The sequence below is a fragment of the Streptomyces cyslabdanicus genome, from assembly GCF_052663305.1.
Genome location: NZ_JBQRUW010000070.1, coordinates 1 through 54,262, shown reverse-complemented (window position 1 = coordinate 54,262; position 54,262 = coordinate 1). Strand labels below are relative to the sequence as shown.

Annotated in this window: 56 protein-coding genes and 2 pseudogenes (1 of these 58 cut by a window edge); 28 read left to right on the top strand and 30 right to left on the bottom strand. The window is 72.9% G+C overall.

Going from position 1 to position 54,262, the window contains the following annotated elements:
• Window positions 1-26, bottom strand: partial view of a DUF5133 domain-containing protein gene (locus ACTYVM_RS34435; protein ID WP_445529717.1) — the 5' portion only. 283 nt of this gene lie to the left of the window's left edge; only the first 26 of its 309 coding nucleotides appear in the window; the start codon lies at window positions 24-26; its stop codon lies off the left edge, out of view.
• A 304-nt stretch (window positions 27-330) separates the two neighbouring features.
• On the opposite strand from ACTYVM_RS34435, the gene ACTYVM_RS34430 reads away from it, so the two are divergent.
• On the top strand, window positions 331-843 hold the full coding sequence (locus ACTYVM_RS34430; protein WP_445529716.1) for a pep a2: 513 nt from the start codon (window positions 331-333) through the stop codon (window positions 841-843).
• Window positions 840-3,044: a glycogen debranching protein GlgX gene (glgX, locus tag ACTYVM_RS34425; protein WP_445529715.1), complete on the top strand. Its 2,205-nt coding sequence runs from the start codon at window positions 840-842 to the stop codon at window positions 3,042-3,044. The genes ACTYVM_RS34430 and glgX overlap by 4 nt, the downstream gene beginning before the upstream one ends.
• Before the next feature lie 66 nt (window positions 3,045-3,110).
• Here glgX and ACTYVM_RS34420 read toward each other — a convergent pair whose 3' ends face one another.
• The gene (locus tag ACTYVM_RS34420; protein WP_445529714.1) at window positions 3,111-3,914 is read right to left on the bottom strand and encodes a VOC family protein; all 804 of its coding nucleotides are present in this window, start codon (window positions 3,912-3,914) and stop codon (window positions 3,111-3,113) included.
• Window positions 3,915-4,064: 150 nt separating this feature from the next.
• Entirely contained in the window at window positions 4,065-4,856 is a 792-nt protein-coding gene (locus ACTYVM_RS34415; RefSeq protein WP_445529713.1) for a SigB/SigF/SigG family RNA polymerase sigma factor, read from the bottom strand.
• Between the two features lie 464 nt (window positions 4,857-5,320).
• On the opposite strand from ACTYVM_RS34415, the gene ACTYVM_RS34410 reads away from it, so the two are divergent.
• From ACTYVM_RS34410 to ACTYVM_RS34395, 4 genes are all read left to right on the top strand, one after another.
• The gene (locus ACTYVM_RS34410) at window positions 5,321-5,776 is read left to right on the top strand and encodes a MarR family winged helix-turn-helix transcriptional regulator (protein ID WP_400035615.1); all 456 of its coding nucleotides are present in this window, start codon (window positions 5,321-5,323) and stop codon (window positions 5,774-5,776) included.
• Entirely contained in the window at window positions 5,773-6,636 is an 864-nt protein-coding gene (locus ACTYVM_RS34405) for an ATP-binding cassette domain-containing protein (protein ID WP_445529712.1), read from the top strand. The genes ACTYVM_RS34410 and ACTYVM_RS34405 overlap by 4 nt, the downstream gene beginning before the upstream one ends.
• Window positions 6,596-7,456: an ABC transporter permease gene (locus tag ACTYVM_RS34400; RefSeq protein ID WP_445529711.1), complete on the top strand. Its 861-nt coding sequence runs from the start codon at window positions 6,596-6,598 to the stop codon at window positions 7,454-7,456. The genes ACTYVM_RS34405 and ACTYVM_RS34400 overlap by 41 nt, the downstream gene beginning before the upstream one ends.
• Window positions 7,457-7,669: 213 nt before the next feature.
• Entirely contained in the window at window positions 7,670-8,200 is a 531-nt protein-coding gene (locus tag ACTYVM_RS34395) for a hypothetical protein (RefSeq protein WP_445529710.1), read from the top strand.
• Window positions 8,201-8,272: 72 nt separating this feature from the next.
• Here ACTYVM_RS34395 and hemC read toward each other — a convergent pair whose 3' ends face one another.
• From hemC to ACTYVM_RS34380, 3 genes are all read right to left on the bottom strand, one after another.
• Window positions 8,273-9,208 (bottom strand): hydroxymethylbilane synthase, encoded by a 936-nt coding sequence (gene hemC / locus ACTYVM_RS34390; protein WP_445529709.1) that lies wholly within the window; start codon window positions 9,206-9,208, stop codon window positions 8,273-8,275.
• Between the two features lie 123 nt (window positions 9,209-9,331).
• Window positions 9,332-10,318: an ATP-dependent DNA ligase gene (locus ACTYVM_RS34385; protein ID WP_445529708.1), complete on the bottom strand. Its 987-nt coding sequence runs from the start codon at window positions 10,316-10,318 to the stop codon at window positions 9,332-9,334.
• A 104-nt stretch (window positions 10,319-10,422) separates the two neighbouring features.
• Window positions 10,423-11,322: an aminoglycoside phosphotransferase family protein gene (locus tag ACTYVM_RS34380; RefSeq protein ID WP_445529707.1), complete on the bottom strand. Its 900-nt coding sequence runs from the start codon at window positions 11,320-11,322 to the stop codon at window positions 10,423-10,425.
• Between ACTYVM_RS34380 and ACTYVM_RS34375 the strand changes: the two genes are divergently transcribed.
• The gene (locus ACTYVM_RS34375) at window positions 11,229-12,014 is read left to right on the top strand and encodes a YqeB family protein (RefSeq protein WP_445529706.1); all 786 of its coding nucleotides are present in this window, start codon (window positions 11,229-11,231) and stop codon (window positions 12,012-12,014) included. The genes ACTYVM_RS34380 and ACTYVM_RS34375 overlap by 94 nt on opposite strands.
• Window positions 12,015-12,104: 90 nt before the next feature.
• Here the strand turns inward: ACTYVM_RS34375 and ACTYVM_RS34370 are convergent, their stop codons facing one another.
• A complete protein-coding gene (locus ACTYVM_RS34370) occupies window positions 12,105-12,485 on the bottom strand; it encodes an ArsR/SmtB family transcription factor (protein WP_445529705.1) in 381 nt (126 codons plus the stop codon).
• 56 nt (window positions 12,486-12,541) lie between these two features.
• On the opposite strand from ACTYVM_RS34370, the gene ACTYVM_RS34365 reads away from it, so the two are divergent.
• On the top strand, window positions 12,542-13,519 hold the full coding sequence (locus ACTYVM_RS34365) for a quinone oxidoreductase family protein (protein ID WP_445529704.1): 978 nt from the start codon (window positions 12,542-12,544) through the stop codon (window positions 13,517-13,519).
• Here the strand turns inward: ACTYVM_RS34365 and ACTYVM_RS34360 are convergent.
• Window positions 13,467-14,018 carry a recombinase family protein gene (locus ACTYVM_RS34360; protein WP_445529703.1) on the bottom strand — a complete coding sequence of 184 codons (552 nt, stop codon included), beginning with the start codon at window positions 14,016-14,018 and terminating at the stop codon, window positions 13,467-13,469. The genes ACTYVM_RS34365 and ACTYVM_RS34360 overlap by 53 nt on opposite strands.
• 272 nt (window positions 14,019-14,290) lie before the next feature.
• Here ACTYVM_RS34360 and ACTYVM_RS34355 point away from each other — a divergent pair, with 272 nt between their 5' ends.
• The 3 genes from ACTYVM_RS34355 to ACTYVM_RS34345 all read left to right on the top strand — a co-directional run bounded on the left by ACTYVM_RS34355 (window position 14,291) and on the right by ACTYVM_RS34345 (window position 16,433).
• Complete coding sequence (locus ACTYVM_RS34355; protein ID WP_445529702.1) at window positions 14,291-14,875, top strand: DinB family protein; 585 nt, start codon at window positions 14,291-14,293, stop codon at window positions 14,873-14,875.
• A gap of 269 nt (window positions 14,876-15,144) precedes the next feature.
• Window positions 15,145-15,465 (top strand): winged helix DNA-binding protein, encoded by a 321-nt coding sequence (locus ACTYVM_RS34350; RefSeq protein WP_445529701.1) that lies wholly within the window; start codon window positions 15,145-15,147, stop codon window positions 15,463-15,465.
• A complete protein-coding gene (locus ACTYVM_RS34345) occupies window positions 15,462-16,433 on the top strand; it encodes a TauD/TfdA dioxygenase family protein (RefSeq protein ID WP_445529700.1) in 972 nt (323 codons plus the stop codon). The genes ACTYVM_RS34350 and ACTYVM_RS34345 overlap by 4 nt, the downstream gene beginning before the upstream one ends.
• A gap of 49 nt (window positions 16,434-16,482) precedes the next feature.
• Here the strand turns inward: ACTYVM_RS34345 and ACTYVM_RS34340 are convergent, their stop codons facing one another.
• The 4 genes from ACTYVM_RS34340 to ACTYVM_RS34325 form a co-directional block, all read right to left on the bottom strand.
• Entirely contained in the window at window positions 16,483-17,985 is a 1,503-nt protein-coding gene (locus ACTYVM_RS34340; RefSeq protein ID WP_445529699.1) for a metallophosphoesterase family protein, read from the bottom strand.
• A 96-nt stretch (window positions 17,986-18,081) separates the two neighbouring features.
• The gene (locus tag ACTYVM_RS34335; protein WP_445529698.1) at window positions 18,082-19,275 is read right to left on the bottom strand and encodes a glycoside hydrolase family 64 protein; all 1,194 of its coding nucleotides are present in this window, start codon (window positions 19,273-19,275) and stop codon (window positions 18,082-18,084) included.
• Between the two features lie 196 nt (window positions 19,276-19,471).
• Complete coding sequence (locus ACTYVM_RS34330; RefSeq protein ID WP_400035639.1) at window positions 19,472-20,092, bottom strand: L-threonylcarbamoyladenylate synthase; 621 nt, start codon at window positions 20,090-20,092, stop codon at window positions 19,472-19,474.
• A gap of 88 nt (window positions 20,093-20,180) precedes the next feature.
• The gene (locus ACTYVM_RS34325) at window positions 20,181-20,615 is read right to left on the bottom strand and encodes a PaaI family thioesterase (RefSeq protein ID WP_445529697.1); all 435 of its coding nucleotides are present in this window, start codon (window positions 20,613-20,615) and stop codon (window positions 20,181-20,183) included.
• Window positions 20,616-20,879: 264 nt separating this feature from the next.
• Here ACTYVM_RS34325 and ACTYVM_RS34320 point away from each other — a divergent pair.
• A pseudogene (locus ACTYVM_RS34320) lies at window positions 20,880-22,411 on the top strand (helix-turn-helix domain-containing protein).
• Between the two features lie 119 nt (window positions 22,412-22,530).
• Here the strand turns inward: ACTYVM_RS34320 and ACTYVM_RS34315 are convergent.
• Window positions 22,531-23,034, bottom strand: a complete 504-nt coding sequence (locus tag ACTYVM_RS34315) for a TIGR00725 family protein (protein ID WP_445529696.1) — start codon at window positions 23,032-23,034, stop codon at window positions 22,531-22,533.
• Between the two features lie 160 nt (window positions 23,035-23,194).
• Here ACTYVM_RS34315 and ACTYVM_RS34310 point away from each other — a divergent pair, with 160 nt between their 5' ends.
• Window positions 23,195-23,635: an Lrp/AsnC family transcriptional regulator gene (locus ACTYVM_RS34310; RefSeq protein ID WP_100571873.1), complete on the top strand. Its 441-nt coding sequence runs from the start codon at window positions 23,195-23,197 to the stop codon at window positions 23,633-23,635.
• Window positions 23,636-23,666: 31 nt separating this feature from the next.
• Here ACTYVM_RS34310 and ACTYVM_RS34305 read toward each other — a convergent pair.
• Together ACTYVM_RS34305 and ACTYVM_RS34300 are read right to left on the bottom strand one after the other, a co-directional pair.
• Window positions 23,667-24,493: pseudogene (locus ACTYVM_RS34305) on the bottom strand (Gfo/Idh/MocA family protein).
• Window positions 24,494-24,694: 201 nt separating this feature from the next.
• Complete coding sequence (locus tag ACTYVM_RS34300; protein ID WP_445529695.1) at window positions 24,695-24,925, bottom strand: hypothetical protein; 231 nt, start codon at window positions 24,923-24,925, stop codon at window positions 24,695-24,697.
• Window positions 24,926-25,166: 241 nt separating this feature from the next.
• Between ACTYVM_RS34300 and ACTYVM_RS34295 the strand changes: the two genes are divergently transcribed.
• Window positions 25,167-25,985 (top strand): SAM-dependent methyltransferase, encoded by an 819-nt coding sequence (locus ACTYVM_RS34295; RefSeq protein WP_445529694.1) that lies wholly within the window; start codon window positions 25,167-25,169, stop codon window positions 25,983-25,985.
• 139 nt (window positions 25,986-26,124) lie between these two features.
• Here ACTYVM_RS34295 and ACTYVM_RS34290 read toward each other — a convergent pair whose 3' ends face one another.
• Both ACTYVM_RS34290 and ACTYVM_RS34285 read right to left on the bottom strand, forming a co-directional pair.
• A complete protein-coding gene (locus ACTYVM_RS34290) occupies window positions 26,125-27,048 on the bottom strand; it encodes a helix-turn-helix domain-containing protein (protein ID WP_445529693.1) in 924 nt (307 codons plus the stop codon).
• Between the two features lie 98 nt (window positions 27,049-27,146).
• Window positions 27,147-27,377, bottom strand: coding sequence for a DUF397 domain-containing protein (locus ACTYVM_RS34285; protein WP_445529692.1), 231 nt, complete (start codon window positions 27,375-27,377; stop codon window positions 27,147-27,149).
• Between the two features lie 153 nt (window positions 27,378-27,530).
• On the opposite strand from ACTYVM_RS34285, the gene ACTYVM_RS34280 reads away from it, so the two are divergent.
• The 4 genes from ACTYVM_RS34280 (at window position 27,531) to ACTYVM_RS34265 (ending at window position 29,551) form a co-directional block, all read left to right on the top strand.
• The gene (locus tag ACTYVM_RS34280; protein WP_445529691.1) at window positions 27,531-28,025 is read left to right on the top strand and encodes an ATP-binding protein; all 495 of its coding nucleotides are present in this window, start codon (window positions 27,531-27,533) and stop codon (window positions 28,023-28,025) included.
• A 48-nt stretch (window positions 28,026-28,073) separates the two neighbouring features.
• Window positions 28,074-28,583, top strand: coding sequence for a hypothetical protein (locus ACTYVM_RS34275; RefSeq protein ID WP_445529690.1), 510 nt, complete (start codon window positions 28,074-28,076; stop codon window positions 28,581-28,583).
• Between the two features lie 293 nt (window positions 28,584-28,876).
• Window positions 28,877-29,122: a WhiB family transcriptional regulator gene (locus ACTYVM_RS34270; protein ID WP_445529689.1), complete on the top strand. Its 246-nt coding sequence runs from the start codon at window positions 28,877-28,879 to the stop codon at window positions 29,120-29,122.
• Window positions 29,123-29,287: 165 nt separating this feature from the next.
• Window positions 29,288-29,551 (top strand): DUF5133 domain-containing protein, encoded by a 264-nt coding sequence (locus ACTYVM_RS34265; RefSeq protein ID WP_445529688.1) that lies wholly within the window; start codon window positions 29,288-29,290, stop codon window positions 29,549-29,551.
• 56 nt (window positions 29,552-29,607) lie between these two features.
• Here ACTYVM_RS34265 and tgmB read toward each other — a convergent pair whose 3' ends face one another.
• Together tgmB and tgmA are read right to left on the bottom strand one after the other, a co-directional pair.
• Window positions 29,608-30,591, bottom strand: coding sequence for an ATP-grasp ribosomal peptide maturase (gene tgmB, locus ACTYVM_RS34260; protein ID WP_445529687.1), 984 nt, complete (start codon window positions 30,589-30,591; stop codon window positions 29,608-29,610).
• Between the two features lie 14 nt (window positions 30,592-30,605).
• Complete coding sequence (gene tgmA, locus ACTYVM_RS34255; protein WP_400035664.1) at window positions 30,606-30,797, bottom strand: putative ATP-grasp-modified RiPP; 192 nt, start codon at window positions 30,795-30,797, stop codon at window positions 30,606-30,608.
• A gap of 404 nt (window positions 30,798-31,201) precedes the next feature.
• Here tgmA and ACTYVM_RS34250 point away from each other — a divergent pair, with 404 nt between their 5' ends.
• Entirely contained in the window at window positions 31,202-32,218 is a 1,017-nt protein-coding gene (locus ACTYVM_RS34250) for a hypothetical protein (protein ID WP_445529686.1), read from the top strand.
• 191 nt (window positions 32,219-32,409) lie between these two features.
• Here ACTYVM_RS34250 and ACTYVM_RS34245 read toward each other — a convergent pair whose 3' ends face one another.
• Complete coding sequence (locus ACTYVM_RS34245) at window positions 32,410-33,642, bottom strand: hypothetical protein (RefSeq protein ID WP_445529685.1); 1,233 nt, start codon at window positions 33,640-33,642, stop codon at window positions 32,410-32,412.
• 410 nt (window positions 33,643-34,052) lie between these two features.
• Between ACTYVM_RS34245 and ACTYVM_RS34240 the strand changes: the two genes are divergently transcribed.
• On the top strand, window positions 34,053-34,286 hold the full coding sequence (locus tag ACTYVM_RS34240; protein WP_445529684.1) for a chaplin: 234 nt from the start codon (window positions 34,053-34,055) through the stop codon (window positions 34,284-34,286).
• Window positions 34,287-34,449: 163 nt separating this feature from the next.
• Here ACTYVM_RS34240 and ACTYVM_RS34235 read toward each other — a convergent pair whose 3' ends face one another.
• The gene (locus tag ACTYVM_RS34235) at window positions 34,450-35,814 is read right to left on the bottom strand and encodes an FAD-dependent oxidoreductase (protein ID WP_445529683.1); all 1,365 of its coding nucleotides are present in this window, start codon (window positions 35,812-35,814) and stop codon (window positions 34,450-34,452) included.
• A gap of 158 nt (window positions 35,815-35,972) precedes the next feature.
• Here ACTYVM_RS34235 and ACTYVM_RS34230 point away from each other — a divergent pair, with 158 nt between their 5' ends.
• Entirely contained in the window at window positions 35,973-36,887 is a 915-nt protein-coding gene (locus tag ACTYVM_RS34230) for a DMT family transporter (RefSeq protein ID WP_445529682.1), read from the top strand.
• A 207-nt stretch (window positions 36,888-37,094) separates the two neighbouring features.
• Here the strand turns inward: ACTYVM_RS34230 and ACTYVM_RS34225 are convergent, their stop codons facing one another.
• Window positions 37,095-37,940: a SigB/SigF/SigG family RNA polymerase sigma factor gene (locus ACTYVM_RS34225; protein WP_445529681.1), complete on the bottom strand. Its 846-nt coding sequence runs from the start codon at window positions 37,938-37,940 to the stop codon at window positions 37,095-37,097.
• A 293-nt stretch (window positions 37,941-38,233) separates the two neighbouring features.
• Between ACTYVM_RS34225 and ACTYVM_RS34220 the strand changes: the two genes are divergently transcribed.
• On the top strand, window positions 38,234-39,730 hold the full coding sequence (locus ACTYVM_RS34220) for an MFS transporter (RefSeq protein WP_445529680.1): 1,497 nt from the start codon (window positions 38,234-38,236) through the stop codon (window positions 39,728-39,730).
• A 97-nt stretch (window positions 39,731-39,827) separates the two neighbouring features.
• Window positions 39,828-40,001: a CsbD family protein gene (locus ACTYVM_RS34215; RefSeq protein ID WP_445529679.1), complete on the top strand. Its 174-nt coding sequence runs from the start codon at window positions 39,828-39,830 to the stop codon at window positions 39,999-40,001.
• A gap of 105 nt (window positions 40,002-40,106) precedes the next feature.
• Here ACTYVM_RS34215 and ACTYVM_RS34210 read toward each other — a convergent pair whose 3' ends face one another.
• The 4 genes from ACTYVM_RS34210 to ACTYVM_RS34195 form a co-directional block, all read right to left on the bottom strand.
• Window positions 40,107-41,861 (bottom strand): MFS transporter, encoded by a 1,755-nt coding sequence (locus ACTYVM_RS34210; RefSeq protein WP_445529678.1) that lies wholly within the window; start codon window positions 41,859-41,861, stop codon window positions 40,107-40,109.
• Window positions 41,858-42,361, bottom strand: a complete 504-nt coding sequence (locus tag ACTYVM_RS34205; RefSeq protein WP_445529677.1) for a MarR family winged helix-turn-helix transcriptional regulator — start codon at window positions 42,359-42,361, stop codon at window positions 41,858-41,860. The genes ACTYVM_RS34210 and ACTYVM_RS34205 overlap by 4 nt, the downstream gene beginning before the upstream one ends.
• Window positions 42,362-42,443: 82 nt before the next feature.
• Window positions 42,444-42,980 (bottom strand): hypothetical protein, encoded by a 537-nt coding sequence (locus ACTYVM_RS34200; RefSeq protein WP_445529676.1) that lies wholly within the window; start codon window positions 42,978-42,980, stop codon window positions 42,444-42,446.
• 22 nt (window positions 42,981-43,002) lie between these two features.
• The gene (locus ACTYVM_RS34195; RefSeq protein WP_445529675.1) at window positions 43,003-43,548 is read right to left on the bottom strand and encodes a DoxX family protein; all 546 of its coding nucleotides are present in this window, start codon (window positions 43,546-43,548) and stop codon (window positions 43,003-43,005) included.
• A 301-nt stretch (window positions 43,549-43,849) separates the two neighbouring features.
• Here ACTYVM_RS34195 and ACTYVM_RS34190 point away from each other — a divergent pair, with 301 nt between their 5' ends.
• From ACTYVM_RS34190 to ACTYVM_RS34180, 3 genes are all read left to right on the top strand, one after another.
• Window positions 43,850-45,418 (top strand): N,N-dimethylformamidase beta subunit family domain-containing protein, encoded by a 1,569-nt coding sequence (locus ACTYVM_RS34190; protein ID WP_445529674.1) that lies wholly within the window; start codon window positions 43,850-43,852, stop codon window positions 45,416-45,418.
• A 165-nt stretch (window positions 45,419-45,583) separates the two neighbouring features.
• A complete protein-coding gene (locus tag ACTYVM_RS34185) occupies window positions 45,584-46,828 on the top strand; it encodes a SpoIIE family protein phosphatase (protein WP_445529673.1) in 1,245 nt (414 codons plus the stop codon).
• Between the two features lie 91 nt (window positions 46,829-46,919).
• Window positions 46,920-47,933 carry a hypothetical protein gene (locus tag ACTYVM_RS34180; RefSeq protein WP_445529672.1) on the top strand — a complete coding sequence of 338 codons (1,014 nt, stop codon included), beginning with the start codon at window positions 46,920-46,922 and terminating at the stop codon, window positions 47,931-47,933.
• A gap of 70 nt (window positions 47,934-48,003) precedes the next feature.
• Here ACTYVM_RS34180 and ACTYVM_RS34175 read toward each other — a convergent pair whose 3' ends face one another.
• The 3 genes from ACTYVM_RS34175 to ACTYVM_RS34165 all read right to left on the bottom strand — a co-directional run bounded on the left by ACTYVM_RS34175 (window position 48,004) and on the right by ACTYVM_RS34165 (window position 50,307).
• Window positions 48,004-48,216 (bottom strand): hypothetical protein, encoded by a 213-nt coding sequence (locus ACTYVM_RS34175; RefSeq protein ID WP_445529671.1) that lies wholly within the window; start codon window positions 48,214-48,216, stop codon window positions 48,004-48,006.
• A gap of 143 nt (window positions 48,217-48,359) precedes the next feature.
• Complete coding sequence (locus ACTYVM_RS34170; protein WP_445529670.1) at window positions 48,360-48,734, bottom strand: hypothetical protein; 375 nt, start codon at window positions 48,732-48,734, stop codon at window positions 48,360-48,362.
• A 184-nt stretch (window positions 48,735-48,918) separates the two neighbouring features.
• Window positions 48,919-50,307 carry a PP2C family protein-serine/threonine phosphatase gene (locus tag ACTYVM_RS34165; protein ID WP_445529719.1) on the bottom strand — a complete coding sequence of 463 codons (1,389 nt, stop codon included), beginning with the start codon at window positions 50,305-50,307 and terminating at the stop codon, window positions 48,919-48,921.
• Between the two features lie 152 nt (window positions 50,308-50,459).
• On the opposite strand from ACTYVM_RS34165, the gene ACTYVM_RS34160 reads away from it, so the two are divergent.
• The gene (locus ACTYVM_RS34160) at window positions 50,460-51,272 is read left to right on the top strand and encodes an SAM-dependent methyltransferase (protein WP_445529669.1); all 813 of its coding nucleotides are present in this window, start codon (window positions 50,460-50,462) and stop codon (window positions 51,270-51,272) included.
• Window positions 51,273-51,336: 64 nt separating this feature from the next.
• On the opposite strand, the gene ACTYVM_RS34155 is transcribed toward ACTYVM_RS34160, so the two are convergent.
• The gene (locus ACTYVM_RS34155) at window positions 51,337-52,794 is read right to left on the bottom strand and encodes a C40 family peptidase (RefSeq protein ID WP_445529668.1); all 1,458 of its coding nucleotides are present in this window, start codon (window positions 52,792-52,794) and stop codon (window positions 51,337-51,339) included.
• 347 nt (window positions 52,795-53,141) lie between these two features.
• Here ACTYVM_RS34155 and ACTYVM_RS34150 point away from each other — a divergent pair, with 347 nt between their 5' ends.
• Window positions 53,142-53,891 carry an SOS response-associated peptidase gene (locus ACTYVM_RS34150; RefSeq protein ID WP_445529667.1) on the top strand — a complete coding sequence of 250 codons (750 nt, stop codon included), beginning with the start codon at window positions 53,142-53,144 and terminating at the stop codon, window positions 53,889-53,891.
• Window positions 53,892-54,262: the final 371 nt, after the last annotated feature.

The window sequence follows — 54,262 nt, the reverse complement described above, 5'->3', positions numbered from 1 at the left end:
ACTTCGGCTTTGGCGGGTAGCAGCATGGCGCCGTTCACCTTTCGGATGCGCTCGATGGGCTCGTTCCCCCGACAGCCGGGGCGGCGACCGCGCACGCGTGAGCAGCGGTCCCGTTGACGGCGCTCGAGACTTCACTCATGGTGCACGTTCAACGACACAGCGTCCTGTTGGATCTTCAACAAGCTTGCTGACCTGCTCGTGTTGCACGAATGGCGTAGCGCCCGCACTGTTGATTCCACTCAGAGGCAACACTTGCTCACGCTTCGTGTCCGGGGCTTCTCGCACCTGCGGGAGAGGAGCGTGGGCCTCGCCGGTGAGGAGTCAACGACGATGAAGACCGCAGTGCCCTGTTACTACCACCTCGACGTGGAAGTCAGCCCGGAACGGGTCGGGCAGGTCAGGCGCATTCTGGCCGCGCACCTGCGTTTCTGGGACCTGGAGGACTTGGTCGAACCCGTGTGCGGGGGTGCCGAGATGCTGCTGAAGGCCATCGACGAGCACGCCACTGACAAGCGCATCTCGATCGAGATGTGGTGGACCGGTCAGCACCTGATCACCGCCGTCGGGGAGAACAACCACGATCTGCGCCCGGACCAGGACCTGCGTGGCTGCCTCGCCCGGATCGCGGCGACCAGCGACGGCTGGGGCTGCTGCGCCGCCGAGACCGGCAGCAAGATCATCTGGTTCTCGCAGCGGGCCCGTGCCGGGGTGCGCGTCCCGCTGGTCCCGACGGCTCCGGCCCCGACGCTGCGCGAGGGCCTGAAGACGCCGCGCGAGACGCCGGTCGCGGCACTGGCCTCTCCGCTCAGCGGTCCGCGGGCCGTGCTGGAAGCCGCCCGGTGACCGGGCGAAGGCACCGGGAAGGGGTACCCGTGTGGAGCGGGTACCCCTTCCCGCTGGGGGCGGTGTACGACGGCAAGGGCACCAACTTCGCGCTGTTCAGCGAGGTGGCGGAGCGTGTCGACCTCGTCCTGGTGGACGACGCCGGCACCCATCGCGGCGTGCCCTTGACCGAGGTTGACGGCTTCGTGTGGCACGGCTATCTGCCCGGTGTCGGGCCGGGGCAGCGCTACGGGTACCGGGTCCACGGTCCCTGGCACCCGTCCGCCGGCCACCGGTGCAACCCGAGGAAACTGCTCCTTGACCCCTATGCCAGGGCGGTGGACGGGCAGATCGACAACCACCCCTCCCTGTACGAGCGGGCCGCGCACGGCCCGGACCCGGCCGACAGCGCCGGGCACACCATGCTGGGCGTGGTGACCGACCCGGCCTTCGACTGGGGCGACGACCGCCTGCCCCGGCGGGCGTACTCGGACACCGTGATCTACGAGGCGCACGTACGCGGCCTGACCCGCGCCCACCCCGAGGTCCCGCCCGAACTGCGCGGCACCTACGCGGGGTTGGCGCACCCGGCGGTGATCGAGCACCTGACCTCGCTGGGTGTGACCGCGGTCGAACTGATGCCGGTGCACCAGTTCGTGCACGACGGCGTGCTCCAGGGCCGGGGCCTTTCCAACTACTGGGGCTACAACACCATCGGCTTCTTCGCGCCGCACAACGGCTACGCCGCAAGCGGTACGCGCGGGCAGCAGGTCGCCGAGTTCAAGTCGATGGTCAAGGCGCTGCACGCGGCGGGGCTCGAGGTGATCCTCGACGTGGTCTACAACCACACGGCCGAGGGCAGCGAGAAGGGCCCGACGCTGTCCTTCCGGGGCATCGACAACGCCTCGTACTACCGCCTGGTCGACGGCGACTGGGCGCACTACTACGACACCACGGGCACCGGGAACAGCCTGCTGATGCGGCACCCCTACGTCCTGCAGCTGATCATGGACTCGCTGCGGTACTGGGTCACCGAGATGCACGTCGACGGCTTCCGCTTCGACCTCGCGGCCACGCTGGCGCGGCAGTTCCACGAGGTGGACCGGCTGTCGGCGTTCTTCGACCTGATCCAGCAGGACCCGGTGATCAGCCGGGTGAAGCTGATCGCGGAGCCCTGGGACGTCGGCGAGGGCGGCTACCAGGTGGGCAACTTCCCGCCGCTGTGGTCGGAGTGGAACGGCCTGTACCGGGACGCGGTACGGGACTTCTGGCGCGGCGAGGAGCACACGCTCGGCGAGTTCGCCTCCCGGCTGACCGGGTCCGCCGACCTGTACGCCCACCACCGGCGCAGGCCACGCGCCAGCGTCAACTTCGTGACCGCGCACGACGGGTTCACGCTGCTGGACCTGGTGTCGTACAACGACAAGCACAACGAGGCCAACGGCGAGGGCAACCGGGACGGCGAGAGCGCCAACCGGTCCTGGAACTGTGGGGCCGAGGGCGACACCGACGACCCGGCCGTCCTGGAACTGAGGGCCCGCCAGCAGCGCAACTTCCTTGCCACGCTGCTGCTTTCGCAGGGCATTCCGATGCTGTGCCACGGCGACGAGCTGGGGCGCACCCAGGGCGGCAACAACAACGCCTACTGCCAGGACAACGAGGTCTCCTGGATCGACTGGCGGCTGACCGACGAGCAGCGGGAGCTCGCGGACCTCACGCGGTACCTGATCGGCCTGCGCAGCGCCCATCCCGTGCTGCGCCGGCGCCGCTTCTTCCAGGGGGAGACGGCGACCCGGGACGACCAGCCGCTGCCGGACCTGGTGTGGCTGCTGCCGGACGGCCGGGAGATGGCGGAGGAGGACTGGCAGCGCTCCGACGCGCACTCCGTCACGGTCTTCCTCAACGGCGACGCCATCGCCGAACCCGACCGGCAGGGCCGTCCCGTGGTGGACGACTCCTTCCTCCTGCTGCTCAACGGCTACTGGGAGCCAGTCGACTTCCGCCTGCCCGGCCCCGCCTACGGAGACCGCTGGACCACCCTCCTCGACACCGCCGAGCCCCGGGGCCTCCCGGACGAGGCCGAGCACAAACCCGGCGGCACCCTCCACGCCGACCCCCGCAGCCTGATCCTTCTGTCCCGCCCCCCGAGAACCCCCACGGCCCCCCACCACCCCACCAAGCCGGCCACACGCGGGCCCGGACGCCGCGGCCGACGCCGCTAGGTGTATTGACCGGCCTCTCGTTTGGATCATGCCGGGCTCGCGGGCCCCGCAGGGTGGGCCGGTCGTTCAGGCCTCGCGGCGGGACGTCACCGTGAACTGGGCGCCGTCCGAGTCGCGGAGTACCGCCTCGTCGGGGCCCTCGCGCAGGACGCTGCCGCCGTGGGCCTCGGCGGTGCGGGCACAGGCGGCCACGTCGGCCACGCGGAAGTGGATCTGCCAGTGCGGGCGGATCGTGGGGTCGGGCGCCGCCTCCAGCGCGCCGGACTCGATGCGCGCCACGACCTCCCCGTGGCTGCGCAGCACCACCTCGTCGCCCTCGTAGCGGACCTCGCAGCAGCCGGGCTGCCGTGAGGCCCAGTCCAGGACCTCGCCGTAGAAGATGGCGGCGTCGAAGGCGTCGCGCGTGTGCAGCCGGATGAAGGCCGGCGCGGCCTTGCGCCAGGTCTCCCAGTCCGTCAGGAGGTCACCCTCCCAGATCCCGAAGGTCGCCCCGTCCCGGTCGGCCAGCAGCGCCGCCCGCCCCGGCGGGAAGGAGATCGGGCCGACCGCGGCCGTACCGCCGCGTTCCTGCACCCGTGCGACGGCCTGGTCGGCGCTGGGCACGGCGAAGTACGGCGTCCAGGCGACCGCCATCTGCCACATGGCGGCCACCGCGCCGATCCCCGCGACCGGGGCGCCCTCCGCGAGCGCGATGCGAAAGTGGTCGCCGAGTCTGGCCGGACGCCACTCCCAGCCCAGCACCGCCTGGTAGAAGTCCTCCGTGGTCCCGAGATCACGGCTGGTCAGGCTCACCCAGCAGGGCGCGCCGCACACCGAGTGCGTGGAGACGACGTCGGGGGAACTGCCGGAAGGTGTCCTGTCGTGGTTCATGGCCCGTCCTGGTCGTGTCAGACCGGTTTCCACCAGCCTGACACCAGTGTCCGGCCGGAGCGCGGAAGACGCCTGCCGAGTACCCGCCGCGCGCCGCCGAAACGGCGCGGGCACGGCCGCCCCCGTACGGGAGGCGTGCCTCCGCGAGGCTCACCCGGCCTCGGCGAGCAGTTCCTCGCGCAGCTGGGCGAAACACCCGCTGAGCAGGCGCGAGACATGCATCTGCGAGATGCCCAGCTGCTGCGCGATCCGGCTCTGCGTCATGCCCCCGAAGAACCGGAGGTACAGGATGGTGCGCTCCCGTTCGGGCAGCGCCTCCAGACAGGGCCTGACCGCCACCCGGTCCACGACCAGGTCGAACCGCGCGTCGGCCTCGCCCAGGCCGTCGCCGAGCGCGTAGCCGTCCGTACCGGGGACCTCCGCCTCCAGCGACAGCGCGGCGAAGCAGTCAAGGGCCTCCATCCCGGTGTGCACGTCGCTCACGCTCAGGTGCGCGTACTCGGCGATCTCGGCCACGGTCGGCGTCCGGCCGGGCGTGGTCTGCGCCAGCTCCTTCGTGGCGCGCCGCACACGGTTGCGCAGGTCCTGGACCCGGCGCGGCACGTGCAGCGTCCACATGTGGTCGCGGAAGTGCCGCTTGATCTCCCCGGTGACCGTCGGCACGGCGTACGCCTCGAACGCGTAGCCGCGTGCCGGGTCGTAGTGGTCGACGGCCTTGACCAGGCCCAGCGCGGCCACCTGGTACAGATCCTCCAGGGCCTCGCCGCGCCCACGGAACCGTACGGCGATCCGCTCGGCCATGGGCAGCCACACCCGCACCAGCTCGTCCCTCAGCGCCTTGCGCTCGGCGCCGTCGGGCATGCGGGCGAGCCTCTCGAACGCCGCGGCCGTGTCGGGGGCGTCGTCGTGCGGATGGGTCTTCGTTCTGCCGGTGGTACGCATGAGATGCGCCTCCCTCAGCAGGTGCTGGATGGACGGACACCTTGGGAGGCGCGGGGCTCGGACCGAACGGAGAGATGAACATCGGGGCCCGGCGCGCCGGCTCCCACGGACGTGCCTCCTGTCCGAAGCACTGGACTCGGGATTCCCGAAGTCGGCGATTACGAAACTGTTCCGGGAATGCGGTGACGGTATGCGACCGCACGAATGTCAATTGTTGTCCAGAATCCGGAGAATCGCCACCGGAGGAAATGCGCGCATTTCCCTGGCAGTGCGAATGCGGATGCGCCCGCCGGTTCCGCGCCGGGCCGGACCCGCGATGCGGCGCCGGACCCGAGCCACCGCCTGGCCCGCGTCCGCGTCCGCCCGCCACCGTGCCCGCGGCAACCGCATCAGCGTCCGCGTCCTTGACCGTCCTTGACCGTCTCTTGGGGTGATTACCTCTGCTACAGAGATAATCTGGCAGCGTGACCCCGGAAACCTTCCCCGAAGAGCTGGCCGACGCCCTCGTCGGCGTCCAGCGGCTGATCCGCCGCCGGCTGCGCACCGGGATGACCGTGAACCGGCCGCGCGGCGCCGAGATCGAGCTGCTGCGGCTGGTCGAGGGCCGCCCCGGCATAGGCGTCTCGGAGGCCGCCAAGGAACTGCACCTGGCGGGCAACTCCGTCTCGACACTGGTCAACCAGCTCGTCCGGGACGGTCAGTTGATCCGAGAGACGGACCCCGCCGACCGGCGGGCCGCGCGCCTGCTGCTGACGGAGGCCGCCGGAACCCGCCTGCGTGACTGGCGGGAACGCCGCGCGGCCCTGGTACGCCGCCAGGTGGACCGGCTCGACGACACGGACCGGGACGCGTTGCGCGCGGCGATCCCGGCGCTGCGCAGACTGGCCGACAACCTGCGCGAGGAGGCCGATCGCCCATGACCCGGAACGCTGCCGCCCAGCCCGCCGCCGACGCGGTCGCCTGCAGCCGGCTCGCCTACGCCTTCGGCGACACCAACGCCGTCGACGGCGTCGACCTGTCCGTGCGCCCGGGCGAGGTGTTCGGGCTGCTCGGCCCCAACGGCGCCGGGAAGACCACGGCGATCCGCTGCATCACCACCCTTCTGCCGGTCCCCTCCGGCATGGTCAGCGTCTTCGGCCACGACGCCGCCGCCGAGCGCATGGCGGTGCGCCGCCTGCTGGGCTACGTCCCGCAGCAGCTGTCCGCCGACGCCGCGCTCACCGGCCGGGAGAACGTCACCCTGTTCGCCCGCGTCTTCGACGTCCCGCGCCGCGAACGTGCCGAGCGGGTCGCCCAGGCACTGGCCGCGGTCGGCCTGGCCGACGCCGCCGACCGGCTGGCGAACACCTACTCCGGCGGCATGGTCCGCCGCCTCGAACTCGCCCAAGCCCTGGTCAGCTCACCTCGGCTGCTGATCCTCGACGAGCCGACGATCGGCCTGGACCCGATCGCCCGCACCGGGGTGTGGGAGCACATCGGCGCCGTCCGCGCCGCCACCGGCATGACGGTCCTGGTGACCACCCACTACATGGACGAGGCCGACCAGTACTGCGACCGGGTCGCCCTGATGCACCGCGGCCGCATCCGGGCCCTCGGCACCCCGGCCGAGCTGCGCGAGGGGCTCGGTGAGCGCCGCCGCGCCCAGGGCGCCCCGGCCACGGACCCGCTGCCCACGCTGGAGGACGTCTTCCGCGACGTGGCCGGCAGCGGCCTCGACGAGACCTCAGGAGACTTCCGCGATGTCCGAAGCACCCGCCGCACCGCGCACCGCGTCGGCTGACGCCGTCCGCGCCGCCGACATCGGCCTGCTGCTGCGGCCGCCGCAGCCCCGCGCCGGCTGGCGGCTGCTGCCCGCCCGGGTCGTCGCCATGTGCGCGGTGGAGCTCCAGAAGCTCCGCCACGACCGCACCGAGCTCTACACGCGCGCGGTGCAGCCTGCCCTGTGGCTGCTGATCTTCGGCCAGACCTTCACCCGCATCCGGGCGATCCCCACCGGCGGCATCCCGTACATCGACTTCATGGCGCCGGGCATCATCGCCCAGTCCGCCATGTTCATCGCCATCTTCTACGGCATCCAGATCATCTGGGAGCGCGACGCGGGCGTCCTCAACAAGCTCCTGGTCACTCCGACCCCGCGCTCCGCCCTCGTCACCGGCAAGGCGTTCGCGGCCGGGGTGAAGGCGCTGATCCAGGCGATCGTCGTGGTCGTCATCGCCGCTCTGCTCGGCGTGGCGCTCACCTGGAACCCGCTGCGGCTGCTCGGTGTCGCCGCGGCCGTCATCCTCGGCTCGGCGTTCTTCTCCTGCCTGTCGATGACCATCGCCGGCATCGTGCTCAGCCGCGACCGGCTGATGGGCATCGGGCAGGCGATCACGATGCCGCTGTTCTTCGGCTCCAACGCCCTGTACCCGGTCGCCGTCATGCCGGGCTGGCTCCAGGCCGTCAGCAAGGCCAACCCGTTGAGCTACCAGGTCGACGCCCTGCGCGGGCTGCTGCTCGGCACCCCCGCGCACCTGGCCCTCGACTTCGTGGTCCTCGTGGTGGCCGCCGCGCTCGGCATCACCGCGGCCTCCGCCCTGCTCGGCCGGCTGGCCCGCTGACGGTGCCGGCGGACCGTCGTCGGCACCGCCCGTCAAAGTGATGTGCGGCACGCCGCGGAGACCGCCTCGACGGCCCGCCGGTGAATTCCTCCTGCCCACGGCTTGATCAGCGATCAAAGACCGTGAATTCCCCGGCCACGGTGCATTCCGCACATTTGACAGTGCGCTGAGCGCGCGGATAGGAAGCAGCTCTTGGAAGTCGAGAGGTGCATTGTGTACGAGCCGAACGTGGTCGGGGACTGGCAGGAGTACGAGGGGCATGCCGGTCTGCGAGTCCGCGTCCACCGACTGGAGCGGTCCGAGCCGCCGCGGGGGCGCGACGAGGCCGCCGAGGGGCTGACGTACTTCCGCCTCCGCGTCACCGTGGAGAACCGCGGCGCGCGGCGTTTCGGCGTCCACCTGGAGGACGGGCAGATCGACGTGCGGATCGGCCCCGACGGGGAGGGCGCGTTCGTCGACTGGCGCAACTCGCAGTTCATCGAGGGCTACGACGTCTATCCGCTGCGCCGGGCCACGGCGGTGCTGTACGCGGCGGGTTCTGAGGCCGCCCTGTCCCGGATCGACGCGCAGATCCAGCTGCGGGTCGACGAGGAGTGGACCCCTCGCGCGCTGTGGACCGGCTGCGTCGACGGGCACGAGGAGTCCGCCGGGACCGGCACGCACGCGGCCGGCGGGCAGGGCGGGCTCGCGCACCAGATCAGCACCTTCCTGCGCGACCAGGCGGAACCGGGTACCGCGGGCTGATCCCGCCGTGCCGTCGCGCGGGCCGAGCCGCCCGCACCGTCGCGCGCGTCGTACTCCGGCGCGCCCGCGTCGTCAGTGCGGGATGCCGTCGATGATCTCCCGGGCGCCCTGACGGAGCAGGGCGACGGCGACCGACGTGCCGAGTGTGGCCGCGTCCAGCCGGCCCGCCCACTCGTGGGCGTTCAGCCGGGTCTTGCCGTCGGGGGTGAACACACAGGCCCGCAGTGAGAGCTCCCCACCGCGGTCGACGTGCGCGTACCCGGCGATCGGGCTGTTGCAGTGCCCCTGGAGCACATGCAGGAGCATGCGTTCCGCGGTGGCCGCGCGACACGTGCCGGGGTCGCCGAGCGCGCCGACCGCCTCGATGAGCTCGCTGTCGCCCTCCCGGCACTGGAGGGCGAGGATGCCCGCGCCGATCGGCGGCATCATCGCCTCCGGGGACAGCACCTCGCTGACGACGTCCGTGCGTCCGATGCGCTCGAGGCCGGACGCGGCGAGCAGGAGCGCGTCCGCCTCTCCCGCGGCCAGCTTCTCCAGCCGCCGGTTGGCGTTGCCGCGCAGCGGCACGCACGCGAGGTGCGGGTGGGTGGCCGCGAGCTGGGCGACGCGGCGCACCGCGGACGTGCCGATCCGGGTGCCGGCGGGCAGCTCGTCCAGCGTGAGCCCGCCGGGGTGGACGAGGGCGTCGCGGACGTCGTCCCGCTTCAGGAACGCGGCGAACGTCGTGCCGGCCGGCAGCGGCCGGTCGGCGGGCACGTCCTTCAGGCAGTGCACGGCGAGGTCGGCCTCGCCGTGCAGCAGCGCGGCGTCGACCTCCTTGGTGAAGGCGCCCTTGCCCTCGACCGCGGACAGATCGCCCAGCCACTTGTCCCCGGTGGTCCGCACCGGGACCACCTCGGTGCGCACACCGGGGTACGCGGCGGCCAGTTCGGTGCGGACCCGTTCCACCTGGGCGAGTGCCATGGGGGAGTCGCGGGAGACGACACGGATCAGTTCGGGTACGGACATGCGGGACACGATAGACCTCGGCGAGGGCGGCCCGTACGGCTCTCGACGGCACCCCTGTGAGGAACGTGACGTCACGTCACCCTTCGGTGTCCGCCCCCCGCATCCGTCACCCCTTCACGTCCGTCACCTCTCCAAGTCGTCGGGCGGGTCCTCCACCACGGCCTCCTCGGGGGTGAGGTCGGGCCGCAGCCGCAGCCACGAGGGCTGGCGCAGCCTCCCGGCCCGCGTGCGCACGCTGTAGCGGACCTCGCCGACCAGGCGCGGCAGCACCCAGTGCGCCCCGCGCACCGCCGGTACGGGGTCGAAGGGGCACACGTCGGTCGCCAGGGCCGCGAGCAGCGCGGCGAGCTCGGACCGCTCCGCCTCGCTCCAGCCGGTGCCCACGCTGCCGACGTAGCGCAGCCGCCCGCCCGCGCGCCGCCCCATGAGGACGGCGCCCGGCAGGCCCGTCAGACGCCCCTTGCCGGGCAGCCAGCCGCCCACGAGGACGTCCTCGCCGCGCATGTTGCGGATCTTGATCCAGGCGCGGGAGCGCACCCCCGGCTCGTACACCGAGTCCAGCCGCTTGCACACCAGGCCCTCCAGACCGTGCTCGCGGGTGGCGGCCAGCGCCTCGGCGCCGTGGCCGACGACCGCCGAGGGCGTCGACCAGTAGGGCCCCGTCAGGCCGAGGCCTTCCAGGTGCTCGCGGCGCCGGACGTACGGGAGCGCGAGCAGCGGGTGCGCGCCCAGGTGCATCACGTCGAACAGGACGAGGTGGACGGGGACCCGGGCGGCCCGGCGCGCCGCCAGGGCGGGGGCGTGGGCCAGCCCCATGCGCCCCTGGAGCAGCTGGAAGCTCGCCCGGCCCCGCTCGTCCAGCGCCAGCACCTCCCCGTCCAGGATCGCGGGCGTGGCCCCGAGCACCCGGCCGAGGGGCCGCAGTTCGGGGTAGGCGGCGGTGATGTCCTCACCGGAGCGGGCCCGCAGCACCAGCCCGCCGTCCCCGGGCAGATAGGCCACCACGCGCTGGCCGTCCTGCTTGGTCTCGTACGCCCACCGCGCGTCCTGGGCGGCCGGGGGCAGCGAGCCGGGCGTGGCGAGCATGGGCGGGATCTGCGGCAGGGTCACGGCAGAGATGTCGACGAACCGGCATGCCGCCACGCGCGTCGCCCGGCGCATTCCCCTGAACGGTCGCCGAGGCGGCGCAGGCCAGGCGCGCTGTCCGGGATGCCTCAGTCCTCCTCGAGCACCGTCCGGATCACGTGCCGGGCGTTGTGCGCCATGGCCGGGTTCGTCTTCCGGTAGTACGGCAGTGCGATCAGCGCCTGCGAGAGCGTCCGCCCCCGGCCGCGTGTCCAGGTCGCGTCGTCCACGCGCAGCGCCTCGCGGAAGACGTCCCTCGCAACGGCCGGTAGCAGATTCCAGGCCGGGAACAGATCGCACGCCGGATCACCCACCCCCAGGCATCCGAAGTCGATGACCGAGGTCAGCCTGGAGCCGTCCACCAGCAGGTTGCCCGGCATGAGATCGGCGTGCAGCCATACCGGCGGCCCGTCCCAGGCGGGGGCCCGCAGCGCCTCTTCCCACACAGCGGTGGCGGCATCGCAGTCGACGCCCTCCTGCGGGATCCCGCGCAGTTCCTCGATCGCTGTCCTGGTCTCCGCGTCGAGCGAGGCGACCGGCCCGCCGCGGTGCGCTCGCGGCGCCCCGGGCAGGGTGATGCTCCGCATCGCCGCCACGAATGCGGCCAGATCCTCGGCCAGCGGGACAGGTTCGCTCAGCGCCCCCGCCTCGGGATGGTCCCCCGCGAGCCACTGGTACACCGACCACGGCCACGGATACCCCTCGGCGGGCTGCCCGGCTCCGAGCACCTCGGGGATGGGGGTGGGCAGGTGGGGCGCGAGGCGAGGCAGCCATGTCCGTTCCATCGAGACGTCGTTGGCCCCGCCCTGCACCAGCGGAAGCCGTACGACCATCTCGTCGCCCAGCCGGTACATGGCGTTGACCGTGCCGCCGGACGGAAGCCGTTCCACCGTCAGTGCCACCCACTGAGGGAACTGCCCGGCGATCAGCCGCCGTACGAGGTCGTCGTCGATCGGATGCATGCCGGGATGCATGGGCCCTGTGGTCATGGCACGACATCCGACCGCCGGACGCCGACGAGCGTCAAACGCTTTTCGTGACGCAAAGCGGAGTTGGCGCGTCTTCGCGGATCCCGCAGGGCTGTCGGGTCCTGCGGGGGCGCCCGCTCAACGCTCCTGCTGCGCAGCGGTGCTGGGGCGTAGGAAGCGGTGAAGGATCAGGCGCAGGGTGGGGAGCTGACCGGTCGGGCGCGGTGGCAGGGCTGGTCCTTGGACTGGTCGCCCAGTACGAGCAGTTGGTGGTTCGCCTGTCGGATGATCGCGTCGTGCTCACCAGCAAGGGACGGGAGCGGGAGTTCCCGCGCGATGCCGTCGCCGCGGTGTTCCGGGACGGCAAGCAGCTCGTCCTGCTCGGCCGCGACGGTGGCGAACTCGCCCGGCAGGAGTGCGACCTGGACGCCGCCCGCGTTGCGGACGCCTTCACCGAGCACGGCTATGTGTGGGCGGACGCCGATCCGCACCAGGACGAGTTCCGCCGCTGGGTCCCGGGCACCCCCGGACTCCCGGAGGGCGCGAACGCCATCCTCAAGGCCCGCCAGGAGTCGCTGGAGAAGAAGGGTCCCTCCGACGACGACGTTCGGGAACTCCGTGGGGAACTGGCCCGCCTCGGCGTCGTGGTGAGGGACGAGAAGCGACGCCAGTACTGGAGGACCTTCCAGAAGACAGGTCCGGCCGCGGAATGAGGGCGGTGGGGTCGGCTGGACCGTGTCCCTCGGTGGAGTCGACGCCGGTGCCGTCGCGTGTGGACGGCCGGGCGGGGGAGCCGGTCGCCGTTACTCGGTGTCGTCGGCGCGGAGGGTCAGGTCGAGGAGGCCGGGGAAGCGGGCGTCGAACTCCTCGCGGCGCAGTCGGTTGAGTCGCCTGGGGCCCTGGTCGCGCTGTTCGACCAGGCCGGCGCCGCGCAGGACCGAGAAGTGGTGGCTCTTCGCGGCCCGGCCGACCGGTACGTCGAAGTCGCTGCAGCTGAGCGCCCAGTCGGGGTGGTCGGCCAGGTCGCGGACCAGCTGGATGCGCACGGGATCCGCGAGCGCGGACAGGGCGCTGAGGAGCGGGACGTCGTCCGGGTGTGTGTGCACGGGCGCCGGACGGTGACTTGTGCCTTCGGCCTGGTCCGGCATTCCGATGTCCTCCTCCGCGCAGTGTTCGATGACCATCTTACAGTGCTAGTGTTCGCCTCCGGTTGAACACTCAGGGAAGGGTGGTTGTGCGTATGCGTGCCGTCGAGTTCCAGGAGTACGGCGGTCCCGAGGTGCTGCGGATGACGCAGACCGCGGCACCCGAACCGGGCCCTGGCCAGGTGACCGTCCAGGCCGTCTGGGCAGGGGTGAACTTCGCGGACGTCAAGGCGCGCGCCGAGGGATACCGGGTGGCGTCGCTGCCCTACCGTCCGGGCCTGGAGGTCTCCGGGCGCATCCGGGCGGTCGGGGAGGGCGTCGAGGGTCTGCGGGCGGGGCAGGAGGTGGCCGCGCTCGTCGACGGCGGCGGCTACGCCGAGGTCGTGCTCGCGGAGGCCGCAAGGGTCTTCCCGTTGCCCGACGGGCTGGACCTGCGGACCGCGGCCACGCTGCCGACCGTGCTGCCGACCGCGCACGCCCTGGTCCACGAAGTGGGGCGGCTGCGGGCCGGGGAGAGCGTGCTGGTGCACGGCGCGGCGGGAGGCATCGGTACGGCCGTCGGGCAGTTGGCCCGGGCAGCGGGCGCCGGTGCGGTGTACGGGGTGGCCTCCAGCGTTGTCAAGGCCGACTACGCGCTCAAGCACGGCTACGACGAGGTGTTCAGGCCCGACACCTTCGAGACGGACGTCCGCCGGGCGACCAGCGGCAGGGGCGTCGACCTGGTCCTGGACCCGGTGGGCGGCGACACGCTGCGCCGCGGCCTGGAGGCACTGGCCGTCTTCGGGCGCCTGGTGTCCTTCGGCAACGCCGGCGGCGCCGAGCCCTGGCTGGTCGGGCAGGGCGAGCTGTACGCGCGGGGCCGCTCCGTCGCAGGGTTCTCCGTGCTCGCCCTCGCCCAGTCCTCGCCCGGCGCCCTGCGTGCGCTCACCGAGCGCGCCCTGCGCGTCGTCTGCGACGGAGCGGTCGTCCTTCCCGTCACCGCCGAGTTCCCGCTGTCGGACGCGGCCGGCGCACACCAGCTCATCGGCGGACGCACGTCCACGGGCAAGTTGCTGCTGCGCATCGCCGACTGACCGCATCGCCGACGGACCGCGGACTCCCGCACACGACGGGCCGCCAGGCGGGTCCATCCCCCCAGTCGCCCGCCAGGAACAACAGGCCCGGGGCGCGTCGAAGCGGCTGTCGACGGTGAACCAGGCGTCGGCGGGCACGACGCCGAAGGTCGACCCACCGCCGAACACGGCCCGCCGACGACGGCCATGGACCCGGTCGGATCGTCCGGGCCCATGGTGTGGCCGGAGAGGCCCTGGTCGTAGAGCCGTTGGGCAAGCGCGGCCTGGTCGACGGTGAGCTTCGGCCGGCGCCCGCCGACCCGGCCGCGGGCGCGTGCGGAGGCGAGCCCGTCGTTGGTGTGTTCGCGACGATCAGCTCGCGCCGGAGCTCGGCGAGTACGGGCATCATCCCGGACACCGCGCGGCCCTCCGTGGTGGAGGTGTCGATGCCCTGCTCGACGACGTGCAGCCCGATGCCGCGCTCGCGCAGGTCGACGCCGAGCGTGACCAGGTACAGCACCGAGCGGGAGTGCCGGCAGGCGGGGGCGCCCTCAAGTGATCAACGCACCACCCACGGGTGATCGTGTGGTCGTGGAGGCGCAGGTGCGTGACTACGGGTCTTCGCCGGCTCAGCAGGACGAGATCTGGAGACGGCGCCCACTCTTCGCCCCGAAGCAGTGCTGTCCGTGAGCGTGAACAACGGCGGCCATGGCCAGGCCTCGGCTCTGCCAGTCCTTGCGGGCCACGTACGGGATCTTGAGACCGCGAGTAGCTCATGGCAGGCTCACGCCCATGATCGATGAATTCGCGAAGGACAACCTGCACGGGAGACTGCGGCGGGATCGCAAGGCGCTGCTCTGGAAACTCGACGGCTTGTCCGAATACGACGCCCGCCGACCTTTGACAGCGACCGGGACCAACCTGCTCGGCCTGGTCAAACACGTGGCCACCGTCGAGGCCAGGTACTTCGGCGAGGTCTTCGACCGCCCTTCCCCGGAACCGCTGCCCCGGTGGCAGGACTCCAACGGCAGTGACCTGTGGGCGACCGAGGACGAGACCCGCGATCAGATCATCGCGTTCTACCGGCGCACGTGGGAACACTCGGACGCGACGATCAACGAGCTTCCCCTCGACGCCCCCGGCCACGTGCCGTGGTGGCCGGAGCCTTATACCGACACGAACCTGTTCGCCGTCATGGTCCATGTCCTCGGCGAGTCCATCCGGCATGCCGGGCACGCCGATATCCTGCGCGAGGGCCTCGACGGCCGGACCGGGTTGCGCGCCGAACACGAGAAGCAGATCGACGAGGAAGCCCGTGCAGCCTACTGCGCGAAGATCGAGCAGGCCGCCAGGTCGACCGCACCCATCAAGGCTTAGTCAGACATACCAGGCAGCCTGACATCGGCTCCCCCACCGGCGCTTGCGATTTCCGAGCACCCGGCCACCTGATAGGCCCGCGTCACCCGATGTGGGCGTTCAGTCCACGCCTTCGTCGTCCTCGTCCAGCGCGGGCGCGTTCGGGTCCACTCAAGAGCGCGCTGGCAGGGGCGGCACGACCACCCTGCCCGGGAAGATCATTGCGGAGCTGAACCTCGGCTTCGAGGTCGACGGTCACCGTCCCGCCCGCATCGGGTGCTCAGGCAGATTTGGCGCGCCAACTGGGCTTCGGCGCAAAGGATGTGGTCCTCCTGGTCAACCACCTGGAGGATGCAGGGCCGGCAGTGCGCGCGGCTGACCCGCGGGACCGTCGCAAGAACGCAGTGACGGTGACGCCGGCGGGCGTGGGGACCCTGGAGCGGTGCGCGGAGCGGGCCAACGCCGAGTTGATGGGACCGCTCAGCGAGGCGGAAGGTCGGCAGCTGATGGAGCTGCTGACTCGGGAGTCCGGGGCCCTGTCGCCGGGGACGGAAAACGCTGACACGATCGGCGAAGACCGTTACGACGAGCATTTCGGAGCGCGGGGATGACGACGGAGACGGGCACGGCGGGCGGGAGGCGGTCCGGCGGGATCGAGGTGAGGCCCGTTGCCGGGTACATCGGGGCGGAGATCACCGGAGTGGATCTGGCCGGGGAGTTCGACGACAGCGCGGCGGCGGAGATCCGCGCGGCGGTGCTGCGCTGGAAGGTGGTGTTCTTCCGCGGGCAGCGGCTTGACCACGCCTCCCACGTGGCCCTCGCCCGCCGCTTCGGTGAACCGGTGGTCCTGCGGCGGCGCGGCGGCGCGTCACCGCCGGACGTCCCCGAGGTGGAGACCACCGCGGACCGGCTGGAGCTGGGCGGGCGGTTCGGCATGGACCACGAGGAGTGGCTGCGGCGCCGCCGGCACACGCTGCTGCGCGGCTGGCACTGCGACCACGGGGCCCGGGTCGACCCGCCGGCCGCCACGATCCTGCGCGCCGAGACCGTCCCGCCGTACGGCGGCGACACCACCTGGTCCAACCTGGCCGCCGCCTACGCCGGTCTGTCGGCGCCGGTGCGCGCCTTCGTCGACGGTCTGCGCGCCGAGCACCGGCTCGGGGTCGGCTACCAGCCGCGGCCCGGGGACGACGCGTACGTCCGTCACCTGATGGGCCATCAGATTGCCACACGGCACCCGCTGGTGCGCGTCCATCCCGAGACGGGTGAGCGGCTGCTGTTCGTCAACGGCTACTACGTCGAGCAGATCGAGGGCCTCTCCCGGACGGAGAGCGCGGCGATCCTCGAGATGCTGCTGGAACAGGCGGTCCGGCCCGAGTACACCGTCCGGTTCCGCTGGGAGCCGGGCAGCGTGGCCTTCTGGGACAACCGGGCCACCATCCATCTGGCGCCCGGCGACAGCGCCCACCTCGGCCACCCGCGGATCATGCACCGGGTGATGCTCGCCGGTGACGTACCGGTGGGAGTGGACGGCACGCCCTCCGAGCCGGTCACCGGCAGCGCGCCGGGCCGCTGGTGACCGGCTCGCGCGCGGCCGGTACGTCACCGGTCAGGCCAGGGGGATCCGGTCAGGTCAGCGGGATGGTGACCTCGTCCTCGACCGGCGGGCTGACCTCCTGGGCCCGTCCGCCGGTCGCGGCGAAGCAGCGCAGCCGGACCGCCTCCCCGGTGACGTCCAGACGCAGGAACGACTTGAAGAACGGCGGGCTGTACGTGGCCGAAGTGGGCGAGAACAGCTGGGTGTAGAGCTTGCGCACCGGTAGGCGGACGCGGGCCCGGCGCTCCGGGCGGAGGCCGGCGCCGAGCAGGCTCGCCACCAGGCGGACGCGCCGGGTGACCCGGACCGGCTCGCCTTCGGGACGGACGGACGGGACGCCGAGCCGTTCGGCGACGACGGCCATCGCCTCGGCCTCGGTGAGCGTGAAGAAGCGGCGCAGCCGCAGCCGGCGGGCGTACACCCTGCTGTAGAAGGCCAGGGAGTCGCCGCGCAGCGGATAGCAGCGGAAGTCCGACTCGGTGACGTTCGCGACGGACACGCGCGGGATGGTGTGGGTGGCGTGCATGAACGCGCCCCCGCCGCCGGAGACGACGTACTGGACGGTGCGGCCGTCCACGTCGACCGGGTAGCGCTGGTAGTTGTGGATGTCGCCGCCGATCGCCGCCACGTAGTGGTGGGCCGGGTCGCGCACGATGTCGTCGACGGTCCCGCCGCCCTCGATGGGGCAGGGATGGTGCTCGCCGTCCACGTACAGCGGTGATCCGGTGAGGAGGATCTTCGGGCGGGGCCCTCGTGAGACCTCCCGCAGCCAGGCGCCCTGCTCGGCGTCGATCGTGCCGAGCAGTCCGGTGTCGATGCCGACGATCCGCACCGGCCCGGCGTCGATCGCCCAGTACGGGCCCGGCTGGACTGCCTGTTGAGCCGGCTGCGACCGCGACTTCCGTGCCTCGGCGAGGCCTTGCTCGTCCACCGGACGCGGCCGGTGCCACAGCAGCGCGCGCCACCAGGCGCGGCCGAGCGGCCGGGGCCGCGGCTCGGGCGGCAGCGGTGGGGCGTCGTCGCAGAAGACGCGCATGAAGCCGCCGAGGTCCTCGTACCAGTCGTGGTTCCCGGGTATCGCGTAGATCGGGGCCGGATAGTCCTGGTACGGGCGGAAGAACTTGGTGTCGTAGTCGCCGGTGCTTCCGACCGGGTAGATCACGTCACTGGCGATCACGGCGAACGCCGTTCCCCGCCCCGCCTCCAGCAGGCCGGGCACGACGGCGTACTGCGAGTCGTCGCCCGCGCCGGTGTCCCCGACGACCAGGAAGGAGAAGCGGTCGCCCTCCGGTCGCCGTATCACCTTGTCCGCCGGGGCGCCGGCCGCTGCCTGCTGCGCCACCCACCGGGCCCGGGTGCGGCCCGTGGGATCCCCGAACCAGGAGGCGACCACCCCGTTGCGGGCGGCCCACAGGACGCGCGGGTCGAGCCAGGACAGCTTCCGCACTCTGTCGGGGAGTAACTGCCGGTACGAGCCGGGTTCGGCGGCCGTCCAGCCGGCGCCTTCGACGGTATCGCGTGAGGAGTTGGACACGCGGTGCACCGTAACAATGATCATGCCGGGTGTACGAGAGGGGTCCGGCGCGCGTGGCGCCGGACCCCTCCGCGGTGAACTCGCCTGCAGGGGGGACTAGTCCAGGGGATCGAGGGTGAGGTAGGCCTGCTGCGGATCGCCGTCGTGGACCAGGGACTCCTGGTTGCCGACGTCGTCGAAGGCGAACGCGTAGGCCAACGCGTCGGCCATCCGGTCATGGATGATCCGCGCGTAGTGGTTGGTGACCGGGTCCTGGTAGAAGTTCGCCGTCGTGGCGTCCGGCTGGTCGGGGTTGACCAGGAGCGTGGAGCGGTTGAAGGCGGCGCACAGGGTGCGGGAGATGGGGCCGCGGACATTGTCGTTCGGCGCGTCCAGCTGCTTGTGGCAGCCGAAGACGCTGTCGGCGTCCGGCTTCTGGAAGCTGGTGACGACGGCGCCCGAGTCGTCGGTGAAGTTCATGACGTCGCCCGAGACTCGGCCGTAGTAGCGGATGCCGGGCTGGTCCCCGAAGGGGGTGACGGTCAGCGTGGTGCCGGCGTACTTCTCCCACACCCGGTTGACGTAGTCGTCCATCACATCGCCCGGCAGGTCGCCGTTCTCCATGCCGTGTCCGGGGGAGAGCGCGCGCAGCACGGTGCCGTCGGACCGGGTCTGGATCAGGCCGCCCCAGCCGCCGGGTTGGGCGCGCAGGGCGTCGAACACGGCCTGGTAGCCGCCCGGCTGGAGGCGGCCGGTGGTGACGGTGTTCCCGCCGGCGCCCCGGACACCCACCGAGTACGGCGCGGAGAACATGTCCACCTGGGTGCTGTTGAGCCACAACCCGGCGTCGTTCAGCGTGTACTCGGACCAGTTGAAGAGGATGTCGTGGTTGGGGTCGCTCGGGTTCTGCACGGCGGGCTGGACCAGTCCGCCCGTGGTCAGCCGGAAGTCGAGTTTCTGGCCGTAGGAGAAGTAGATGCGCCCGGAGAACTTGGGGATCCGGATGGTCGCCGACTGCCCCGCGGCGGGCCCGGGGATCGAGGCGTCGGGTGCGGGGGTCGGCGGGTTCCCGCCTTCCGGCCACGGGTGGAAGGTGCCGTCGGCGTCGGCCCAGCCCTGCTGACCGGTGGTCAGTGACGTGCCGATGTCGTAGACGTACAGCGTCTCGCCGCGGCCGGAATCGTTGGTCACCTCGAGTGGGATCGTGTCGGGCACCGCCGCGTCGGCCGGGGCGGGGACGCCGAGTCCGAGCAGTGCGCCGACGAGGGCAGTGGCCCCTGTCGCCGCGAGCCCCTTGAGTCTGCTGAGCATGCTCCACCTCCGTGGGGGGTTGGGGGGATACGGAGTTGGTTGGTCCGTACCTGAAGTGAGAGCGCTCTCAGAATCCCGTCTAGGGTGCGTACATGTCAATCAGGAGCTGTCGTCAGGAACCTGCCGTGCGGGGGCGGGCGTTACGGCGGTGGCGGACGCCCGTCGCCCGCGGCCGCCCGCCGTTCGAGCCGGTCCCTCACTCGAACCGCGAGGTGTCGCCCGCTCCCCGCCGTACGATCTCCGCCTCGCCGCCGGAGAAGTCGACGACCGTGGTCGGCTCGGTGCCGCAGTCTCCCGAGTCGACCACCGCGTCCACCACGTGGTCGAGCCGGTCCTTGATCTCCCAGCCCTGCGTCATCGGCTCCTCCTCGTCGGGCAGCAGCAGCGTGCTGGACAGCAGCGGCTCCCCGAGCTCCGTGAGCAGGGCCTGGGTGACGACGTGGTCGGGGATGCGCACCCCGACGGTCTTCTTCTTGGGATGCTGCAACATGCGCGGCACCTCCCTCGTGGCGGGGAGGATGAAGGTGTAACTGCCGGGCGTGGACGCCTTGATGGCGCGGAAGACGTCGTTGTCGATCCGCACGAACTGGCCGAGCTGCGCGAAGTCCTGGCAGACCAGGGTGAAGTGATGCCGGTCGTCCAGGTGCCGGATCGTCCGGATCCGCTCGATGCCCTCCCGGCTGCCCAGCCGGCAGCCCAGGGCATAGCAGGAGTCGGTCGGATACGCGATCAGCGCGCCGTCGCGCACGCTGTCCGCGACCTGACGGATCGCGCGCGGCTGCGGATTGTCGGGGTGCACGTCGAAGTACTTCGCCATCCGCCGAGCTTAAGCCGAACCCCACCCACCACCACGCAGGCCCCCGCCAACGCCCCCGCGCGCCGCCCCACCACTCCGCGCCCCAGGGTCAGCTCGTGGCGCCGCCCTTCGCAGCGAGCACGATCTGGGTCTGGGTGGTCTGTCCCACGAGCCGGTCCTTGTCGTCCCGTAGATCGGTCTGTACGACGACCAGGGTGCCGCCGACGTGCAGGGGGCGGGCCGTGGCGTGGACCCGCCCGGAGGCCACCGGCCGAAGGAAGTTGGTCTTGGACTCCACCGTGGACGTGCCGGCACCCGGCGGGAGGTTGAGGTAGGCGCAGACGGCGCCGACGGAGTCGGCCAGCGCCATCAGGGCCCCGCCGTGCAGGACCCCGCCCGCGGTGCAGACCTCCGGGGACCAGGGCAGGCTGCCCACGGCCCGGTCGGGGGTGGCCTCGTGGAGTTCGACGCCCAGTCGGCCGGCGAAGGGCATGGCAGCCAGAAGGTCGGCGGGGCTGGGGACTGCCGTCTCGGAAGGAGGCATGACATGGTGCCTTTCGTGCGAAGGTGCGTGCTTCTCGCGCTCTTCGTGCTGATCATGCATCAACAAGCAGCCCTGCACGTCGATGTGGAACGACCGAGCCGAGAGCCGGGAACGCACCACCTCGGGACCCCGGACGCTGCCTCCCCGTGCGGGCCCCCCGGCTCACTCCCGCTCAGTCCATGGGAACGGTACTGCCTGGTAACGTCACGGACCGGAAACACCGAGGTCAAGGCCACGGACATGCGACGGATGGAGAGGGCCGACATGGCCGGGCGAGACGACGGAACCACCGGGGACCCGGGACGGGCCGACCGGGAGTCGTGGGCCGAGGGGCTGCTCGACCAGTTGCGGCCGACCGGGCGGGACGTGCGCAAGGTGGTCGCCTGGCTCACCGCCTCCGTGCACGGGACCGGCTGCCTGCTGGACGGCGGCGGCACCCTGCTGGCCGGCGAGCCGGTGGCCCTGGACGAGGACGTGGTCGCGGAGGTCGTCGCCGGCCGGTTCGCCTCCGCCGCGCTGGAGGACCGCGGACGCCATGTCCGCCTGGTGCGGGTGGCGGGCCCGCATCCGCGGTCGGCCCGGGTCCTGGCCGTCTCCCGCGCCGAGCCCTTCGACCGGCAGGCCGCCGACATGGTCACCCATACCGCCGGGGTGCTCGAACTGCTGCTGCGGGCCCACGAGTCGACCGTCGCCGGGCACCGGCTCGAAAGGGCGACGGCGGCCCTGCGGCTGGCGATCCTGCAACTGCTGATGGTGGAGGACACCGTCTCGGCCCGCAGGGTGGCCGCCGGCCTGTGGCCCGGACTGCTCGACACGGACGCCGCCTGGGTCTACGTCGTCGAAACCCACCGCGCCGAACGCGACCGGCTGGCCGCCGAGTGCCGGGACGCCACCGGGGAACGGGCCCTGGTGGTGCTCTGCCCGGCGGTGGACGAGCACGTGATCGTGGTGGCGCCCCTCGAGGCCGACGGCCGCAACCTGCGCTCGCTGGTCGGCGAGCGGCCGCGCACGTTCCTCGGCGGCAGCATCCGGCACGATCTGGCCCGGACGGCCACCGCGTACGGGCAGGCCGTGAGCGCCCTCGCGGTCGCCCGGTTCCGCCCCGAGGGTGCCGCCGTGTACGCCGAGCGCAGCCACCCCGAGCGCCTGATGGACCCCGAGGCGCTGCGTGCCTGGTCCGCCCGGCTGCTGCGGCCGCTGGACACGCTGGCGCACCACACGCGTGCCGAACTGCTCGCCACCACCCGGCTGGGCCTGGAGTTCACCGCCGTGAGCGCGGCGAAGGTCCTCGGAGTGAGCCGCAACACGGTACGGGCCCGTATGGAGCGGGTGGAGGGACTGGTCGGCGCGGACTTCGGCAGCCTGACCTCCCGGGCCGTGGTCCACCTCGCCCTGAACACCCAGGCCGGCTTCGACCACCAGCCGGCCGCGGCCCCGGGGCCGCAGTCGGGCGCGGTACGCCTCGGCGAACTGCTGTCCGGCCCGGCGCTGCGCACCTGGGCACGCGAGCTCCTCGGCCGTCTGGGGGCGGACACGCGGGACCTGCGCGGCACACTCCGCACCTGGATCACCGCCGGTGGCAACGCCGAGCGCGCCGCGCAACTGCTCGGCGTGCACGCGCAGACCGTCCGCGAGCACGTCCGCGGGGTGGAGCCCGTCCTGGAACGCCAGCTCCTCGCCGCCGGCGGCGACCTGTACGAGGTCGTCCTGGCCCATCTGGCGGTGGGCGACCTCGAACCGCCCGCGCTCGGCACGGAGTGAAGGCGGGCATTCCGGACTCACTTGTGCACGGGTGAGTCCTCCGCCGGGCGGAGGGGGCATCGGCGCGGTACCCAACGGGCCCCCGCTGCACATAGGTTCGACGAGCCGCGGACACGGGACCGGAACGGGGGACCGGTCCCGTGCCGCCCGGCGCTCAGCCGTCCAGCCGCACCGGTGCGCTCGGCGGTGAGGGCAGGACCGCCTCGACGGCCGCCGCCGGTGTCGCCACCTGGACCGGTCCGCGTATCCCGCCCGTGGCGGACGGCGCGTCCGGCAGGGTCCAGCTCTCCAGCAGGGCGACCGGCCTGCCCGCCCGCAGGGCCAGCGCCACCTCGCTGAGCGTGCCCCAGCCGCCGCCGACCGCGATGAGGGCGTCGCAGGTGTTCACGAGCACCCCGTTGCGCAGCTCGCCCAGACCGGTCGCCACGGCGAGGCTCAGGTGCCGGCTTCCGGCGGCCCGGTCCCGCCCCGGCAGCAGGCCGACGACCGTACCGTCCGCCGACCGCACGCCCTGCGCGCAGGCCTCCATGACCCCGCCCAGGCCCCCGCACACCACGACCGCCCCCCGCCGGGCCAGAAGCGCGCCCACCCGCCGCGCGAGATCCGCCTCCCGCGCGGAGGCCTCCTGGGGACCGGCGACGGCCACGCAGGGACGCATACGCCCATGGAACGGCCCGCGGATCGCCTCGGCAAGGCGGAACGACCGAGCGGGACGCCGACGCGCACACCGAGGTCCTCGCCGCCGCCCTGGCCGAACCGCACGGCTGACGGCAGGGCCTACGCTGGGGCGAGCCGGCCGGAGAGGGAGAGCGACACACGTGGACGAGATCGACCGGGCCATCCTGCGCGAGTTGCAGACCGACGGACGTATCGCCTACGCGGACCTCGGCCCCAAGGTCGGTCTGTCCGCGTCCGCCGCCCGCCAGCGGCTCCAGCGCCTGCTGGACTCCAAGGCCGTCCAGGTGGTCGGCGTGACCGATCCGATGGCCATGGGCGGTCAGGCCATGGCCCTGCTCGGCATCGGCGTGGACGGCGACCCGCGGGCGGTCGCCGACGAACTGGCCGGGCGGCCCGAGGTGGTCTACTCGGTGCTGACCTCCGGCGGCTTCGACCTGTTCGCCGAGGTGGTCGCGCCCGGCCCGCGGGACCTGCTGGACTTCGTCAACGACGTGGTCCGCCCCATCGAGGGCGTCCGGCAGGTCCAGTCGTTCCCGTACTTCGGCATTCACACCCACCGGTTCCTGTGGGACGTGGGCTGACCGCGAGGCGCGGCGCGAGCACGAGCGTCGGTCAGTCCGTGTCGTGGGTCAGCATGGCCTCGGCAGCCGCGAGTATCTCGGTGACCCGCAGCCCGAACGCGGCGTCGCACGGGTGCGGCCGCCCGGTGCGCGCGGCGGTGAGCAGCGCGTCCGCCGCCCGCCCGAACGCGGCGCCGGCGTCCTCGGAGCTCTCCGGAAGCAGGGTCACCCCGGCCTCGCCCCGCAGCTCCACGGTGGCCCCGGCCGCCGCCGGGGGAGCGGTCAGGCTCAGGGTCAGGGTGCTGGACGCGCCGCCCACGTGGTCGAGGACCGCGTGCACCGTGTCCCCGGGACCGTGCGCGGCCGCGGTCACGCGCCGTACGTCGCCGAGGACCGGCAGCAGCACCGACAGCGCGTGCGGGCCGACGTCCCACAGCGCGCCCTTCTCCCGCCGCCACGGCGAGGCGGCGAACGGGCTGTCGCCGGTGAACACCGCGCCCAGCCACTGGGCCCGTGCCGTGAACCACTCCCCCCGTGCCGCCTGCTCGGCGATCCAGGCCTCCGGCTCGGGCTGGAAGCGGGTGGTGAAGAAGACCACCGAGGCCACCCCCGTCTCGCGGACGGCCCCGACCACCGCGCGGCCCGCACCGCGAGGTCGGCCTGCACGTGCGGGGGCAGCGCGACGGCGACCGCGTCCACCTCCGCCAGCAGGGCGTCGAGGTCGTCGTAGGCGTGCGTGCCGTGTCGTTCGGCAAGATCCTTCGCGGCGGCCGTCCGTCGCCCCCACACGCCGGCGAAGTCCAGCTCGCCGTGTTCGCTCAGGGCGGGAGCGTGGACCATCCGGGCCCAGGGGCCGGTGCCGAGCAGTCCGATGCGCATACCGGTGCCTCTCCACTGTGCCGGACAGGGTGACGACCGGCCCGTACGGCCGGTCGTCACCGAGCGTGTCACAGGAACCGGGTACCGGAGCAAGCCCGCGGACGAAAGCGGGCAAGAAAGCGGGCGCGTAAGCCGTCGCGGAACGGGTCGACGGCGTCGGCCGGCCGCGCGGGTGCCTGCCGGCCCGGGCCGCCCGCCGGGTCAGCCGGTCCGCTGCCGTTCGCCGGAGCCGGGAGGGTCGGCCGCGAACCCGACCGGGCCGGTACCGGCCCGGGTGCGGCGGCGGCCGTCCGGGAGCAGACGCAGAGGTCCGCGGCGCCCGGCACGGCGGCCGCGCGCCGGAGCCGGATCCAGTATCCGCTCCTCCACGTGGTCCAGGACCGCGAGCAGCACGGACATGAGCGGCAGCAGCAGAACAGCGACGAAGACCATGACGCCCCCTTGCCCGGCAGACGATCGGTGCTCCTTGTTCGACAGAGGATCCGAGTGCTCAGAACCGCGCGGTTGATGGGTGCCGTTCCGTGAAGAATTCATGAGGATCGGGACAGACCGTGATGGCATCACCGGCCGTCGTTCTCCGTCCGCTGGTGTGGGAAGACGCGGGTTCCCTAGGATGTACTCTCAGTCGGACCGGCCCAGTTGGCGCGGTGGAATCGGCGAATCTGGGGGACTGATGCCTGCGGAGAACCAGCTGTCCACGAACATCGACGAGAGCGTGCCGACGGCTGCACGTATGTACGACCACTATCTGGGTGGCAAGGACAACTACGCGGCCGACCGGTCCGCGTGCGAGGAACTCGACAAGGTCGTCCCCAGCACCCGCCGGCTCGCCCTGAACAACAGGCGCTTCCTGCAGCGAGCTGTCCGCACGCTCGCCGAGGACCACGGGATCCGGCAGTTCCTCGACCACGGCTCCGGCCTGCCCACCCAGGACAACGTCCACCAGGTCGCCCAGCGCGTCGACCCCGAGTCGCACGTGGTCTACGTCGACAACGACCCGATGGTGCTGGTCCACGGCCGGGCCCTGCTGCAGCAGGACGAGCGCACCGCGGTCATCCACGCCGACCTGCGGCAGACCGACCAGATCTTCTCGCACCCCGAGACCCAGCGCCTGATCGACTTCTCGCAACCGGTGGCCGTGCTGTTCAACTCGGTGTTCCACTGCATCCCGGACAGCGACACCGACGGCCCGCTCGCCGTGGTGGAGCGCGTACGGGAGCGGCTCGCGCCCGGCAGCGTCATGCTCATGTGCCAGCTGGTCAGCGAGGACCCCGAGGTGCGGGCCTTCGTCACCGACTTCATGGACAAGGTCACGCAGGGTCACTGGGGCCGGGTGCGCCAGGAGAAGGACGTCGCCGAGTGGTTCGAGGGCCTGGAACTGCTCGAGCCGGGTCTGGTGGAAGTGTCCACCTGGCGGCCGGACACCGAGGTGGCCCCCCGTCAGCTCACCCACGAGTGGGTGGAGTTCGGCGGGATCGGCCTGATCCGCTAGCGGACGACCGTACGGCGGCACCGACGCGAACGACGACGCCCCGTCCAGGACCCGGATACCGGGTTGTGGACGGGGCGTTCGTATCGGTCGGGGTGTGCGTCCCGGGCGGGATCGCCTCAGGTCGTCCCCTCAGGTCGTCCTAGGACGCGGACGCGTAACGGTCGTTGGCCGTCTTGCGCAGCAGTGCCAGGGACTCCTGCGGAGTGAGCGCCTCGTCGGCCAGCCGGTCCAGCGCGACCCGGTACTCCTCCGTCTCGTCGCGGTCCTCGAGGAAGTTGGCGCTCTTGATGTGCTCGAGGTAGACGACGTCGGGCAGGTCCAGGCCGCCGAACCGGAGATACGTGATCGGGATGGCGGGCGCGGACGCGTTCGTCACGTCCAGCGGGACGATCTGCACGGTCACGTTGGGGCGCTGCGCCATGGTGGCGAGGTGCTCGAGCTGCTCGCGCATGACCTCGCGGCTGCCCAGAACACGCAGCAGGACCGATTCGTCAACGACCGCCCACACCTGCGGTGCCTCCTGCCGCAGCAGCAACTGGGCCCGCCGCATGCGCAGTTCGACGCGGCGCTGGACCTCGCCCGCCGAGGCGGTCGGCAGACCGCGCTCCACCACCGCCCGGGTGTACGCCGCGGTCTGGAGCAGACCGGGTACGTACTGGATCTCGAAGGTGCGGATCGCGGCGGCCGCCTCCTGGAGGCCGACCAGCCGGTCGAACCACTCGGGCATCAGCCGCTTGTCGTAGCGCTGCCACCAACCGGGTTCGCCCGCCCGCCGTAGCAGCCTGAGCAGGACCGAGGATCCGTACTCGTCGGTGCCGTACAGCTTCAGCAGGGCGCGGACGTCGCCCTCGGCCGGAGGGCGACGTCCCTTGCCCGACTCGATGCGCGAGAGCTTCGCGGCACTGAATCCGAGCTCACGCGCCGACTGCTCCTGGGACAGGCCGGCGTCCTCGCGAAAACCCGCCAGCTGAACGCCGACCAGCATCTTCAGCAGGGTCGGGGCCGGCTCGGGCCGGTCCAGATAGGGTTCGAGGCGGGAGATGCGATGTGGCTCGGCGGACATCCTGACTCCCCGTAGACCGGCAGGCTGAGCAGTCACCGTACCGTACCGTCCGGCTGCGGAGGGCACTCGCCGGTGGAAGTCGGCATGTTCCTTCCGTTTCACAGCAGATGGTCGAACTCGCCCTCCTTGGCGCCGGCCACGAACGCGGCCACCTCCGCGGGGGTGTAGACCAGCGCGGGGCCGTCGGGGTCACGGGAGTTGCGCACCGCGATGTCACCGTCGACCAGAGTGGCGACCTCCACGCAGTTGCCTTCGGCGTTGCTGTGCCGGCTCTTGATCCAGCGGGCGTCCAGCGAACTGGCCCGCACTCCGTTCCGCATAAGTGGCATCGCGGTCTCCTTGCTGTTCACGTTCGCACGTCCGTGCGCATTTTCACGAGAAATTTCGCGTGCAATTGCACACGGGCGCTGTCAGCGTGGATAATAGCCGGGGCGTCAACCCCCTGTGGACGCTGTTCGGTGACGTCGCATCAGGGAGATGCCGTGCCCTCACCAGTGAGCCGAGAGCTCGAAGTGCCGAGTGCGGCCGCCGTGATCGCGCCGTGGGCGGAGGGGACCCCCGGCGCGCTCGCGGCCGCAGCGCTGCGGATCGACTGCGGCCGGGAGGGATTCGCCCGGGCCCGCGCCTTCACGCGAGAGACCTTGGGCAGATGGTCGCTCGACCACTGTGCCGACGACGCCGCCCTCATCGTCACCGAACTCGCGGCCAACGCGGCGACGCACGCGGTGCCGTACGCCCCGTCCGGCGACACGGCCGTGTGGCTCGGGCTCGCCGTCGACGCCGCCCAGCTGCTCATCACCGTCTCCGACCCCTGCGCCGGCCGGTCCATACACCGCGCCCCGGCCGACTCCAGCCTGCTGGAGCACGGCCGGGGCCTGCGCATCGTCGACGCCCTGGCCGAGGAATGGGGCTGGACCCCGAGGCCTCCGGCGGGCAAGTCCGTCTGGGTGAGGCTGTCGACGCGTCCACCCCACTGAACCGCCGTTCCCTGTACTACTACTACCGCCGCCGGAAAGGACGACGCCATGCGCACCGTACCGACGGAGCAGCCCGGCACCGACCGCGCGACCCCGCTGTCGGCCCTGGGGCAGGTGCCCTGGAGCGACATCAGGGACTCCACCGGCTCGGCGGCCGACATCCCCCTGTTGCTCCGCGAGGTGGCCTCGGGCGAAGCCGGCACCGCCCGCGCCGCGCTGGACGAACTGCGCGGTCGGATCTGCCAGTACGGCTTCGTGGTGGAGCAGGCCACCGCGGCCACGGTCCCCTTCCTGTGGGAGCTCGTCCGGCTTCCGCACGTGACCTGCCGACCGCAGATCATCCAGCTGCTCAGGGGCATCGCCGAAGCCCGGCAGTGGGAGAGCGTCGCCGCGGTCTACCCCAAGCTCCTCAACCACCGGGAGAACCCCGTGGTGTGGGAGCGCCGCGCGCGGCAGGCCGTGCGCGCCCGGCGCGACGCGCTGCCGGCGCTGCTCGACGACCGCGACCGTGAGACCGCCGAGGCCACGGCGGAGCTCGCCGCCGCGCTCGCCGCGTAGGCGGGGGCCCCCGGACCTCCGGGCGGCCCCGACCGCCCGCAGCCACTGCGCGCATTCGGCCACCAGCGCGAAGAATCACTCGTCGAGCGGGTCCGTGGCCGCAGACCCTCCGCTCCGAGGGGCTCACGGCTGGGCGTTCTCCTGTACGCCTTCTGCGTGGCGTTCACCCAGTCGTGGCCGCGGGGCCGAAAAACACCTATATTGCGGTACCTCTGCCGGGTCGTGCGGCGCCCTGATGCCGCAGACGGGAGCTGCCCGGACGACATGCGGCCGAGTGTTCAGCGGAGGTCCCGGTGAGCGTGGTCCGAACGATCGAGAACTGGCGCGAGCGCGGGGCGTGCCGCTTCGAGGATCCCGAACTGTTCTTCCCGCTCGGGGAAAGCGGTCCGTCGGTGCGTCAGATAGCGCAGGCCCGCGCGGTGTGCCACCGGTGCCCCGTGCTGCGCGAGTGCCGGGCGTGGGCCCTGCGCAACAGCGAGTACGACGGTGTCTGGGGCGGCATGACCGCCGGGGAGCGCCGTGCCGCGGCCCGGCGCTGATCCGGGGACCGCGGCCGGTAGACCCGGCGGTACCCCGGTGGCGAGCGGTGGCCGTGCCACCGGGGGTCGACTGAATCCGGTCACACATATGCCCGCGCGCCGGTCGCCGCGCATGGCACGGCGTGCCGCGGGCATACGGAGCAAAAATCGAGAGAGGGGCTCTCCGTGCTGGTTCCGGACCCGAAGGTCGTCAGGACGTTGCTGACGCGGTACGCGTCGCTGAAGATCGCTCAGGCGGAGAGGGAGCGGGCCGAGACGGCCCGGGAGCTGGAGGACGTCAGCTACACCTTGTGCGTCATGATGGGGACCACCGGCATCCACGAGGCCATCGGGAAGGCGGACGCCCTGCTGCTCGCCTCCCGGCGAGCAGCGGACGCCGACGTGAGCGCCGACGCCGACGGGGACGGCGCCCTGCCCCTGGCGGTCTGACCCGGCGGTCCGACCCCGCGGCACCCGGACGGGTGCCCTCCTGGCACAGCGTGCCGTCAAGGAGCCGCCGTACGCCTCCCGCCGGCGTGCGCGCGTTCCCGCGGGGCGGGTCGGGCCAGCCACTCGGCGATGGTGCGCGCGATCGGCTGGCCGGTCTCCACCTCGACGAACCCGAACTGGCCGGACTGGTTGCACTCGAGGAACCACCAGGTGCCGTCGGCGTCCTCGGCGAAATCGAAGGCGCCGTAGGCCAGTTCGGCCTGCCGCAGATAGGCGCGCACCGCGGCGGCCACGCGCGGCGGGACCTCGGCCGCCCGCCACGGCGTCCCGGACCTGGCGAACCGGACGTCCACCTCCTCGGAGTCGGCGTCCGTCGGGGTCGCCTTGCGGGCGGCCAGCAGCGTGTCGCCGACCGCGGTCAGCCGGATGTCGGCGCGCTTGGCGATCCTGCGTTGGAGCAGGGTCGGACCGTAGGCCACCGCGCCGAAGTCCGCGTCCGGGGCGACCCGGCTGGTCGGCACCGCCCTCGGCGGCTCCTGCGGATGGGCCCCGGAGACCGGCTTGACCACCAGGTCCGGGAAGCGCTCGGCGAACTCCCGTGCGGCCTGCGGGAACGTGGTGATGAGCGTGGCCGGCACCGGCAGGCCGCTGCGCTGGGCGAGCCGCAGCTGCCAGGGCTTGTGCCGGGCACGCTCGGCCGCGTCCGGATGGTTCATCCAGCGCGCTCCGCAGCCGCGCAGCATTCCGTACAGCGCCTGCGCGGCCTCCTCGGTCAGCCACGCGGACGGCCGGACCGCCCGGATCGCCGGGAGCCCGGGTCTGCGCACCCAGACCGAGCGCAGGCGGTTCACGCTCACCAGCCGTCCGCCCGCCGACAGGTGCCCGTTGAAGGAGCCGTGGACCCACTCGCCCGACAGGGCGGCGCCCGCGGTCAGATCGGCCGGATCCAGCCGGACCACCGGAGTCGAGGAGGCGTTCAGGTGCATCACCACCATGTCCGCCGTCACGTCCTCCTCGCCGGTGAGGATCAGTACGGTCATCTCCGCGGCCGTGCTCAGTCGTCGAAGTGCGTCTTGGAGCCCGCCGTTGAGGTCGTGGTGCCCAGTTCTCTCAGCAGCGCGTGGTCGGATGCGGCGATCCGTCCGTCCAGGAGAACGTTCAACTGCAGACCGGAGTCGTAGGCGTACGGCGTGGCGGCGTCCCGTTCCACTGCCGGACGAGCGTAGTTGAGCGCGAACGGTTGCATCGTCTCTCCCCTGTCGGTGCAGCCGCGACCAAGCGGTGTTGCTGCTTGTGGCGTCGCTTGGCCCGCTGACTTCGTTTCGGGTTCCCGAGACTTATACGAATCGAACGAGTGAATGGTTTCCTTACGGAGCGTAGTCGTTGGCGTCCGGGCGCCCACGGCGTCCGAAAAGTGTCGGTCGGCGGGCCGGGCAACAGGTCCGTGCGCAGGACCAGATGGAGGCGGTCCCCGACAGAGCCGGCACGGCCCCGTCGGACGCCCTCGTTGCCGCCCGCCCATGACCGGACGTCACCCCGCTGCGTCGTCCCGGTGGCGCGCCGGTCGACAGGGCCCTTGTAATGGCGGGGTAAAGGCGTGTCGCGCTTCGGGGGTGCAGGAGCGGCCGCAACCCTGCCATGGAGCTCAGCATGACCACCCGCTCTTCACCATCCGAGTCGAACCAGGCCGTCATCGACTTCACCGACGAGAACCGCTGGTCCGGGCCGCCCGGCGGCATGGTGGGAGGCGGCGAGGACGAGGACGCGGCCGGTGATCCGGTCGGCGGACTCGTCCGGGCGGCGGTCGACGACCGGCCCCTGGAAGAGATCCTCCGGTTCGTCACCCTGCTGGAGGGACCGCCCGAGCACGCCGAGGCCGTCCGGCACGCCCTGCGCGCGGTCGCCCTGGACCGGCCGGTGGAGGACGTCGCCCGGCTGGTCGCCGAGCTGACCCGGCCGCCGCGGCCGGCGGACAGCGCCGACGACACGATCCGCGCCGCGGTCGGCGGCCGCTGCGTGGAGGACGTCACCCGGCTGGTGGCGCTGCTGCACCAGCCACCGCACCTGCCGCACTGCGGCCGGGCGGCGATCCGCGCGGCCGCCGCCGACCGCACGGTCGAGGAACTCGTGGAGCTGATCGGGCGGCTGGCCCGGGAGCCGCACGACGAGCCGGGTGCGTCGCCGGATCCGGCCGCGGGCCCGGAGCGGAAGGCCGCGGGCGAGAGGGCCGGGCGGCCCGCCTTCTGGCCCAGCTGGATCGCCTCGGCGGCCCTCGTGGTGTGCGGCGCGGCCTACTTCCCGCTGCGCTGGCAGGGAGTGCCCCTGTTCGTCTGTCTCCTCGCCCTCACCGTGTCGGGGCTGTGCGGGCTGCTGGCCCTGCTGCTGGCGCTGCGTACCGGCGTGGTGGCCCTGGTGGCGGGGGCGGTCGTCCCGGCGGTGCCGGCGGCGGTCGGTTATGTCGAAGGCAGGTTCGTCCCGGCGCAGGTCTCCCGCGCTCTGGCGATCACGGTGGCGCCGCCGCTGAGCGCGGGACTGACCGCGGTGTGCGCGTCGCTGGCCAGTCTGGCCGCGCTCTCGCTGCTGCTGATGGTGCAGGCGGCCGAGCGGCATCCGCCGCCTCGGTCGACCGGCCTCGGTTCACGGGCCGTCAACCCGCCCGCCCGGTGAGCTGCTTGCCGGGGGCCGGGAACGGCGCGTCCGGAAGTGGACACCCCTCGCCCGCCGGCCGGCGCCGTCCGCGAGCAGGCCGCCCCGCCGCGGCGCGACCGGGCGGCCCCTCGGAGGTGCCGCCGCGCGGACCGCGTGCCCGGGCCGCGGCACCCGGCGGATCCGGGCACCCGTACCACCGCGGACCGGGCTCAGTTCTCGGCCCGCGGCTCTGAACCTCCGGCCGGCGGGGACGTGCCGGCGTCCCCGCCGGCCGGAGACGCGCCACCGTCGTCGGAGGCCGCTCCGGCCTTCGGCCGCCGCTCCGGCGCGGCACTCGGGCGCAGCGACAGGGCGGTGCCCTTCAAGCGCCCCAGTCCGCGCGCGAGTTGACGGAAGGGGGACCCGGAGACCGGACCGGCCTGCCTCCTGGCCGGCAGCATGCCCTCGGCCTCCGCCTCCCGGTACACGGCGAGGGCCTCGTGGGCGCGCTCGGCGGCCTCCTTGTAGAGGTCCCGGGACTTCGTCATCGCCTCCAGGGCTTCGGAGTACATGGTGACGAGTTCGCGCGCCCGGGCGAGTTCCTCTTCGATGGTCAGCAGCCGCCACTCCTCGCGCACCCCCGTGAGGGCCCGGTCGGCGCCGTCGGGCAGGGGCCTGGGCAGCGCGGCGAAACGGCGGACGGTGTCGAGGAGTTCGGTGGGTTCCGTGCCGTCGAGGAAGACGCTGCGCACCGAGAAGTCCGCCATGGCGTAGCCGGACGGCGCCGGACTGCCGGGCAGGACCACGGCGCCGCCGCGAGGCACCCGGATGCCGAAGTCGTCCAGTACCCAGTTCACGGCCCGGAAACGGTGCGGCGCGGCCCGGTGTTCGACCACCCGGTGCCGCAGGCCCTCGGGCAGCAGGCGCACCACCGCCGCCCGGCCCCGCTCGTCGGGCGTCATGGCCTCGTGGACGACGACGTGGAGGGTCCAGATGTCCCGCGCCGCGTGCCGCAGGACCCGCCTGAGGTCCTTGTCGTCGTCCGGCAGGGGGGTGGCCTCCCCGAGCGGCAGCCCGGTGACGGCCTCGTGCTGCCAACCGGCGTCGGGTCCCTGCGGCCAGAACATGGTCGCGGGGGAGGGCCACCGCGGGTCCCACGTCCGCTCCGCCTCCGCCAGCAGCGTCCACGCCCGCCCCGGTGCGTCACCGGGGTCGTCGAGGGGCGCGAGGGCGAGCCGGGCCCGTACGGTGACTTCGCCGGGCACCAGCCAGCGGGCCTCGAAGACCTTCTCGCCGCCGGGGCCGGTGCCCTCCGCTTCGAGGTGGTCGTGGAGGACACCGTCGGCCTTGAGCTTTTTCAGCTGGCGTCGTACGACGTCCTCCGCGGCGGGCCCGGTGTGGCGGCCGCGGGCCGGCCACACCGTGGGCGGGGTGGCGGGGCGGGGGGAGGGGGAGTTCGACATGAGCCAATCGGAGAGCGGGGGCGGCGTGTGTGTTCAGTATCGCCAAGCCGGATCATGCCGGGTCGCGCGGGGTCGGTGCCCGTCCCGCCGGGGCGGCGGCGCCGTCCGCCCGCGGCCGTGCGTGTGCCGTGGCGGCGCGTTCCCCGTGGTCAGCCGGTCTGCCCGGTGGCCTGGCCGGCCCCGGCCCGCCGCTCGCCGGCGTGCGCGGTGAGTCCCCTGCGGGCGGCGGCGCGGCGTTGACGCGGGTGCCGGAGCCACCGGTGCCGCCTTCCCCGTTCGGAGCATGTCACGCCCTGTGAGGCTGACAGTCCTGCTGCATTCGGCGGCGGAACGGTGTTCTGCGGCGCCCGGAACCCTCTCCGTCCCTCACCGTGGGAACGCCCGTGTTCTTCGAGCGACAGGAGTTCTCCATGAGGATCAGAATGACGGCTGCCGCCGCCCTGGCCGGCGCGGCCCTGATGACGTGCGCGGGAACCGCCGCGGCCGACTCCGGCGCGATCGGTGCCGCAAGCAACAGCCCCGGGGTGCTCTCCGGCAACGTCATCCAGGTCCCCGTCGACCTCGGCCTCAACCTGTGCGGCAACTCGGTCAACCTGGTCGGCCTGCTCAACCCCACCGCCGGGAACGTGTGCGTGAACGGCTAGGACGATCCCGGCCGGGCGGTGCGCTTCCACGTGCCCGTTTCCCGCGCAGCCGAGCGAGCCGTGCCCCGGCAGGGGCACGGCTCGCTCGGTATGGGCCGCACACAGGTTCCGCACGGTTCGCCGTCCGCCGGGCGGTCGCCGCCCGGCAGCCGGCCGCGCCGGACTACGCGCCGCTCGCGCGGAGCATGTCCTCGCGTTCGACGATCTTCACGCGCTCGCGGCCCCGGGGCTCGCCCAGGGCCTTCTCGGCGGCGTCCAGGCGGTACCAGCCCTCCCAGGTGGTGAACCGGACGTTCCGCTCGGCCAGGAAGGCGTCGACGGCCTCCGGGGCGGGCGAGGCGGGGGTGTGCAGGCGTCCGTTCGTGAAGTCGTCCAGCAGGTTGGCGACCGTCTCGTTGGCGTCGCCCTTGGTGTGGCCGATGAGACCCACGGGACCGCGCCGGATCCACCCGGTGACGTACAGGGACTGCACGTGCTCGCCGGACTCGGCGACGATCCGGCCGCCCTCGTCCGGGATCGTGCCCGACTCGAGGTCCCAGGGCAGCTTGGGCAGTCGGTCGGAGAGGTACCCCACGGCGCGGTAGACGGCCGTGACGTCCCAGTCCTTGAAGGTGCCGGTGCCCTTGACGTTGCCGGTGCCGTCGAGCGCGGTGCGCTCGGTGCGCAGGCCGACGACCCTGCCGTCCTCGCCGAGGATCTCGGCCGGGGACTCGAAGAAGTGCAGGAACAGCTTGTGCGGCCGGTCGCCGACGTCGCGGATCGCCCAGTTCTCCAGCGTCTTGGCGACCATGTCGGCCTGCTTGTTGCCGCGCCGGGTCGTGATGGAGCCCTCGTCGTAGTCGATGTCCTCGGGGTCGACGACGACCTCGATCGAGGGGGAGTGGTCCAGCTCCCGCAGCTCCATCGGGCTGAACTTCGCCTGTGCCGGACCGCGGCGGCCGAACACGTGGATCTCCACCGCCCTGTTGGCCTTCAGGCCCTCGTGCACGTTCGGCGGGATCTCGGTCGGCAGCAGTTCGTCGGCCGTCTTGGCCAGGATGCGGGCCACGTCCAGGGCGACGTTGCCGACCCCGAGCACGGCGACCTTCTCGGCGGTCAGGGGCCAGGTGCGCGGCACGTCCGGGTGCCCGTCGTACCAGGAGACGAAGTCCGCGGCGCCGTACGAGCCGTCCAGCTCGATGCCGGGTATGGGCAGCGCCCGGTCGGCCGTCGCGCCGGTGGAGAAGATCACTGCGTCGTAGAACGCGCGCAGGTCGTCCAGGCTGATGTCGCCCGGGTGGTCGACGTTGCCGAAGAGCCGGATCTGCGGCTTGTCGAGCACCTGGTGGAGGGCCGTGACGATGCCCTTGATGCGGGGGTGGTCGGGGGCGACTCCGTAGCGGATCAGACCGAACGGGGCCGGCATGCGCTCGAAGAGGTCGATGGACACGCCCGGTTCGGTGGCCACGTCGGACTTGAGGAGGGCGTCGGCGGCGTAGATCCCGGCGGGGCCGGCTCCGACGATGGCTACCCGCAGGGGGCGGGGCATGATCAGGTTCCCTTCGAGCGAGGACGTTCGACTCCTCGGCAACCCTAAACTGAGGCAAACCTAAGTAGGTACGCGGGTCCGGTCTATGGACCCATAAAGACGATTTATGACGTGCGTGACGGCAGGACGGCACGGCCTCGGTCGGGCATGGTGGAGCTGTGATCGGGTTGGCCGCGTGCTTCGCCGTCCTGGGGGCCGCCAGCAACGCCATGGGCACGGCCTTCCAGCGCAAGGCGGCCTCCACCGTCGCGCGCGGCGGTGGGCTGCGGCTGCTGTTCGCCCTGGCGCGCCGCCCCGCCTGGCTCGCGGGCATCGGCGGGGTGATGGGGGCGGCCATGTTCCAGGCTCTCGCGCTGGTGAACGGCCCGATGGCGCTCGTGCAGCCCCTGTTCATCCTGGAACTGCCGTTCGCCCTGCTCATTGCCGCCCCCCTGATGCACCGCGGGCTGCCCCGCGCGGGCTGGTGGGGCGTGGCGGGCATGGTCGGCGGTCTCACGCTGGTACTGGTCTCGGCCGCCCCCTCGGGGGCCCAGGACCAGGCGTCCATGATGCGCTGGATCCCGACCCTGGTGGCGTGTCTGGGGGCGATGGCGGCGGCGGTGGTCCTCGCCCGGCCGGGACGCCCCGCGCTGTTCCGCGCCGCCGTGCTGGCCGCGGCCGCCGCCGTCGGCAACGCGCTGACTGCCGCCCTGCTGAAGTCGGCGGCCGGCACCCTCGCCGCCTTTGGCCTCGCGGCCTTCCTCACCACCTGGCAGACCTACGGTTTCGCCCTCACCGGGGTCGCCGCCCTGTTGCTGCTGGAGAACGCCCTCCAGGCCGGCTCGCTGGCCGCCTCCCAGCCGGCGCTGACGCTCGGCGACGCGACGGTGAGCCTGGTGCTGGGCGTCATGCTCCTGGGCGAACAGGTCCGTCTGGGCTGGTGGCTCCTGCCGGAGCTGATCGGTGCCGGGCTGATCCTGTGGGGCGTCCTGCGGCTCATCCACGTGGTCCCGCACGCCCAGCAGGCCCTGCTCGGCGACAGCCGCGCCGGCGCCCCGGCAGGCAGCCGCGCCGACCGCCCCACCCCGCCCTAGTGCCCCGGCAGGCAACGTTCGCCCCGTCGCGACGCCCGGCACGCACTCTCGCCGCACCGCCCGAAAGCCCAAGTACATCCAGTACGAGGACTTCCGGCCGGCACGCCGAGAGCACGCACCGGACGCCGCTCCTTGACGGGCAAACGTTGCCTGCCGAGGCACTAGCTCCCGGGTGTGCCGATCCGGTGCTCGGCGCTCCTCGGAGGTTCAACGGGTGGTCAGCAGACCCTGCCGCAGTCGGCCCAGCAGCCGGTTGAGCAGGCGGGAGACATGCATCTGGGAGATGCCCAGGCGCTCCCCGATCTGTGCCTGGGTGAGTTCCTCGACGAACCGCATGTGGACGATCAGCCGGTCCCGCTCGCCGAGTTCGGCGAGCAGCGGAGCCAGGCTGTGGACGTCCTCCACGAGCGCCATGCCGGTGTCCTCGGCGCCGATGAAGTCGGCGAGGACGTTCTCGCCCTCCTCGCTGCCGCCGACGGCGGCGTCAAGGGAGGCGGAGGTGTAGCCGTTGGAGGCCACCATCGCGTCGACGACCTCCGGCTCGGGCAGGTTCATCAGCTCCGCGAGCTCCGCGGTCGTGGGCTTGCGGCCGAGCCGGCTGCCGAGCTCCTCGGTGGCCTTGGCCAGCTCCACGCGGGCCTCCTGCAACCGGCGCGGGACGTGCACGGCCCAGGAGGTGTCGCGGAAGAACCGCTTGATCTCGCCGACGATGTACGGCACGGCGAAGGACGTGAACTCCACCTCGCGGGCGAGTTCGAACCGGTCGATCGCCTTGATCAGCCCGATCATGCCGACCTGGACGATGTCCTCCATCTCCTGCGGGCCCCGGCTGCGGAAGCGGCCGGCCGCGTAACGGACGAGGGACATGTTCATCTCGATGAGTGTGTTGCGGGCGTACTGGTGGTCGGGCGTGCCCTCCTCCAGGGTCGCCAGCCGGTCGAAGAACAGGCGTGACAGAGCCCTTGCGTCAGTGGGCGCGACCCTTGAGGGGTCGGCCACCTCCGGCAGCTCCCTACGAGCCCGAGTCGCCTTCGCCTCCGTGGTCACCGCCATCGTGCGGCCCTCCCTCTCAGCCGGAACGTCTTCGGTACGCGCCCACCTTGTTGATCAAGGCGGATGTCGCAGCGTCTACCCCGGTGCGTAAACCTCACACCCATATATTTCCCCCTCTCACGCCGGCGCGCCTGCCGAGCAGGGGTGGTGGCGGGGTAGGGGAACAGCAGGGGCCGATGCGATGCGGTGTTCGACTGCGAGCAGCGGGGAACGTGGCCGGGGCACGCGGATTCCGGCCGCCGGTGCGTGCTTCGGCGGCAACCGGAAGGAGCCTTCGTGGACAAGGAGCCTTCGTGAGCAGGGACACGACAGGCGGACGCTCAGGCGCTCCGGAGGGACGCGACCCGAGGCGCTGGAAGGCGCTGTGGGTCACGCTCGCCACCGGGTTCATGAGCCTGCTCGACGTGACGATCGTGGCCGTGGCGCTGCCGTCGATGCAGCGGGATCTGGGTGCCTCGCCTGCCTCCGTGCAGTGGGTCGTCTCCGGCTACGCCCTGTCGTTCGCGCTCGCGCTGGTCCCCGCGGGGCGGCTGGGCGACGCGATGGGACGGCGCAGGATCTTCCTGTGGTCCCTGGCCGGCTTCGTGGTGTGCAGCGCCGCGGCGGGCGCCGCGCCCGGCATCGCCTGGCTCGTCGTGGCCCGGATCGCGCAGGGCGCCTGCGCGGGCTGCCTCGCGCCGCAGAACTCGGCGCTGATCCAGCAGATGTTCCGCGGGGCCGAGCGAGGCCGTGCCTTCGGCCTGTTCGGCGCCACGGTGGGCATCTCCAGCGCGGTGGGACCCGTCACCGGAGGCCTCATCCTGGCGTTGGCGCACGGCAGCCAGGGCTGGCGCTGGATCTTCTACGTCAACGTGCCGATCGGGGCGGTCGCGCTGCTGCTGGGCCTGAGGCTGCTGCCCCGCGTGGCGCCCGGCCGCCGGGAACACCTGGACCTGCCGGGCGTGGCCCTGCTGGGTGCCGGGGTGCTGGGCCTGATGCTGCCCCTGGTCTTCGCCGACAGCGGGGGAGTACGCCGGCTGTGGTGGCTGTTCCCGGTGGGCCTGGCGCTTCTGGTGGCCTTCGCCCGCTGGGAGAGGCGGATCGCGGCGCGCGACGGTGGGCCGCTGCTCGATCCACGGCTGCTGACCTGCACGCGCGGCTATGCGGCGGGCACGTCGCTGGGCACGCTGTACTTCGTGGGGTTCAGCGGGGTGTGGCTGGTGTTCGCCCTGTTCTTCCAGAACGGCCTCGGCTACGAACCGCTGCAGTCCGGTCTCGCGGTGACGCCGTTCGCCATCGGTTCGGCGGCCGCGGCGGTGGTCTCGGGCCGGCTGGTGGAGCGGTTCGGGCGGCTGCTGACCTTCTGGGGGCTGGTCACGGTCCTCGTCGGACTGGCGGCCACCGCACTGATCCTGCGGTCGGCTCCGCCGGGCGCCGAGGCGTGGTGGGCCGCGCCCGCCCTGTTCGTGGGCGGCGTGGGCAGCGGCTGCGTCATCGCCCCGAACGTGACGATGACGCTGCGTGACGTGCCGGTGCGGATGGCCGGGGCGGCGGGCGGCGCCCTGCAGACCGGGCAGCGGCTCGGGGGCGCGGTGGGTACGGCGGTCCTGCCGGGCCTGTTCTACATGGTGCTCGCGGCGAACGGGAAGGACTACCACGATGCCGTGGCCCTCGCCGTGGGCTGCGCCCTCGTGGCCCTGGTGGGGGCCCTGGCACTCGCCGTCCTCGACCTGCGGCGCGACCGCCGTCCCGGCGGCCGGCGCGGTCCGCCCCGGGTGCGCACCGAGCACACCCGTGCCGGCCACGGCTGACGGGTCCGGTCACTCGTCGTGATCGGGAGGTTTGGCCGCCGCCGCGCCGAGCACCCGCAAGGTGACACCGACAGCGATCTGCTTGGAGTGAGCGACAGTGGCTGGTGACCAGAAGGGCAAGGCCAAGAAGGAACAGATGAAGGGCAAGGCCAAGGAGACGGTCGGCCGCGCGGTGGGCAACGAGAGGATGACCGCCGAGGGACAGGCCGAGAAGGCCAAGGGCGACGCCCGCCAGGCCAAGGAGAAGACGAAGGACGTCTTCAAGGGCTGACGCCGGCCGGCGAGGACGACGCCCCCGGCACCCCCGACGCCCCCGGCACCCCCTGGCGCCCGCAGCGGGACCCGAGCCGTTCTCCGACGACCGACCCGAGCGCCCTCAGCGGGACCCCTGCTCGTCGAGCGAGGGTCCCGCCGGCGTCTTCCCGGGCAGCGGAGCCGGCCGACGAGCCCCTTCCTCGGGCAGCCGGTGACGGCCGCGCAGTGCCGAGGCCACCGCGGAGACCAGGGCCATCGCGGCGGCGACGCCGAAGACGATGGTCAGACCGTGGTGGAAGGGCCCGGAGACCAGTTGCGGGAAGAACGTGTGCCCGGTCAGGGCCTGCTGCTGCGCGGCGGACAGCCGGTCGAGCGTTCCGCTCGGGCCGAGCAGGTGCTGTACGGGGTTGTCGCCGAGGAACGTGGCGAACAGGGTGCTCACCGGCGGCAGCGAGGCGGCGTGCTGGGCCGCGGCCGCCGGGACGCCGTGCGCCCGCAGCCCGTCGCTCAGCGCCGATGGCAGTGAGGACGCGAGCCCCGAGATCATCAGCGAGAAGAACACCCCGATGGACAGGGCGGTGCCGGAGTTCTGGAAGGTGGAGCGCATGCCCGAGGCCACGCCCCGGTACTCCGGCGGCACGCTCCCCATGATCGACGAGGTGTTGGGCGCCGAGAACATGCCCTGGCCGAACCCGCTGACCAGCAGCAGCGCCGCGAACGGCCCGTAGGCGAAGTCCACCGGCAGGGCCAGCAGACCGAGGAAGGACGCGGTCACCAGCAGCAGGCCGGTCGTGGCGAACAGCCGGGCGCCGAACCGGTCGGAGAGATAGCCGGAGACCGGACCGGCGAGCAGGAACCCCAGGGTCAGCGGGAGCATGAAGACGCCCGCCCAGAGCGGGGTGTCCTCGAAGTCGTAGCCGTGCAGGGGCAGCCAGATGCCCTGGAGCCAGATGATGAGCATGAACTGGAGCCCGCCGCGCGCGATCGCGGTCAGCAGGGCGGCCAGGTTGCCCGCGGCGAACGCCCGCACCCGGAACAGCGCGAGGTGGAACATCGGCTCGGCGACGCGAGTTTCGATGATGCAGAACAGGATCAGCAGGAAGCAGCCGCCCGTCAGTCCGGCGAGTACCCACGGGTTGCCCCAGCCGGTGGCGTTCCCGCCGTAGGGCTGGATCCCGTAGGTGATCGCGGCGAGCAGGATCCCGGCGCCCGCCGCGAAGGTGAGGTTGCCCGGCCAGTCCATGCGGCCGCGCCGCCCCGGCGCCGTCTCCCGCAGGCTCAGGTAGGACCAGATGGTGCCGCCCACGCTGATCGGGACGCTCACCCAGAACACGGCACGCCAGTCGACGGTGGCGAGCAGCCCGCCCGCGAGCAGTCCGAGGAACTGTCCGGCCAGCGCGGTGATCTGGTTGATGCCCAGGGCCATCCCGCGCTGCCTGGCGGGGAAGGCGTCGGTGAGGATGGCGGCCGAGTTCGCCGTGAGCATGGAGCCGCCGAAGGCCTGCACCACCCGCCACAGGATCAGCCACAGCGCACCGGCCCCGGCCCTGAACGGGTCGAGGGACAGCGCGACCGACGCGCAGGCGAAGACGAGGAACCCCAGGTTGTAGATGCGCACCCGGCCGAACATGTCGCCGAGCCGGCCGAGTACGACCACGAGCACGGCCGAGACCAGCAGATAGCCCAGGATCATCCACAGCAGATAGCTGATGTTGCCCGGCGCGAGCGGGTCGAGCCCGATGCCGCGGAAGATCGCCGGCAGCGAGATGATCACGATGGAGGCGTCCATCGTGGCGATCAGCACGCCAAGAGTGGTGTTCGACAGGGCGACCCACTTGTAGCCGGGGCCCACGGCGGCGGGGGTACGGGGGGTCACAGCCGTTCCGCCAGCCGGTCGAGCAGGGGTAGCGCGTCGGTGAGCGTGCGCTGTTCCCCTGGGGTGAACTCCGTGATGGCGTCGGCGAGCCGGCGTACGGACTCGGTGCGCCGCGCGGCCAGCATGTCGCGCCCCGCTTCGGTGACGGCCACTACACAGCGGCGCCGGTCGACGGCGTGGGGGGCGCGCAGGACCAGGCCGCGCTGTTCGAGTGCGGCGAGGGTCGCCGCCATGGCCTGCGGCCTGACGCGTTCCAGCTCGGCCAGCGCCCCGGGCGAGTCCGGACCGTCGGCGGCGAGCCGCGCCAGCACGGACATGCCGGACAGTGACACGTCACCTACCGCGTGCGCCTGCCGCAGCCGCCGCGTGATCCGTGCGACGGTGACGCGCAGATCGGAGGCGAGGAGAGCGGCGCCTTCCGTGCTGTCCGTGCTGTGCGTGCTGTCCGTGCTGTCCGGGGGGTTTGTGGGAGTGCCGGTGCCGACCTGTTCAACGTCCACGTAGTAACAATAGATTTATCAGTCTGGACTGTTGAACCAAGCGTGGGTAATCGTTGGCTCATCCACGCGTACGGGGGTGCGATCAGCGGTCCCGGAAGACCTCCGCGGCCTGGAGTCGGCGTAGGTCCTCGACGATGCGCTGCTGCCGCCCCGCCCGTTCGGACAGGTCGTCCAGTCGCCGCGGATCAAGGCGCGTGTCCCGGGCGGCGAGAGAGCGCAGCACCTCCCACGCGCAGGCCTTTCCCCGGATGCCCGACTGGAGCAGCTCCAGCTCCAGCAGGGTGCTCAGCGGAGAGCGCCGCACCAGGCCGCCGTTGCTCTTCAGCCGTGCGGCCCGTTCGCCGAGGCGGCCCGCGTACACCTTGTAGCGCCGCACGGGTATGTGGAGCGCGCGCATGATCTCCAGCAGGCTCCTGCGGTCCTCGGCCATCTCGGCCGCGATCGGGGCCATCGCGTCGCCGATCTCCGAGCCCCGTGTCGCCATGGCGAGGTGGCGGGAGCGCTCGGTGCCCGCGGTGGCGCCCGCCAGGTGGTCGTTGAGATAGATCCCGAGCAGTTCGTGACCGGACTGACCGGTGAACACCGGGAGGCGGCTACCGACGCGGGCGTGCTCGTGCATCGCGTGTGACCTTCCACGTTGTTCATCCGCCGTCGCGGGCGGGCAGCTTGGCGCGCAGGCCGCCGACCGCGGCGGCCGGGCGTGCCGTCGCCCGGACCGAGCGGCGCACCAGCCGTGCCTCGCGTTGCAGATCGTGGGCCGTGTGACGGCCGCGCCACAGCAGGGACGGCGCGCTGCCCGTGTCGTCGGCCGCGATCAGCAGGCCGCCCAGCATGGAGAGGTTCTTCAGGAAGTGGATGCGCTGCTGGCCGCGGTCCGCGTCGTCCTCCGCCTCCCAGAAGCGGTGTCCGGCGATGGTGGTGGGCACCAGCGTCGCGGCCAGTGTCAGGGCCGACAGCCGCGGGAACCGCCCCAGGCCGAGCAGCACGCCCGCGACGACCTGGACGCCGCCGCAGAGCCGCACGACTTGCACGGTGCTGTCCGGCAGCACCGCCACCTGCTCGGTGATCGGCCGTACGACGGGTTCGGCGATCGGCGCCAACGCCTCGGGATCGCGGAAGGAGTTCATGCCTCCGGCAACGAACATGGAGGCGAGCAGCGGCCGACCGGCCACGCGCAGCAGACTCATGGTCCTCTCCAGGGGGTGAGCGGTATGCATGCCCGGCGCTGTGCCCGGCGTTTCCCCGGGTTCCCGGCCCGGGCCAGGACAATCGACCCACGCGATCCACGCGACGCGGAGGACCCGGTGGTGTGCCGTCGCGCCCGTGCGGACCGCCGTCGCGGCCGGTACCTTCGTCGAAGGCACGCCGAGTCCGCGGGGAGGGCCCGTTCACCCCCAGGGAGGCGATGTGAGCCCGCACCACGCACAGGAGCACACAGAGCACACGGGGGACACAGAGCACACGGGGGACACCGGAGACACGGGAGACGTGCCGGCCACGGGGAAGGGCTCAGCACACGACCCCGCCCGCAGGCGCTTCCTCTGCCTGTGCGCCGGTGCCGGACTGGGCGCGGCGGCCGTCGCCTGCGACCACACGTCCGTGAACCGGCCGTCCACCGCCGCGGACAGCCGCCGCCCGGAGGCGGACCGGGGCCGCACGGGCACCCGGGACTGGCGCACGGTCTCCTCGGGCCCGCCGGACGCGGTGGCCGGCTACACCGACCGGATCAGCGTCACCCCGGGCCAGGAGTGCGGCCTGCACGTGTCGACCACGGCGTCCTCCTTCCGCGTCTCGGCCTTCCGCGTCGGCTGGTACGGCGGCAGCCACGCCCGGCTCGTCTGGCGCTCCGGGCCCGTACGCGGACGCGCTCGGCCCGCCGGCCGCGCGCTGTCCGCCACCCGCACCGTCCGCGCCGACTGGCCCCGCACCCTGGCCTTCGGCACCGAGGGCTGGCCCGAAGGCGCCTACCTGCTGCGCCTCGACGCCGACAACGGCCACCAGCGGTACGTCCCGCTGATCGTGCGCTCCACGCACGGCGCCGGCCGCACCGTACTCCTGCACGCTCCGGCGACCTGGCAGGCGTACAACCGGTGGGGCGGCTCCAGCCTGTACAACGGCGCCTCCGGGGCGTACGCGACCCGCTCCCTGGCCGTCAGCTTCGACCGGCCCTACGACGTGAACGGCGCCGAGAAGTTCCTGGTGTACGAGTGGGCGGCCGTGGTCCTCGCCGAACGCCTCGACATACCCCTGGCGTACACCACCGGCACCGATCTGCACCACGACCCCGGCGTGCTGCGCGGCGCCACCGCGCTGCTCTGCCTGGGCCATGACGAATACTGGACGCCCGAGCAGCGACGGCACGTCGCCGAGGCCCGTGACGCGGGCACCAACGTGGCCTTTCTCGGCGCCAACACCTGCTTCCGCCGGGTCCGCCTGGAAGGGGGCGACCCGGAAGGGGGCGGCACGGGAGCCGGGCGCACCGTGGTCTGCTACAAGACCTCCTACCGGGACGACCCCTGCTACCCGTCCCGCCCCGCCCTGGTCACCACCGACTTCCGGCAGGCCCCGGGCGCCGATCCCGAGTCGTCCCTCACCGGGGTTCTCTACGAGGGCTATCCGGTCGACGCACCGTACGTCGTGCACGCGGCGGACCACTGGCTGTACGAGGGAACGGGGGCGCGCCCCGGTGAGAGCTTCGACCACCTGGTCGGAGTGGAGTACGACCGGGTCACCCCCGGATCGCCCGTGCCCGAACCGCTGGAGATCACCGCGCACTCGCCGCTGGTGTGCGCCGGAGCCCGCGGTCACAGCGACTCGGCGTACTACACGGCGCCGAGCGGGGCGGGCGTCTTCGCCACCGGCACCATGCGCTGGGTGGAGGCGCTGATGGCCGGCACCCCCGACGGGGGCCGCGACCACGGCATGGACGCCCGGACCCGGGCCTTCGTCACCCGTACCACGGAGAACCTGCTGCGCGCCTTCGCCGAGGGCCCCGCGGCCCGGCACCGGCCGGCGCCCCGCCCCAACACGCGACAGGTGTACGGGACGCCGGTGTGACCGCGCCGTACGCGTCAGCGGGCCGCCAGGGCAGCCAGGGCCCCCTCCAGGTCCAGGTGGCTCCGGATGAAAGGCCACGTCGGCTCCGGCACCGCGGGTCGCTCCCCGTCGGCACCCGCCCGCGGTGCTGGGATGAATCCGGTAGAACGGCAGAAAGGGGTCGTGATGGAAGGTGAGTTGGTGTCGGGCCCCGGGAGCGCCGCGACGGACCGCTTCGCACTGGCCCGGCGGGCCGTCGCCGCGATCGGTACGACCTTCGACGACCGCAGGACGGCGGTCGAACTCGCCTCCTTCCTGGTCGAGGAGGTGTGCGAGTCGGCGACCGTCGATCTCTACGGTCCTCGGGAGGCCGGCCGTGCGCCGGGCGAGTCCCTGCGTTCCGCCGCCGTGGCCGGGCGGCGCGACCTCCTCGACAGCCTGGAGAAGGCCCCGCGCGATCAGATCTCCGTCCGCGCCCTGGACGCGGGCCACCCGATCACGACCTCGTCCGCCCATGGCGGCGCCGCCCTGGTGACCCTCTCGGTGCCACTGCTGGCCTGGGACCGGGTCTACGGGGTCGCGCTCGCCCTGCGGGCCGGCCTGCCCTTCGACGACCAGGAGACGGCGGCCGTCCACTACGCGGCCCGGCTGGCCGCCGCGCACCTGCGGCACGCGGAGGAGCAGCGCGAGGCCGGCCCGAGGGTGTGGGACCTGCGGAAGGTGCTGCCGGCCGCCCCGGAGCGCACGCACCCCGACGTGGAGCTGGCGTCCCGTTACGTGCCCGGCGGCACGGGCGGGCGCGTGGGCGGCGACTGGTACGAGACGCTGCACCTGCCTTCCGGCCGCGTCCTGCTGGCCGTCGGCGACGTCATGGGCCACGGCCTGGACGCCGCCGTCGACATGAACGCCTACCGCTCGACGCTGCGGTACCTCGCCTCCACCGACCTCGCGCCGCACGGCATCCTGCGCCGGCTGGACGCCATGCTGTCCGCGGAGAGCGGCCGCCGCCCGGCGACCTGCCTGCTGGCCCTGCTGGACCCGGCGGACGGCACGGCCCTGCTCGCGAGCGCGGGACACCTGCCGCCGGTCCTCTTCCACGCCGACGGCACGGCCGGGCCGGTCCCGCTGCGGGTAGGTCCTCCGATCGGCACCGGACCCGGCACCGGGCTCGCCGCCCACGAGGCGACGAGGCTGCCGCTCGCGGGGGACGACACGCTGCTCATGTTCACCTACGGGCTGATCGAGCGGCGCGGCGAGGACGTCGAGACCTCGCTGGCCCGGCTCTCCGGTCTGCGGACGGGGCCCGGTGCGGGAGCCGGCGAACTCCTGGACGGCATCCTCGGCGATTTCCTGTGCGGGGCGGGACCGGGCTCCGGTCAGGCCGACGTCGACGTCGCCCTACTCGCGGCCCGCAGGCGACCCGGCCCCTGAGAAACCTGGCCCGTGACCGCCGCGCCGGGCCGGTCACGGGCCACCGGTCGTCCGCTGGGCCGCCGCCCAGTGCGGACGGACACTGGAGGGCATGACCGACTGGCACGACAGCGTGGCGCGCCCGGTAGGGCGCCGAGCCGTGCTGCTGGGCATGGCGGGGGCGCTGCTCGGGGCGGCGGGCTGCACCGGCGCCGCCCGGGAGCCGAAGCCGGGCGCCGCCGGCTCGCCCGCGTCCCCGTCCCCCACCACATCCCCTTCGAGCACCGGGGCGCCCCTTCCCAGCACCACCCCGTGGCGCCCCACCTCGGCCGAGATCCACCCGGAGGTGAAACGCCGGGCCGTCGAGCTGGTCGAGGCGCTCGGGGCCTGGCCCAGCGGCAGGGGCGGCGCGTCCGCGGCACGGGCCAGAGTGGCCGCGCGGGGTCTGCCGACCGCTCTCGTGGCGCAGGCGGGTCCGTTGCGGCCCTCCGCCGACGAGGCGGTGGTGCAGGTGGTGAACGCCCAGTACGGCGGGATCCTCGCCGACTCGGCGAGCGTGCTGGTGGTGTGCCGGCAGTGGACGCGGCACGGTGGCGCCGTCCGGGCGGGCGGGACGACGGTCGACGTACGGCTGGCGCGGTCCCGGACCGGATGGACGGTCACCGCGCTGCACCCGGCCCGACCGGGCGCGCCGGAGGCCTCGCCGCCGGCCGGGGTGCGGCGTGTGCTGGCGGACTCCCGGATCGTGCTGCCGCCCGCCGCGCAGGCCGACCTGCGCAGCGGTCAGGTCCACGACAACGTGGTCACCGCGATGCTGCGTCTGGCCGGGACGTACCGGATGTACGTCAGCGTGGTCCGCTCGGGGCATCCACTGGACGTCTTCGGCACCAGCCGGCCCAGCGACCACCCGCGCGGGCGCGCCTTCGACGTGTGGCGGATCGACGGCCACGCGGTCGTCGACCCGGCCACTCCCCGCTCGCTCGTCGAACGCTTCATGCGCGACGCGGCGGCCGCCGGTTCCTACAACGTCGGTGGCCCGGTCCTGCTCGCCGGCGGCAGCACCCCGAACCAGTTCTTCAGCGACGCCACCCACCACGACCACGTCCACATCGGCTTCCGCGCCTGATGGACCTCAACCCCTGACGGACCTCAACCCTTGACGGACCTGACGGACCTGACGGAGACGGCCGTCGCGGTCAGGGCAGGGCCATCATGAGCGCGGCGAGCACGGTGAGGGCCGCCAGCGGCACCATGACCGGGCGTGCGCGTTCCCACCAGGACCAGGCCGGCCCGCCGCCGCGGGGCCAGGGGCGGGCGATGGGGAGCCCGGCGTCCGGAACGGTCAGGGCCCGGCCGGAGCCGAGCAGCGAGCGGCACCAGGGGCATTCGCCGTCCTCCCACGCTTCCATGCCGCGCTCAACGACCCCCCCGGGGCCGGGCAACGCCCACGCCCACCATCGTGATGCCGCCGTCACCGAGCCGTGAGCAAGTGGTGCCCTGGGCCGTCCGGGCCGGTCCCCGGGGAACGGCCAGGACCCTTCCCCGTCCGGGCTCACAGCCCCGGGAGCCCGCGCGGCACCGGCACCGCGGGTACCGCGGGAGACACCCGCGCCGACGCCTCCGGCGGCCGCTGTCCCGATCCGACGCCCCAGGGGCGCAGCAACGGCGCAACGGGCTCCCACCCCGGGGACACCACGGTCGGCGGAGTGCCGGTGTCCGCGAAGGACGCCCACTGGACCAGGGACGGTTCGGGTGCGTACCGCCCGGTGGCCCTCGGTGGCGCGAGGCCCACGGCGCGGGGCGGCGCGTCGACCGGCGGCTGGTCCGCGGGCCCGCTGGTCAGTTCCGCGTAGGGCTGTTCCGCGTAGGGCTGTTCCGCGGGGAGGTGGCCGAGTGAGCGCGGCACGGCCCGAGAAGTGCTCTCCATGCCGGAGCAAACGGCGCCCACGCCGCCCGCGTACGCCTCGCGCCGCGGCCGCTCACCACATCAGGTGAGGACACCGCTCGAACGGCCGCCTCCGCTCATGCGACAAGCAGTCCGGAGCGGCCGCCCGGCAGCCCGGCGAACCCGTCCGGGCGGACCGTCCGTCGAAGGCCGTTCCCGGTTCCGGTCAGTTCTTCCCCGGGGTCAACTCGGCCAGCAACAGCGTCCGGTCGTCCGAGACGTCGTAGGCGGCCTCGGCGCCGTCATGACCGGAGCCGGCCAGCAGCCGCCGGCACAGCGACGGCAGGGCGTCCGGGTGCCCGGCGTCCGGTACGTCGTCGGCCCCGGTGTCGAGGGCGTGGGCGAGGCGCGAGATGCCCTGGTCGATGTCACGGGTGCGGGACTCGACCAGACCGTCGCTGTAGAGCAGCAGCAGGGTCGGCTCGGACAGGCGCAGCACGGTCGGCTCGTAGGGGCCCGTGGCCAGCCCCAGGGGGAGACCGGCGGAGGCCAGGTCGACCGGCGCCGCCGGGCGGCCCTGGCCGCGGATCAGGGGCGGCGGATGGCCGGCGCCGACGAACGTGCAGGTGTGCAGTTCCGCGTCCCACTCCGCGTACATGCAGGTGGCGAAGGAGGCGCCGGGCGTGGTGCCGGCCACGGCGTCCAGCCGGTCCATGAGCTCGGCCGGGGTGATGTCGAGCGCCGCGAGGGTACGGACGGCGGTCCGCAGCTGGATCATGGCCACGGCGGACTCCGGTCCGTGTCCCATGGCGTCGCCCACGACCATGGCGAGCCGCCGGTCCCCTCGCGGCAGCACGTCGTACCAGTCGCCGCCGATAACGTTGTCCTGCCCGGCGGGCCGGTAGCCGTGCGCGACCCGGCAGCTCTCGAAGGCCTGCCCGGTCTCCGGGAGCAGACTGCGGCGGATGGCCAGCGCCGTGCGTCGCTCGCGCTCGTAGCGGCGGGCGTTGTCGAGGGCGACACAGGCCCGGGCGCCGAGCGACTCCACCGCCACCGCCTCGCCGCAGGTGAAGGGCTCCTTGCCCGGACCGCGCGTGCAGGCGATGAAGCCGACCGCCGCGCCGCGCAGCCGCAACGGGACGATGAGGAACGAGGCGCTGCGCAGCAGGGCGTCCACGCCCGCGTCGTCCGGGCCGGTGCCGCGCAGCCGCTCGAAGGTGTGCCGGTCGACACCGTCGAGCAACTGGGTCTGCCCGGTCGCCACGGCACGCGCGTATGGCGTGGCACGGGGAAAGACGAGTACCTCCCCGACCGGCAGCAGGTGCTCCCAGTCCTCCGAGGTGTCCGACCCTATGCGCAGGGCGAGCCGACGCGCCTCGATCTGCGGCGGGTCGGCCGCCGTGCGCGCGTGCTCCTCCAGAAGCCAGCGCTGGAGCAGGTACACCGAGGCCGCGTCGCAGAAACCCGGTGCCAGCGCGTGCACGACATGACGGCCGGTCAGGTGGAGGTCGAGCTCGGAGCCGATGGCGTCGGCCGCGGGGGAGAAGTACGAACGCCGGCGGAGCGGCGCTGTGAGAGGCGGGTCTTCGGGCCGGCCGCGTTCTGTGTTCCGCAGGGTCGTGTGCCTTCCGGGTGGGGCCGGTGGGCCGAGGTCCGGTGGCGTGGGGACGGACTGGCCGGTCGGGCCGTCGGGCGGTACGGCGTCGTATGCCGCTGGCAACTATATGATGCCCAGTCAAGGTCGTTTGATTGTAGGGGAGTTGGACAATGAGCGACGGAGGCGGGCTGCCGCGGGGCGTGGATCCGGGCAAGGCCAGTGTGGCCCGGATGTACGACGCCATGCTGGGCGGCGAGCACAACTTCGCCATCGACCGGGAGGCGGTGGCCGCCTTCACGGCCATCGATCCCCAGGTGCGCACCCTGGCCCGCGCCAACCGCGCCTTCCTGGGCCGCGCCGTGCGGTTCCTGGTGGACGCCGGGGTGCGCCAGTTCCTCGACCTCGGCTCCGGGATCCCCACCCAGGGCAATGTGCACGAGGTCGCCCAGGCCGCCAGTCCCGGCGCCAGGGTGGTGTACGTGGACAACGACCCGGTCGCGGTCGCGCACAGCGAGGCCCTGCTCGCCGACAACCCGGACGCGGCGACCGTGGCCGGCGACATCCGCGATCCCGCGAAGGTGCTCTCGGCGCCGCAGGTGCGCGAGCTCATCGACTTCGACGAGCCCGTCGCCGTTCTGATGATCACCATCATGCACTTCGTCACACCGCAGGAGGACCCGGGCGGCATCGTGGCCGCCTTCCGGGACGCGCTGCCCGCGGGCAGCTGGCTGGCCCTGACCCACGCCACGGACGAGGACCGCCCGGACACGGCCGCGGCGGTCGGGCAGCTGTACCGCGACCGGGCCACCTCGCCGGTCACGGCACGCTCCCACGACGAGATCAAGTCGCTCTTCGACGGCTTCGACCTGGCGGAGCCGGGGCTGGTCTACGTCCCGCTGTGGCGCCCGGACCGGGACGAGGAGATCCCGGAGGACCCGTCCAAGTTCTGGGTGTACGCCGGGGTCGGCCGCAGGACCGCGTGAACGCGGGGCGGGGAGGTCCCGGTGACGCCGTGCCGGTCACCCGGGCCTTCCCGCCCGCGACGGCTCAGGCCGGCCGTATCGCGCTGTGGAGGGCCCGCGGGCCCGCGAAGAGGACCGACTCCTCGCGTATCGACGCGCCGGGACTCGGGGCGTGGACCATGGTGCCGTCGCCCGCGTACAGGCCCACGTGGCCGACCTCGCCGTGGAAGAAGACCAGGTCCCCCGGCTCCAGGTCGTCGAGCTGGATCGCCGTACCGGAGCCGGCCTGTTCGTGGGCGGTACGGGGCAGGGCCACCCCGGCGACCCGCCAGGCGGCCTGGATGAGGCCGGAGCAGTCGTAGGAGCCCGGACCGGTGGCACCCCACACGCACGGCTTGCCGATCTGCGCGCGGGCGAAGGCCAGCGCCTTGGCGGCCTTCCGCTCATAGGCCGAGGCCGGGCTCGCGCCGACACCGGCGTGGTGGCCGGCCTGGCTGGCGTCGAAGAGCGCGTTGCCGTCCAGCGGTGGGGTGGTGTCGAACAGCCCCGTGGCGTGCTGCTGCCACTGCGCCGCCTCCGGCCGAGGCGAAGGCGCCGCGGGCCGGGGCTCCTCGGCCGGGCGTGTCCCGACGGCGGCGGGCGGCGGCGTGCTGTCCCGCGCGGCGTGCCGGGCCAGCATGTCGCCGGCCCGGGTGAGCTTGCCCCGCGTCCGCTCCTTGGCGGGCCGCCGCACCGCGGCGTCCCCATGGGGTGGGACAGGGGCACCCGCCCCACCGGCCGCTTCACGCCGTGCCCCGGCCACGCCCGTGAACCCCGCGACGGGGCCGGCGGGCGGGGCCGCAGTGCTCGGGCCGATACCGGCGAGCATCCCCACGGCGCCGGTGGCCGCCCCCTCCATGATCCCCGCGGAGAACGCCTCCACGGGGCCGGCGGGCGGCTGCGTGGTGCCGGTGAGGAACGCTCCCGTGGTGCCGGTGGGCGGCTGCGTGGTGCCGTTGGTGAGGGCTTCCGTGGTGCTGGTCGGCGCTGGTGCCGTCGTTCCGGGAGCCGGTGGTTCCATGGGGCGGGCGGTCGGTTCGGCCACCGTCGCGGCGGTCAACTCCGGTGGGCGCGTGGTGTCCCGTGCCGCGGCCGGGAGTTCCGGTACCGGGCCCGCAGGGCCCCCGGACAGCTCCGGCCGGGTCGGTCCGCTCCCCTCCGGGCCCAGTGCCTCGCGGACCTCCGCCGGACGCCTCCTCGGCGCGACGGCAGGGGAGTTGCCCGGATCGGGCCTGCGATCCGGTGGCAGGACCGCCGGGACGGTCGGACCCAACTGGGCGCGCCCCACGTCGAACCACTTCCTGGCCACCCGGTCCAGCGCCGGATCGGTCCCCCCGGAACCCCTCCAGGCACCCGAACCGCGCCTCGCACGTGCGTTCTTGCTCATCGCGCGGGTGGCGTTGAATTTCCCCGTGGCGTTCTCCGCCTGGTCGTAGAGGCTGCTGATCCGCTGCTGGACCTCGGCGTGGCTGGGCCCGTCGTCACTCGGTCGTTCCGGCGTCAAGAAAGACGCACTCCTCCCATGGGCCGCCTACCGGTTCTGCTCTCGGCATCGGGCGGACGTTTTGTGGAAGGCGTGCCCTGCGGCCCCCGTCCCGAGGGACGGTCGAGCCTCTTCACCCCGAGGTTGGTCGGTTCCCCGGCTCCGGCCGCTGTGGGGGCGTACCGGACACGGCGGAGGTCGCGCGATCCGGCGCGACTCGCCGGAGGCAATCGTGCGGCCTGGCCGCCAACTTAGCGAACATGTGTACCTGGTGTGAAGATCGCGGCGTGGAATGTCCGATACGTATTCGTGATCTTCCGGTGAGGTGCCTCACGCCCGCCGCCGGGCCGCCGTGGCACCCTGGCCTCATGTGCGGTCGCTACGTCTCCACGCGCGGTCCGGAGGAGCTGGCCCGGCACTTCCGGGTCACCGAGTGGCACCCGGAGGAGGCGCCGGCGCCCAGCTGGAACGTCGCCCCGACCGACGAGGTGTGGGCCGTCCTCGAACGCGCCCCGCGCCAGGACCGCACCCCGGCCGCCGTACGCAGGGAGCTGCGCCCGCTGCGCTGGGGACTGGTCCCGTCCTGGGCGAAGGACGTGAAGGCCGGCGCCCGGATGATCAACGCCCGGGTGGAGACCGTGCACGAGAAGCCGGCCTTCCGTCGCGCCTTCGTCAGGCACCGCTGCCTGCTGCCCGCCGACGGCTTCTACGAATGGCAGCAGACCACGTCCGCGGAGACCGGCAGGACCCGAAAGCAGCCGTACTACATCAGCCCCGAGGACGGCGCGCTGATGGCGCTCGCCGGCCTGTACGCGTACTGGCGCGACCCGCACGTGGCGCGGGACGACGACCCCGCCGCCTGGCTGGCCACGTGCACCATCATCACCACCGAGGCCACCGACGAGGCCGGCCGCGTCCACCCCCGGATGCCGCTGGCCCTCACCCCGGACCACTACGACGCCTGGCTCGACCCCCGCCATCAGGACCCCGGCGAACTGCGGGCGCTGCTGGGTACGCCGGCGGGCGGCAGGCTCGGTGTCCGACCCGTCTCCCCGGCCGTCAACAACGTCCGCAACAACGGCCCCGAACTGCTGGAGGAGACGCAGACGCAGACGTGACGGACCGTGACGGGCCGGCCCGGCCCGCTCCGGTCCCGGCGCTGGGCACCGCGCGCCGGACGGGCCCCCGTTCCCCCTGATGCGCCCGATCACCGCCCACCCGGGCGAACTCCACCCCTGCCCGCGCCCGACCAGACCTTACGGTGCTCACGAGGGCTCATGAGGGCTCGACAGGCGATGCCGATGGCGAAGGCGGCCGGCCCGTCCGGTCCGGGTGTGACGGCCCGGACCGGAGGGGCGGTCCGGAAGGTGAGGCGCGGTGGCGGGTGCGGGCGCTCCGGCGGGCGGGCCGGGCCGCGGGCGCCGGGCAGCCGGCCGGGCACCCACCACCCCCCCCCCCCCACCCCCCCCCCCCCCCCCCCCCCCCCCCC

What these genes read in the sequence shown, in the direction of transcription:
- ACTYVM_RS34430 (WP_445529716.1), top strand. Translation starts at nt 331, where the DNA reads ATGAAGACCGCAGTGCCCTGTTACTACCACCTCGACGTGGAAGTCAGC.
- ACTYVM_RS34420 (WP_445529714.1), bottom strand. Translation starts at nt 3,914, where the DNA reads ATGAACCACGACAGGACACCTTCCGGCAGTTCCCCCGACGTCGTCTCC.
- ACTYVM_RS34415 (WP_445529713.1), bottom strand. Translation starts at nt 4,856, where the DNA reads ATGCGTACCACCGGCAGAACGAAGACCCATCCGCACGACGACGCCCCC.
- ACTYVM_RS34405 (WP_445529712.1), top strand. Translation starts at nt 5,773, where the DNA reads ATGACCCGGAACGCTGCCGCCCAGCCCGCCGCCGACGCGGTCGCCTGC.
- ACTYVM_RS34400 (WP_445529711.1), top strand. Translation starts at nt 6,596, where the DNA reads ATGTCCGAAGCACCCGCCGCACCGCGCACCGCGTCGGCTGACGCCGTC.
- hemC (WP_445529709.1), bottom strand. Translation starts at nt 9,208, where the DNA reads ATGTCCGTACCCGAACTGATCCGTGTCGTCTCCCGCGACTCCCCCATG.
- ACTYVM_RS34380 (WP_445529707.1), bottom strand. Translation starts at nt 11,322, where the DNA reads ATGACCACAGGGCCCATGCATCCCGGCATGCATCCGATCGACGACGAC.
- ACTYVM_RS34370 (WP_445529705.1), bottom strand. Translation starts at nt 12,485, where the DNA reads ATGGTCATCGAACACTGCGCGGAGGAGGACATCGGAATGCCGGACCAG.
- ACTYVM_RS34365 (WP_445529704.1), top strand. Translation starts at nt 12,542, where the DNA reads ATGCGTGCCGTCGAGTTCCAGGAGTACGGCGGTCCCGAGGTGCTGCGG.
- ACTYVM_RS34355 (WP_445529702.1), top strand. Translation starts at nt 14,291, where the DNA reads ATGATCGATGAATTCGCGAAGGACAACCTGCACGGGAGACTGCGGCGG.
- ACTYVM_RS34345 (WP_445529700.1), top strand. Translation starts at nt 15,462, where the DNA reads ATGACGACGGAGACGGGCACGGCGGGCGGGAGGCGGTCCGGCGGGATC.
- ACTYVM_RS34335 (WP_445529698.1), bottom strand. Translation starts at nt 19,275, where the DNA reads ATGCTCAGCAGACTCAAGGGGCTCGCGGCGACAGGGGCCACTGCCCTC.
- ACTYVM_RS34330 (WP_400035639.1), bottom strand. Translation starts at nt 20,092, where the DNA reads ATGGCGAAGTACTTCGACGTGCACCCCGACAATCCGCAGCCGCGCGCG.
- ACTYVM_RS34325 (WP_445529697.1), bottom strand. Translation starts at nt 20,615, where the DNA reads ATGCCTCCTTCCGAGACGGCAGTCCCCAGCCCCGCCGACCTTCTGGCT.
- ACTYVM_RS34315 (WP_445529696.1), bottom strand. Translation starts at nt 23,034, where the DNA reads ATGCGTCCCTGCGTGGCCGTCGCCGGTCCCCAGGAGGCCTCCGCGCGG.
- ACTYVM_RS34300 (WP_445529695.1), bottom strand. Translation starts at nt 24,925, where the DNA reads ATGGTCTTCGTCGCTGTTCTGCTGCTGCCGCTCATGTCCGTGCTGCTC.
- ACTYVM_RS34295 (WP_445529694.1), top strand. Translation starts at nt 25,167, where the DNA reads ATGCCTGCGGAGAACCAGCTGTCCACGAACATCGACGAGAGCGTGCCG.
- ACTYVM_RS34290 (WP_445529693.1), bottom strand. Translation starts at nt 27,048, where the DNA reads ATGTCCGCCGAGCCACATCGCATCTCCCGCCTCGAACCCTATCTGGAC.
- ACTYVM_RS34285 (WP_445529692.1), bottom strand. Translation starts at nt 27,377, where the DNA reads ATGCCACTTATGCGGAACGGAGTGCGGGCCAGTTCGCTGGACGCCCGC.
- ACTYVM_RS34275 (WP_445529690.1), top strand. Translation starts at nt 28,074, where the DNA reads ATGCGCACCGTACCGACGGAGCAGCCCGGCACCGACCGCGCGACCCCG.
- tgmB (WP_445529687.1), bottom strand. Translation starts at nt 30,591, where the DNA reads ATGACCGTACTGATCCTCACCGGCGAGGAGGACGTGACGGCGGACATG.
- tgmA (WP_400035664.1), bottom strand. Translation starts at nt 30,797, where the DNA reads ATGCAACCGTTCGCGCTCAACTACGCTCGTCCGGCAGTGGAACGGGAC.
- ACTYVM_RS34250 (WP_445529686.1), top strand. Translation starts at nt 31,202, where the DNA reads ATGACCACCCGCTCTTCACCATCCGAGTCGAACCAGGCCGTCATCGAC.
- ACTYVM_RS34245 (WP_445529685.1), bottom strand. Translation starts at nt 33,642, where the DNA reads ATGTCGAACTCCCCCTCCCCCCGCCCCGCCACCCCGCCCACGGTGTGG.
- ACTYVM_RS34240 (WP_445529684.1), top strand. Translation starts at nt 34,053, where the DNA reads ATGAGGATCAGAATGACGGCTGCCGCCGCCCTGGCCGGCGCGGCCCTG.
- ACTYVM_RS34235 (WP_445529683.1), bottom strand. Translation starts at nt 35,814, where the DNA reads ATGCCCCGCCCCCTGCGGGTAGCCATCGTCGGAGCCGGCCCCGCCGGG.
- ACTYVM_RS34225 (WP_445529681.1), bottom strand. Translation starts at nt 37,940, where the DNA reads ATGGCGGTGACCACGGAGGCGAAGGCGACTCGGGCTCGTAGGGAGCTG.
- ACTYVM_RS34200 (WP_445529676.1), bottom strand. Translation starts at nt 42,980, where the DNA reads ATGCACGAGCACGCCCGCGTCGGTAGCCGCCTCCCGGTGTTCACCGGT.
- ACTYVM_RS34195 (WP_445529675.1), bottom strand. Translation starts at nt 43,548, where the DNA reads ATGAGTCTGCTGCGCGTGGCCGGTCGGCCGCTGCTCGCCTCCATGTTC.
- ACTYVM_RS34185 (WP_445529673.1), top strand. Translation starts at nt 45,584, where the DNA reads ATGGAAGGTGAGTTGGTGTCGGGCCCCGGGAGCGCCGCGACGGACCGC.
- ACTYVM_RS34180 (WP_445529672.1), top strand. Translation starts at nt 46,920, where the DNA reads ATGACCGACTGGCACGACAGCGTGGCGCGCCCGGTAGGGCGCCGAGCC.
- ACTYVM_RS34175 (WP_445529671.1), bottom strand. Translation starts at nt 48,216, where the DNA reads ATGGAAGCGTGGGAGGACGGCGAATGCCCCTGGTGCCGCTCGCTGCTC.
- ACTYVM_RS34170 (WP_445529670.1), bottom strand. Translation starts at nt 48,734, where the DNA reads ATGGAGAGCACTTCTCGGGCCGTGCCGCGCTCACTCGGCCACCTCCCC.
- ACTYVM_RS34160 (WP_445529669.1), top strand. Translation starts at nt 50,460, where the DNA reads ATGAGCGACGGAGGCGGGCTGCCGCGGGGCGTGGATCCGGGCAAGGCC.
- ACTYVM_RS34150 (WP_445529667.1), top strand. Translation starts at nt 53,142, where the DNA reads ATGTGCGGTCGCTACGTCTCCACGCGCGGTCCGGAGGAGCTGGCCCGG.